44 protein-coding genes and 2 pseudogenes (1 of these 46 running past the window's edge) are annotated in these 57,671 nt (G+C 72.3%); 32 read left to right on the top strand and 14 right to left on the bottom strand.

The features are described 5' to 3' along the window. The 4 genes from ACFU97_RS31445 to ACFU97_RS31430 all read left to right on the top strand — a co-directional run. Window positions 1-337 carry the 3' portion of a hypothetical protein gene (locus tag ACFU97_RS31445; protein ID WP_384263463.1) on the top strand. 242 nt of this gene lie to the left of the window's left edge, so the window shows 337 of its 579 coding nt (coding positions 243-579); its start codon lies beyond the left edge, outside the window; the stop codon is at window positions 335-337. A 195-nt stretch (window positions 338-532) separates the two neighbouring features. Further along, window positions 533-712 (top strand): hypothetical protein, encoded by a 180-nt coding sequence (locus ACFU97_RS31440; protein ID WP_384263461.1) that lies wholly within the window; start codon window positions 533-535, stop codon window positions 710-712. Window positions 713-888: 176 nt separating this feature from the next. Continuing rightward, entirely contained in the window at window positions 889-3,930 is a 3,042-nt protein-coding gene (locus ACFU97_RS31435) for an AAA family ATPase (protein WP_384263458.1), read from the top strand. A gap of 13 nt (window positions 3,931-3,943) precedes the next feature. Beyond that, window positions 3,944-4,174: a DUF6191 domain-containing protein gene (locus ACFU97_RS31430; RefSeq protein WP_384263456.1), complete on the top strand. Its 231-nt coding sequence runs from the start codon at window positions 3,944-3,946 to the stop codon at window positions 4,172-4,174. 7 nt (window positions 4,175-4,181) lie between these two features. Here the strand turns inward: ACFU97_RS31430 and ACFU97_RS31425 are convergent, their stop codons facing one another. Both ACFU97_RS31425 and ACFU97_RS31420 read right to left on the bottom strand, forming a co-directional pair. Then, window positions 4,182-5,354, bottom strand: coding sequence for a PQQ-dependent sugar dehydrogenase (locus ACFU97_RS31425; RefSeq protein WP_384263454.1), 1,173 nt, complete (start codon window positions 5,352-5,354; stop codon window positions 4,182-4,184). A 121-nt stretch (window positions 5,355-5,475) separates the two neighbouring features. Continuing rightward, complete coding sequence (locus ACFU97_RS31420) at window positions 5,476-6,474, bottom strand: aldo/keto reductase (RefSeq protein ID WP_384263451.1); 999 nt, start codon at window positions 6,472-6,474, stop codon at window positions 5,476-5,478. Between the two features lie 75 nt (window positions 6,475-6,549). Between ACFU97_RS31420 and ACFU97_RS31415 the strand changes: the two genes are divergently transcribed. The 6 genes from ACFU97_RS31415 (at window position 6,550) to serA (ending at window position 16,549) form a co-directional block, all read left to right on the top strand. Then, complete coding sequence (locus tag ACFU97_RS31415; protein WP_384263448.1) at window positions 6,550-7,500, top strand: 2-hydroxyacid dehydrogenase; 951 nt, start codon at window positions 6,550-6,552, stop codon at window positions 7,498-7,500. A 450-nt stretch (window positions 7,501-7,950) separates the two neighbouring features. Then, window positions 7,951-10,971 carry a putative bifunctional diguanylate cyclase/phosphodiesterase gene (locus ACFU97_RS31410; RefSeq protein ID WP_384263446.1) on the top strand — a complete coding sequence of 1,007 codons (3,021 nt, stop codon included), beginning with the start codon at window positions 7,951-7,953 and terminating at the stop codon, window positions 10,969-10,971. Window positions 10,972-11,207: 236 nt separating this feature from the next. Beyond that, entirely contained in the window at window positions 11,208-13,064 is a 1,857-nt protein-coding gene (locus ACFU97_RS31405) for an acetolactate synthase large subunit (protein WP_384263443.1), read from the top strand. Between the two features lie 22 nt (window positions 13,065-13,086). Continuing rightward, entirely contained in the window at window positions 13,087-13,611 is a 525-nt protein-coding gene (gene ilvN, locus ACFU97_RS31400; protein ID WP_030942875.1) for an acetolactate synthase small subunit, read from the top strand. A gap of 117 nt (window positions 13,612-13,728) precedes the next feature. Next, window positions 13,729-14,727, top strand: a complete 999-nt coding sequence (ilvC, locus tag ACFU97_RS31395; RefSeq protein WP_384263440.1) for a ketol-acid reductoisomerase — start codon at window positions 13,729-13,731, stop codon at window positions 14,725-14,727. A 232-nt stretch (window positions 14,728-14,959) separates the two neighbouring features. Continuing rightward, window positions 14,960-16,549, top strand: coding sequence for a phosphoglycerate dehydrogenase (gene serA, locus ACFU97_RS31390; protein ID WP_384263438.1), 1,590 nt, complete (start codon window positions 14,960-14,962; stop codon window positions 16,547-16,549). Between the two features lie 72 nt (window positions 16,550-16,621). Here serA and ACFU97_RS31385 read toward each other — a convergent pair whose 3' ends face one another. Further along, window positions 16,622-18,139 (bottom strand): MFS transporter, encoded by a 1,518-nt coding sequence (locus tag ACFU97_RS31385; RefSeq protein WP_384263435.1) that lies wholly within the window; start codon window positions 18,137-18,139, stop codon window positions 16,622-16,624. Window positions 18,140-18,235: 96 nt separating this feature from the next. On the opposite strand from ACFU97_RS31385, the gene ACFU97_RS31380 reads away from it, so the two are divergent. Continuing rightward, on the top strand, window positions 18,236-18,829 hold the full coding sequence (locus tag ACFU97_RS31380) for a TetR/AcrR family transcriptional regulator (protein WP_384263433.1): 594 nt from the start codon (window positions 18,236-18,238) through the stop codon (window positions 18,827-18,829). A 3-nt stretch (window positions 18,830-18,832) separates the two neighbouring features. Here the strand turns inward: ACFU97_RS31380 and ACFU97_RS31375 are convergent, their stop codons facing one another. Continuing rightward, complete coding sequence (locus ACFU97_RS31375) at window positions 18,833-20,011, bottom strand: MFS transporter (RefSeq protein WP_384263430.1); 1,179 nt, start codon at window positions 20,009-20,011, stop codon at window positions 18,833-18,835. A gap of 47 nt (window positions 20,012-20,058) precedes the next feature. On the opposite strand from ACFU97_RS31375, the gene ACFU97_RS31370 reads away from it, so the two are divergent. After that, entirely contained in the window at window positions 20,059-21,471 is a 1,413-nt protein-coding gene (locus tag ACFU97_RS31370) for a PLP-dependent aminotransferase family protein (protein WP_384263428.1), read from the top strand. On the opposite strand, the gene ACFU97_RS31365 is transcribed toward ACFU97_RS31370, so the two are convergent. Further along, window positions 21,472-22,674 carry a PucR family transcriptional regulator gene (locus ACFU97_RS31365; RefSeq protein ID WP_384263426.1) on the bottom strand — a complete coding sequence of 401 codons (1,203 nt, stop codon included), beginning with the start codon at window positions 22,672-22,674 and terminating at the stop codon, window positions 21,472-21,474. A gap of 128 nt (window positions 22,675-22,802) precedes the next feature. Between ACFU97_RS31365 and ACFU97_RS31360 the strand changes: the two genes are divergently transcribed. Then, the gene (locus ACFU97_RS31360) at window positions 22,803-23,729 is read left to right on the top strand and encodes a proline dehydrogenase family protein (RefSeq protein ID WP_384263423.1); all 927 of its coding nucleotides are present in this window, start codon (window positions 22,803-22,805) and stop codon (window positions 23,727-23,729) included. Between the two features lie 62 nt (window positions 23,730-23,791). Continuing rightward, the gene (pruA, locus tag ACFU97_RS31355; protein WP_384263421.1) at window positions 23,792-25,423 is read left to right on the top strand and encodes an L-glutamate gamma-semialdehyde dehydrogenase; all 1,632 of its coding nucleotides are present in this window, start codon (window positions 23,792-23,794) and stop codon (window positions 25,421-25,423) included. A gap of 66 nt (window positions 25,424-25,489) precedes the next feature. Here the strand turns inward: pruA and ACFU97_RS31350 are convergent, their stop codons facing one another. After that, window positions 25,490-25,696: a DUF5988 family protein gene (locus ACFU97_RS31350; protein ID WP_384263418.1), complete on the bottom strand. Its 207-nt coding sequence runs from the start codon at window positions 25,694-25,696 to the stop codon at window positions 25,490-25,492. A 31-nt stretch (window positions 25,697-25,727) separates the two neighbouring features. Then, complete coding sequence (locus ACFU97_RS31345) at window positions 25,728-26,675, bottom strand: NADP-dependent oxidoreductase (RefSeq protein WP_384263415.1); 948 nt, start codon at window positions 26,673-26,675, stop codon at window positions 25,728-25,730. A 350-nt stretch (window positions 26,676-27,025) separates the two neighbouring features. Here ACFU97_RS31345 and ACFU97_RS31340 point away from each other — a divergent pair, with 350 nt between their 5' ends. Further along, window positions 27,026-27,154 carry a hypothetical protein gene (locus tag ACFU97_RS31340; protein ID WP_016432484.1) on the top strand — a complete coding sequence of 43 codons (129 nt, stop codon included), beginning with the start codon at window positions 27,026-27,028 and terminating at the stop codon, window positions 27,152-27,154. 31 nt (window positions 27,155-27,185) lie between these two features. On the opposite strand, the gene ACFU97_RS31335 is transcribed toward ACFU97_RS31340, so the two are convergent. Continuing rightward, entirely contained in the window at window positions 27,186-28,745 is a 1,560-nt protein-coding gene (locus ACFU97_RS31335; RefSeq protein ID WP_384263413.1) for a purple acid phosphatase family protein, read from the bottom strand. 142 nt (window positions 28,746-28,887) lie between these two features. On the opposite strand from ACFU97_RS31335, the gene ACFU97_RS31330 reads away from it, so the two are divergent. Both ACFU97_RS31330 and ACFU97_RS31325 read left to right on the top strand, forming a co-directional pair. After that, the gene (locus tag ACFU97_RS31330) at window positions 28,888-29,931 is read left to right on the top strand and encodes a 3-isopropylmalate dehydrogenase (protein ID WP_384263410.1); all 1,044 of its coding nucleotides are present in this window, start codon (window positions 28,888-28,890) and stop codon (window positions 29,929-29,931) included. A gap of 250 nt (window positions 29,932-30,181) precedes the next feature. Further along, window positions 30,182-31,270, top strand: coding sequence for a branched-chain amino acid aminotransferase (locus ACFU97_RS31325; protein ID WP_384263408.1), 1,089 nt, complete (start codon window positions 30,182-30,184; stop codon window positions 31,268-31,270). Between the two features lie 59 nt (window positions 31,271-31,329). Here the strand turns inward: ACFU97_RS31325 and ACFU97_RS31320 are convergent, their stop codons facing one another. Then, complete coding sequence (locus tag ACFU97_RS31320) at window positions 31,330-32,775, bottom strand: cytosine permease (RefSeq protein WP_384263405.1); 1,446 nt, start codon at window positions 32,773-32,775, stop codon at window positions 31,330-31,332. Between the two features lie 146 nt (window positions 32,776-32,921). Between ACFU97_RS31320 and ureA the strand changes: the two genes are divergently transcribed. From ureA to cimA, 6 genes are all read left to right on the top strand, one after another. Next, the gene (gene ureA, locus ACFU97_RS31315; protein WP_384263403.1) at window positions 32,922-33,626 is read left to right on the top strand and encodes an urease subunit gamma; all 705 of its coding nucleotides are present in this window, start codon (window positions 32,922-32,924) and stop codon (window positions 33,624-33,626) included. After that, window positions 33,623-35,332, top strand: coding sequence for an urease subunit alpha (locus ACFU97_RS31310; RefSeq protein WP_384263400.1), 1,710 nt, complete (start codon window positions 33,623-33,625; stop codon window positions 35,330-35,332). Before ureA ends, ACFU97_RS31310 begins: the two co-directional genes overlap by 4 nt. Before the next feature lie 10 nt (window positions 35,333-35,342). Continuing rightward, window positions 35,343-36,383: an agmatine/peptidylarginine deiminase gene (locus tag ACFU97_RS31305; RefSeq protein WP_384263398.1), complete on the top strand. Its 1,041-nt coding sequence runs from the start codon at window positions 35,343-35,345 to the stop codon at window positions 36,381-36,383. Window positions 36,384-36,393: 10 nt separating this feature from the next. Continuing rightward, complete coding sequence (locus ACFU97_RS31300) at window positions 36,394-36,993, top strand: TetR/AcrR family transcriptional regulator (RefSeq protein WP_384263396.1); 600 nt, start codon at window positions 36,394-36,396, stop codon at window positions 36,991-36,993. Between the two features lie 124 nt (window positions 36,994-37,117). Further along, on the top strand, window positions 37,118-39,214 hold the full coding sequence (locus ACFU97_RS31295; protein WP_384263393.1) for a hypothetical protein: 2,097 nt from the start codon (window positions 37,118-37,120) through the stop codon (window positions 39,212-39,214). A 329-nt stretch (window positions 39,215-39,543) separates the two neighbouring features. Further along, entirely contained in the window at window positions 39,544-41,148 is a 1,605-nt protein-coding gene (gene cimA / locus ACFU97_RS31290; protein WP_384263391.1) for a citramalate synthase, read from the top strand. Between the two features lie 33 nt (window positions 41,149-41,181). Here cimA and ACFU97_RS31285 read toward each other — a convergent pair whose 3' ends face one another. Then, the gene (locus tag ACFU97_RS31285) at window positions 41,182-43,047 is read right to left on the bottom strand and encodes a ricin-type beta-trefoil lectin domain protein (protein WP_384263388.1); all 1,866 of its coding nucleotides are present in this window, start codon (window positions 43,045-43,047) and stop codon (window positions 41,182-41,184) included. A gap of 127 nt (window positions 43,048-43,174) precedes the next feature. Between ACFU97_RS31285 and ACFU97_RS31280 the strand changes: the two genes are divergently transcribed. From ACFU97_RS31280 to ACFU97_RS31270, 3 genes are all read left to right on the top strand, one after another. Beyond that, on the top strand, window positions 43,175-46,186 hold the full coding sequence (locus ACFU97_RS31280; protein WP_384263386.1) for a carbohydrate binding domain-containing protein: 3,012 nt from the start codon (window positions 43,175-43,177) through the stop codon (window positions 46,184-46,186). A 46-nt stretch (window positions 46,187-46,232) separates the two neighbouring features. Continuing rightward, entirely contained in the window at window positions 46,233-47,588 is a 1,356-nt protein-coding gene (locus tag ACFU97_RS31275; protein ID WP_384263384.1) for a hypothetical protein, read from the top strand. Between the two features lie 86 nt (window positions 47,589-47,674). Then, the gene (locus ACFU97_RS31270; protein ID WP_384263381.1) at window positions 47,675-48,271 is read left to right on the top strand and encodes a hypothetical protein; all 597 of its coding nucleotides are present in this window, start codon (window positions 47,675-47,677) and stop codon (window positions 48,269-48,271) included. Window positions 48,272-48,277: 6 nt separating this feature from the next. Here the strand turns inward: ACFU97_RS31270 and ACFU97_RS31265 are convergent, their stop codons facing one another. From ACFU97_RS31265 to ACFU97_RS31255, 3 genes are read right to left on the bottom strand one after another with little or no spacing between them, the layout of a single operon-like run. Next, window positions 48,278-48,934 carry a response regulator gene (locus tag ACFU97_RS31265; protein ID WP_384263379.1) on the bottom strand — a complete coding sequence of 219 codons (657 nt, stop codon included), beginning with the start codon at window positions 48,932-48,934 and terminating at the stop codon, window positions 48,278-48,280. Continuing rightward, window positions 48,931-49,116: a hypothetical protein gene (locus ACFU97_RS31260; protein ID WP_384263377.1), complete on the bottom strand. Its 186-nt coding sequence runs from the start codon at window positions 49,114-49,116 to the stop codon at window positions 48,931-48,933. Before ACFU97_RS31260 ends, ACFU97_RS31265 begins: the two co-directional genes overlap by 4 nt. Next, complete coding sequence (locus ACFU97_RS31255; protein ID WP_384263375.1) at window positions 49,113-50,303, bottom strand: sensor histidine kinase; 1,191 nt, start codon at window positions 50,301-50,303, stop codon at window positions 49,113-49,115. Before ACFU97_RS31255 ends, ACFU97_RS31260 begins: the two co-directional genes overlap by 4 nt. Window positions 50,304-50,403: 100 nt before the next feature. On the opposite strand from ACFU97_RS31255, the gene ACFU97_RS31250 reads away from it, so the two are divergent. The 4 genes and pseudogenes from ACFU97_RS31250 (at window position 50,404) to ACFU97_RS31235 (ending at window position 54,230) form a co-directional block, all read left to right on the top strand. Further along, window positions 50,404-51,342 (top strand): ABC transporter ATP-binding protein, encoded by a 939-nt coding sequence (locus ACFU97_RS31250; RefSeq protein WP_384263372.1) that lies wholly within the window; start codon window positions 50,404-50,406, stop codon window positions 51,340-51,342. Beyond that, entirely contained in the window at window positions 51,339-52,856 is a 1,518-nt protein-coding gene (locus ACFU97_RS31245; protein ID WP_384263370.1) for an ABC transporter permease subunit, read from the top strand. Before ACFU97_RS31250 ends, ACFU97_RS31245 begins: the two co-directional genes overlap by 4 nt. Continuing rightward, the gene (locus ACFU97_RS31240; protein ID WP_384263367.1) at window positions 52,853-53,593 is read left to right on the top strand and encodes an ABC transporter permease; all 741 of its coding nucleotides are present in this window, start codon (window positions 52,853-52,855) and stop codon (window positions 53,591-53,593) included. Before ACFU97_RS31245 ends, ACFU97_RS31240 begins: the two co-directional genes overlap by 4 nt. Window positions 53,594-53,664: 71 nt before the next feature. Continuing rightward, window positions 53,665-54,230 (top strand): annotated as a pseudogene (locus tag ACFU97_RS31235) (YdeI family protein). 84 nt (window positions 54,231-54,314) lie between these two features. Here the strand turns inward: ACFU97_RS31235 and ACFU97_RS31230 are convergent. Further along, on the bottom strand, window positions 54,315-54,869 hold the full coding sequence (locus ACFU97_RS31230; protein WP_384263365.1) for a YceI family protein: 555 nt from the start codon (window positions 54,867-54,869) through the stop codon (window positions 54,315-54,317). Between the two features lie 177 nt (window positions 54,870-55,046). Here ACFU97_RS31230 and ACFU97_RS31225 point away from each other — a divergent pair, with 177 nt between their 5' ends. Together ACFU97_RS31225 and ACFU97_RS31220 are read left to right on the top strand one after the other, a co-directional pair. After that, on the top strand, window positions 55,047-57,350 hold the full coding sequence (locus ACFU97_RS31225; RefSeq protein WP_384263362.1) for a polysaccharide lyase 8 family protein: 2,304 nt from the start codon (window positions 55,047-55,049) through the stop codon (window positions 57,348-57,350). Window positions 57,351-57,504: 154 nt separating this feature from the next. Continuing rightward, a pseudogene (locus ACFU97_RS31220) lies at window positions 57,505-57,671 on the top strand (methylmalonyl-CoA carboxyltransferase); the annotation flags it as partial.

Genomic DNA, 57,671 nt, shown 5'->3' with positions numbered 1-57,671 from the left:
CGGCAGCTGGGTGGGCACCGTCGCGTCCGCGCGCCAGTCGCTCATCGGCCAGCTGCACGCGCAGAGCTCCCAGAACTCCAGCGTGTCCAAGCTGCTCGACGAGGGCTACGGCAACGCCTGGCAGGCCACCGCGATGTGGGGCGGCATCTTCGCCCTGCTCGCGCTGATCGTCGGCGTCGTGGTGCTGGCCCGGCCCGCCTTCGGGGCGCCCGGCAAGCCGCAGGCCGTGTGGATCAAGTCGGTCGCCTGGGGCGGTGTCGCGCTCGGCGTCATCGGCCTGCTCCTGGCCGTGCTCAAGTACACCGACATCCTGCTCGGACTGCCCTCCGCGGGCTGAGTCGCCGCAGGTCCTGAGGGGTCTTAGGGCATCCGTAAGCACCTTACGGAGCTCCTGAGGCCCCTCACGCACGTCTAAGGCCCCGGGCACCGCCGAAGATGCGGAAGTCTCCCGATGTGGCGCACCCCCCTTGGAGACGAAAGTTGAGGCATCGCAGCAAGCGAAGCCGAAACCGAATCTCACAAGGGACACACCATGTACGAGTACGAGCTCTCCCAGATCCGTTCCGCCGAGCTGATCCGCCAGGCCGAGCGCGAGCGCCAGGCCCGCGAGGTCGTACGGGGCCGTCGCGCCGCACGCCGTGAAGCCGCCGCGGAGCACGAGACCCATACGCCGCGTCTGCGCCGGCTCCGGTCGTCCGCCCGCGCCGCGTGAACGCGGGGCTCCCGGAGGGCGGCCGCACGGGGGACGGCCGCCCTCCCGAGGACCACGACCGCACCGCACCGACCCCTCCGGCGCCCTCACCGCACCTCCCCGCGGTGGGGGCCGCGGTGCGTCCGGCGGCGGTCGTCCCGGCGAAAACCGGTGCCGTACTGTCCGAGCCCCGTGCGATGCTCGGGCTCGTGGAGACCAGGTCCGTCAGTCCGGTGTTCGTCGGCCGTGCCGAAGAGCTGAAAACCCTGAACGATGCGCTCGCCCGCGCCGCCGCGGGCGAGCCGCAGGCGCTGCTGATCGGCGGGGAGGCCGGCGTCGGCAAGACCCGGCTGGTCGAGGAGTTCGCCACCGCGGCCTGCCGGGAGGGCGCCGTCGTCGCGCTCGGCGGCTGTGTGGAGATCGGCGCCGACGGCCTGCCCTTCGCGCCGTTCTCCACCGCCCTGCGCGCGCTGCGCCGTGAGCTGCCCGACGCGCTCGCCGGCGCGGCCGCCGGGCAGGAGGAGGAGCTCGCCCGCCTGCTGCCCGAGCTCGGCGAGTCCAGCGGAGGACGGCACGACGAGGAGGGCATGGCCCGCCTCTTCGAACTCACCGCCCGCCTGCTGGAGCGCGTCGCCGCCGACCGCATCGTCGTCGTCGCCCTGGAGGACCTGCACTGGGCCGACGCCTCCACCCGCCACCTGCTGGCCTACCTCTTCCGCACCCTGCGCACCGGCCGCCTCGTCGTCCTCGCCACCTACCGCGCCGACGACATCCACCGCCGCCACCCGCTGCGCCCCCTGCTCGCCGAACTCGACCGGCTGCGTACCGTCCGCCGCATGGACGTGGCCCGCTTCAACCGCGAGGAGGTCGGCCGCCAGCTCGCCGGCATCCTCGCCACCGAACCGGACCCGACCCAGGTCGACGACATCTTCGAGCGCTCCGACGGCAACGCCTTCTTCGTCGAGGAACTCGCCGTCTGCGCCACCGAGGGCTGCGGCACCGGCCTCACCGACTCCCTGCGCGACCTGCTCCTGGTCCGCGTCGAGGGGATGCCCGAGAGCGCCCAGCGGGTCGCCCGGATCGTCGCCGAGGGGGGCTCCACCGTGGAGTACCGGCTGCTCGCCGCCGTCGCCGGACTCGCCGAGGACGACCTCATCGAGGCGCTGCGGGCCGCCGTGAACGCCAACATCCTGCTCGCCACACCCGCCGGCGACGGCTACCGCTTCCGCCACTCGCTGGTCCGCGAGGCCGTCAGCGACGACCTGCTGCCCGGGGAGCGCTCCCGCCTCAACCGCCGCTACGCCGAGGCCCTGGAGGCCGAGCCCACGCTCGTCCCCGCCGACCAGCGCGTCATGCGCCTGGCGAGCTACTGGTACCACGCCCACCACCCCGCCAAGGCCCTCCCGGCCGTCCTGGACGCCTCCGTCGAGGCCCGCTGCCGCCACGCCTACAGCGAGCAACTGCGGCTCCTGGAACGGGCGATGGAGCTGTGGGACACCGCCCCCGAGGACGTCCGCGACCAGCTGCGCCCCATCGACTACACCGAGGTCTACCCGCCCTGCGGCTGCGACCCCGCCGCGACCCCCCTGCGCTACCTCGACATCCTGGCCGAGGCCGCCGTCGCCGGCCGCCTGTCCGGGGAGCGCGAGCGCGCCCTGAAGATCACCAAGCGCGCCCTGCACCTGCTGGAGGACGAGGGCGACCCGCTGCGCGCCGCCTGGTTCTGGGTCCAGCGCTCCCGCCTGGTGCAGGCGCTCGCCCGCGGCGACGGCTGGCAGGAACTGGGCACCGCCCAGCAGCTCGTGCGCGGCCTGCCGCCCTCCGAGGTGCACGCCGAGGTGCTGGCCAACGTCGCCAACTGGTCCTCCCTGCACGAACCCGGCCCCGACGCACTCTCCGCCGCCGAACGCGCCGTGGAGTACGCGCGCATGGTCGGCGCCCGCGAGATCGAGCTCAACGCCCGCATCACCCTCGGCGCCCTCATGGTCGACTCCGGCTCCGCCGAGCCGGGCCTCGCCGAGATGTACGAGGTCAAGGAGCGGGCCCTGGCCGAGGGCGTCCCGATCGTCGCCGGCCGCGCCTACGTCAACCTGCCCAGCGAGCTCGATGCGGTCGGCCGCACCCGCGAGGCCGTGCCCCTCCTGCAGGAGGGCCTGGCCTACACCAGGAAGTTCGGCCTGCGGGACTCCGAGGCGTGGGTGTGGGCGAACCTCGCGGAGGCGCTGTACGCCCTCGGCCGCTGGGACGAGGCCGCCGAGGCCGCGACGGGCGCCCTGCGCGTGGGCCTCAGCGCCAAGCCCCAGGGCGGCGGCGCGATCAGCCTGGCGCACCTCGCCCTAGGCCGTGGCGACCTGCCCGAGGCCGCCCGCCAACTGGCCGCCGCCCGCGCCCACCTGGGCACCCACGACCCCATGCCCCAGCACTCCCTGCTGCTGTCCCGGATCGAGGTCGGCGTCGCCGCCGGCGAGGGCCGCTACCTCGACGCGCGGGCCGAGACCGTCCGCGTCCTGGCCTCCGGTCTCCCGCCCGGCACCCAGCGCTACGGCTGGCCCCTGCTGCTCGCCGCCGCCACCGCCGAGGCCGACGCCCGCGGCCTGCCGGCCGCCGCCGAGGGCCGCGCCGACGTCCTCGAACGGATCCGCGAGACCTCCAGGAAGACCACCACCGACGCCCCCATCTGGCTCGCCCACGAGCAGTGGGTGCGCGCCGAACTCGCCCGCGCCGCTGGCAAGGACACCGCCGACACCTGGTCGGACGTCGTCACCTCCTTCGAATGCCTGGAGCGCCCCTACGACCTCGCCCGCGTCCGCCACCGCCTGGCCGAGTCCCTGCTCGCGGCCGGCGGGGACGAGGAGCGTGACCGCGCGGCCGAGCTGCTCCGGCTGGCCCATGCCGTCGCCGACCACCTCGGTGCCCGCCCGCTCTCCGACTCCGTGGCGCTGCTCGCCCAGCGCGCCCGCCTTCCTCTGAGCCGGGTCCCGGCCCGCCGGCCCGCCGACCCCGCCGAGGCCCTCGGCCTCACCAGCCGGGAGCGCGACGTCCTGCGCCTGGTCGCCGCCGGCCGCACCAACCGCCAGATAGCCGAGGAGCTCTTCATCTCCCCGAAGACGGCCAGCGTCCATGTCTCGAACATTCTGGGCAAGCTGGGCGTCTCAGGGAGAGGGGAGGCCGCCGCCGTGGCCCACCGTCTCGATCTGTTCACGACGACGGGGGACGGGGAGCGAGTGGTCGCCGGATGAGAGAGGGGACACCGTGTTCAACGCCTTCGAGGAGCTCTTCGCCCCCAGCCGCAAGCACACCCGCGACGAGGAGAACCGCCTGGAGCTGACCCGCGAGGACGTGGGGGACGCCGACCCCGGACGCGGCCCGATAGACCTGGCGTCCGGGAAGGTCGTCGTACGGCGGCCGAACTCCGAGGACGCCGACGACGCCGAGGAGCCGGAGGAGCCGGAGGAGCCGGAGCCGGAGGCCGGCGAGCAGTGAGCGTCGGCTACTTCACCTCCAGTTCCAGGATGCGGTCGTCGCCGCTCTTCGGGTTGCCGCGGCCGTCCGTGTTGCTGGTCGTCAGCCACAGCTTGTCGCCGCCCGCCGAGACCACGGTGCGCAGCCGGCCGTACGTGCCGGTGAGGAACGCCTGCGGCTCGGCCGAGGCCACGGTGCCCTTCAGCGGGATGCGCCACAGCCGCTGCCCCTTCAGGCCCGCCATCCAGATCGAGCCCTCGGCGTAGGCGGCACCGCTGGGTGAGGCGTCGTCCGTGTGCCACTGGGCTATCGGGTTCTGGTACCGGGAGTCGGACGACTTGCCCTCCGCGTCCGGCCAGCCGTAGTCGGCGCCCGGCTTGATCGCGTTCAGCTCGTCCCAGGTGTCCTGGCCGAACTCCGAGGCGAACAACCGCTGTTTGTCGTCCCAGGCCAGGCCCTGCACATTGCGGTGGCCGTAGGTGTAGACGGGGGAGTCCGGGAACGGGTTGCCGGGGGCCGGGTCGCCCTCCGGGGTCAGCCGGAGGATCTTGCCGCCCAGTGACTTCTTGTCCTGGGCGAGGCCCCGGTCACCACTCTCGCCCGTGCCCGCGTACAGCATCTTGTCGGGGCCGAAGGCGATGCGGCCGCCGTTGTGGATGTAGCCCTTGGGGATGCCCTTGAAGATCGTGTCCGGAGCGCCCAGTTGCTCGCCGGCCGGCTTCTTCGTGTCGTACAGCATGCGGACGATGCGGTTGTCCGAGGCCGAGGTGAAGTACGCGTAGATCATGTGGTCCGAGGCGTAGTCCGGGGAGAGGGCGATGCCGAGCAGGCCGCCCTCGCCGGCCGGGGAGACCCCGGACACCTTGCCCAGCTCCGTCTTCCTGCCCGTCCTCGCGTCGACCCTGGTGATCGTCCCCTGGTCCCGCGAGGCGACGAGCAGGCTGCTGTCGTCGGGCAGCGGGGCGACGCCCCACGGGGTGTTCAGGCCCGTGGCCACCGTGCGCAGCACCTTGACCGAGCCCTTGGCGGGCGGGGCCTTCTCGGTGGACCCGTCCGACGGGGACGCGTTCCCCGTCGGGCTGCCCGCGGCCTTGCCGTCACCGCCGGCCGCGGGCCCGTCGCCCCCGCCCCCGGAGGAACAGCCCGCCGTCAGCAGCAGCGCGGTCGCGGCCAGCACGGCCGGCACAGCTCGTCGTAGCACGATCTTGGTCCTTTCGGGCGGCGGTCCAGCGGCAGGTTCGGCAGGTTCTACCTGTCTTACACCGCTCGCGCCCCGCAGGTTCCCGATCAACCGAACCCGTCCCGGGACCTCCCGGGGCCCTTCAGTCCCAGGATCCCCGAGCCCCCGGCAGCCCCGCGACCTCCGCGAGGTCCTGCGGCGTCAGCCGCAGCGCGGCGGAGGCGGCGTTCTCCGTCGCCCAGTGCTCCTGCTTGGTGCCGGGGACCGGGACGACGTGACGGCCCTGGGACAGCACCCAGGCCAGGGCGACCTGGGCCGCGGTGACCCCGGTGCCGTGGCGGGCGGCGATACGGCGCAGGCCCACCACGATGGGCTGGTTCGCCGCCATCATCTCCGCGGTGAAGCGGGGGTGGCGGGCGCGGACGTCGTCCGGTTCGAAGCCCTCGCCGGGCGTGAGCGTGCCGGTCAGGAAGCCGTTGCCGAGGGGCATCGCGGCCAGGAGGCCGACCCCGCGCGCCTCGCACCACGGCAGCAGCGTCTCGAGCGCCTCGGGCGACCACACCGACAACTCGGCCTCGACCGCGCTCACCGGGAACACCTGCTGCACCCGCTTCAGCAGCCCGATCGTCGCGTCGTGCAGCCGCGTGCCCGAGCGCCGGCCGCCGCGCGCGCCGACCGCGCACAGTCCCAACGCCCGTACCTTTCCGGCCTGGACGAGCTCCGCCATCGCGCCCCAGGTCTCCTCGACGGGCACCTCGGGGTCCTCGCGGTGCAGCTGGTAGAGGTCGATGACGTCCGTCTGCAGGCGCCTGAGCGACGCGTCGCAGGCACGTTTCACATAGCCGGGGCGGCCGTTGGCGACGACGTGCTGCTCGCCCACCAGCAGCCCGACCTTCGTCGACACGAAGGCGTCCTCGCGCCGCTCCTTCAACACCCGCCCCACCAAAAGCTCGTTGGTGAACGGGCCGTACATGTCGGCGGTGTCCAGGAGCGTCGAACCGGCGTCGAGCGCCCGGTGCACCGCTCTGAGCGATGCGTCGCCGCGCTGTCGCGAACCGCTGTACGCCCAGCTCATCGGCATGCACCCGAGGCCGACGGCCCCCACCTCGAGCGCCCCCGCGCCGATCGTCCTGCGCTCCACCTGCCCGTGACCCTCCCTCTCCAGGTCCCCCAACCTAACCTCTGCGCCCGAGCGGGCCTGAACTAGCCTCCTGACATGACTGCTGACGTGTGGCTTCCCATTCCGCCGGACACCATCGAGGGGCTGCCCGAGGGGCCGGTCTACCGCTTCTGGGACGGCGCCGACGAGTTCCCCGCCGACCCGGCCGACTGCGCGTACTACGTCGTCCCCTACATGAAGCCCGGCGACGTGGGCGTGCGTCCCCTGCCCGAGTTGAGCGGCGTGCGGGTGGTGCAGACCCTGTCGGCCGGCATCGACAGCCTGGAGCCCGGCCTGAAGCATCTGCGGCCCGGCGTGCAGGTGTGCAACGCGCGCGGGGTGCACGAGGCGAGCACCGCCGAGCTCGCGCTCACGCTGATCCTCGCCTCGCTGCGCGGCGTCCCCGACTTCGTGCGCGCCCAGGACCGCGGGGAGTGGCGCGGCGGGTTCCGGCCGGCCCTCGCGGACAAGAACGTGCTCATCGTGGGCTACGGCTCGATCGGTTCCGCCATCGAGGACCGGCTCGTCCCGTTCGAGGTGGCGCGGGTGGCGCGCGTCGCGCGCTCCGCCCGCACGACGGCGCGCGGTCCGGTGCATCCGCTCACCGAACTGCCCGCCCTGCTCGCGGAGGCCGACGTCGTCGTCCTGATCACGCCGCTGAACGACACCACCCGGCACCTGGCCGGCGCCGACTTCCTCGCGCGCATGAAGGACGGCGCCCTGCTGGTGAACGTCTCCCGCGGCGCGGTCGTCGACACCAAGGCCCTGCTCGCGGAGGTGGAGACCGGGCGCATCATGGCGGCCCTCGACGTCACCGACCCCGAGCCCCTGCCCCGCGAGCACCCGCTGTGGCGCGCGCCCGGCGTCCTCATCAGCCCCCACGTCGGCGGCCCAACGTCCGCGTTCCTGCCCCGCGCCAAACGGCTCCTGGTGGACCAGTTGACCCGGTTCGTGAACCGGAAGCCGTTGCGCAACGTGATCCTTACGACAGGCACAACCAGCGCGTGACACCGCGGACTCCGCGCGGCTCGCGCGTGACCCGCGCGACCGGCGCAGCAGGCGCGTAGTCCGTTTCCGGCACCCTCCGCAATCTTCCGGACGCGGTCCGTGCTCGCATTCTCGCTGGTCGTCACGGAGCGTAGAGGAACTATGTCCCTGAGTGACGAGACTGGTGTATCGTCCGGAGCAGGGGCTGCGCCGCGCACCGTTCGGCGCCGGGGATGGACATTGCAGACTGTGAGGGGGGCGACGGGCGATGCACGGCCTATGGACGAGCGATCCGACGCGACGGGGCCGCCGGTGGCGACCCTGGCGTTCGGCCGCGCGCAGACGCGGCCACCGCGGCAGTCACGGCTGCCGGCACAGCCACCATCTCGAGCAGAACGACCGCCGCAGGCACGGACATCCAGCGCTCCGGGGCCCGTGGGACCCGGGAGCGGAGCGGACCGGGAGCACCCGGTGAGCCCGCCGCTGCCTGCCACGACCACCTTCGAGGGAGCGCTGCGCGCGCCGTCGCCAGGGCCGCTGCTGCCCCGTCCGCCGTCCCTCGGCGGCCGGCCCGGCCTGGTCCACCAACTCGTCCTGGCCCTGATCTGCGCGGGATACGCCGTCGGTTCCGCGCTCGACTGGGGTTCCGAAGAAGTCGCGCTGATCATGGGTGATTTCGGGCTGGCCGCCGCGGCGGCGACCGCCGCCGTGTCGCTCTTCCTGTACGCCCGCAGCCGCCGCATCCGCTTTCGACCCGCCTGGCTGCTGTTCGCCCTCTCCTCGGCGATGGCGGCCCTGGGCAACGCGGTCTGGGGGTGGTACGAGGTCGTCCTGGGGGAGCAGGTGCCCACCCCCAGCTACGCCGACCTGTTCTTCCTGTGCTTCGCGCCCCCCGCGATCGTGGGCCTCCTGGTGCTCGCCAAGCGCCCGGTGACGAAGGCGGGCTGGGTCTGCCTGGCGCTCGACGCCTGGCTGATCGGGGGCTCGCTGCTCACGCTGTCGTGGAGCCTCGCGCTCGCCCAGGCGGCCAAGTTCGACGGGCCGAGCGTGGCGCACACCGCGCTGTCGCTGGCGTACCCGCTGCTCGACATCGCGCTGGTCAGCATGGTGCTCGCACTGCACTTCCGGCGCTCGGCGGTCAACCGCACCGCGGTCAACACCGCCATCGGCGCACTGGCGCTCACGGTGATGTGCGACGCCCTGTTCACCTCGCCCCTGCTGCACAACAACTACCACTCGGGCCAGCTGCTCGACGCGGGCTGGTTCGCCGGCTCGCTGCTCCTCGCGTACGCCCCCTGGGCGGCGCCCCGGCCGGGGCAGCTGCCGGTGGAGGACGACGGGCACACGCGCGTGGTGCACGAGCACCTGCCGGGCCCGTACGGCGGCACCCACCAGCACCACGCGGCGGCGCAGCAGGGCGAGCCCGCGCGGTATCCGGCCGCCCGGCCCATCGCGGGCTCCCTGGCCGCGCTCACGCCCTATCTCGCCGCCGCCGTCTGCACGCTGGGGATCCTCTACAACGTCCTCAACGGCCGCAGCGTCGACCGCGTGGTGCTCCTGACCGGCGGCACGGTCGTGCTCGCCCTCGTGGTGCGCCAGGGCATCATGCTGCTCGACAACATCACCCTCACCCAGGAGCTGGCGCAGAAGGAGAACCACTTCCGCTCCCTGGTGCAGGGCTCCAGCGACGTCATCATGATCGCCGCGCCCAACGGCATCCTCAGGTACGTCTCCCCGGCCGCGGCAGGGGTCTACGGACGTCCGGCGGAGGAGCTGGTGGGTACGGAACTGGCCACTCTCATCCACCCGGAGGATCTGGGCCGCGTGGTGCACGAGGTGCGCCGCTTCCTCGCCGCCAGCCCGCTCGAGGAACCCACTACGCGCATCGAGTGCCGCTTCCGGTCCGGCGGCGGAAGCACCTCCCGCCGGGGCGGGGCCGAGGGCGGGGAAGGCTGGCTCAATGTCGAGTCGACCGTCAACCGCCACCACGGCGGCCTCATCTTCAACAGCCGGGACGTGACCGAACGGGTGCGCCTCCAGGCGCAGTTGCAGCACAACGCCGAGCACGACCCGCTCACCGACCTGCCCAACCGCGCCCTGTTCACCCAGCGCGTCCAGCAGGCCCTGTCCGGCCGCCGCTCCACCGACCGGGGCACGGCCGTGCTCTTCATCGACCTCGACGGCTTCAAGGGCGTCAACGACACGATCGGGCACCAGGCCGGGGACGAGCTGCTCGTCCAGGCCGCCCGCAGACTCCAGGACGCGGTCCGGAAGGGGGACACCGCCTCCCGGCTCGGCGGCGACGAGTTCGCGGCCCTGATCGTGGGGGAGGGCACCCGTGACCGGTCCGCGCGCGAGCGGCACATCCTGGAGCTCGCCGACCGGCTACGGCACACGCTGTCGCAGCCCTACGTCATCGACGGCAACGATGTCCGGGTGGCCGCCTCCATCGGGGTGGCCTTCGCCGAACCGAGCCTCGGCGCGGGCGAGTTGCTGCGCAACGCCGACCTGGCGATGTACCGCGCCAAGGCGGCCGGCAAGGGCCGTGTCGAGCTGTACGCCCCGCAGATGCAGCAGGACGTCGTCCGCAAGGCGGAGCTGGCCACGCGTCTGCGTGCCGCCCTGCACGACGGCGAGTTCGCGCTGCTGCACCAGCCCGTCGTCGGCCTGGAGGACGGCCGGATCGCGTCGGTCGAGGCCCAGGCGCGCTGGCGCTCCTCGCAGGGTGTGCTGTTCACCCCCGCCGAGTTCCTGCGCGTCGCCGAGGACAGCGACAGAACCGCCGAGCTGGGCCGCTGGATGCTGGAGGAGGCCGTGGAGCAGGCCGCCGAGCGCACCGCGACGGGCCTGGCCGTGCCGGTGGCGGTCCGGGTCAGCGCCCGGCGGCTGCTGGACCGGTCGATGCCGCTCGGCTCGATCGAGGCGCTGCTGACCCGGCACGGGCTGCCGTCCGGATCGCTGGTGATCGAGCTGACCGACGCCGACCCGCGGATCTCCCTGGACGAGCTGGAGCGGAGGCTGGGCACCCTGCGCAGGCTCGGCGTCCGGATCGCTCTGGACGGGTTCGGCAGCGGCCACGCCGCGATCACGGCGCTGCGCAGACTCCCCGTCGACGTGCTGAAGCTCGACCGCAGCCTGGTCGAGGGCGTCGTCGAGTCCGCGCGGCTGCACAAGATCACCAGTGGGCTGCTGCGGATCGCGACCGATCTGGGGCTCCAGTCGGTGGCCGACGGGGTGGACCTGCCCGAGCAGGTGGTCGCGTTGCGCGCGATGGGCTGCACGCACGGGCAGGGCATGGCATTCTCCGGTCCGCTGGACGAGTACCGGCTGCGCCGGGCGCTCGCTTCCGGCCACTATCCGGTGCCGCACGGCCCGATCGAGCCCGCGTTCGCGGGCGGCGGCGCGGGGGTGTACACCGGTGGTGTCGCCGCCGTCCTGGGAGGCGGAAGTGCCCTCCGCTCACATAATGAGACTCCCGTCCCACCCACTTGACACGTGGTGTGCGCCGGGGGGAGGGTCAGTGCCATGCGCACCCGAATTCTCGTACTTGGAAAGCGCGTCGGCTGAGCTGGTGATGTCCGGATCGACCCGGAACTCCCAGCGACCACACCCGGCGCGCTCCCCTCGCTTGCCTTATGGCACGAGGGGTTTTTTGTTGCACAGGTGACCCCCGTGCAGCGCCTGAACACCGCACAAACCTCGCAAAAACCCTCAGCATCGAGAAGAGAATGCCGATGACCGAGCAGGCCACCGGGGCCCACCATCCGCAGCCGCGGCCCCGTTCCGGAGGACAGCAGTCCGCACCCGAGCACGTCACGGGCGCGAAGTCCCTCATCCGTTCTCTCGAGGAGGTCGGGGCCGACACGGTATTCGGCATTCCCGGCGGTGCGATCCTTCCCGCGTACGACCCGATGATGGACTCGACCCGGGTGCGCCACGTCCTGGTCCGGCACGAGCAGGGCGCCGGTCACGCGGCCACGGGGTACGCGCAGGCCACCGGCAAGGTCGGCGTCTGCATGGCGACCTCCGGCCCCGGTGCCACCAACCTGGTGACGCCGATCGCGGACGCGCACATGGACTCGGTGGCGCTCGTGGCGATCACCGGCCAGGTCGCGTCCAAGGCGATCGGCACGGACGCCTTCCAGGAGGCGGACATCGTCGGCATCACGATGCCGATCACCAAGCACAACTTCCTGGTCACCAAGGCGGAGGACATCCCGCGCGTCATCGCGCAGGCCTTCCACATCGCCTCCACCGGCCGCCCTGGCCCGGTCCTGGTCGACATCGCGAAGGACGCGCTGCAGGCGCAGACGACCTTCTCCTGGCCGCCCGTGATGGACCTGCCCGGCTACCGCCCGGTGACCAAGCCGCACGCCAAGCAGATCCGCGAGGCCGCGAAGCTGATCACCTCCGCCAAGCGGCCCGTCCTCTACGTCGGCGGCGGTGTCATCAAGGCACACGCCACCGCCGAGCTCAAGGTTCTCGCCGAGCTCACAGGAGCGCCCGTCACCACCACCCTGATGGCGCTCGGCGCATTCCCCGACAGCCACCCGCTGCACGTCGGAATGCCGGGCATGCACGGTGCGGTCACCGCCGTCACCGCGCTGCAGAAGGCCGACCTGATCGTCGCCCTCGGAGCCCGTTTCGACGACCGCGTCACCGGCAAGCTGGACAGCTTCGCCCCTCACGCGAAGATCGTCCACGCCGACATCGACCCGGCCGAGATCGGCAAGAACCGCGCCGCGGACGTGCCGATCGTCGGGGACGCCCGCGAGGTGCTGGCCGACCTGATCCAGGCCGTCCAGAAGGAGCACAGCGAGGGCAACCAGGGTGACTACAGCGCCTGGTGGAAGGACCTGTCCCGGTGGCGTGACACCTACCCGCTCGGCTACGACCAGCCCGCGGACGGCTCGCTGTCCCCGCAGCAGGTCATCGAGCGCATCGGGCAACTCGCCCCGGAGGGCACGATCTTCGCGGCGGGCGTCGGCCAGCACCAGATGTGGGCCGCGCACTTCGTCCAGTACGAGAAGCCCTCGACGTGGCTGAACTCCGGCGGCGCCGGGACGATGGGCTACGCGGTCCCGGCCGCGATGGGGGCCAAGGCCGGAGCGCCGGACCAGGCGGTCTGGGCGATCGACGGCGACGGCTGCTTCCAGATGACCAATCAGGAACTCACCACCTGCGCCCTGAACAACATCCCGATCAAGGTCGCCATCATCAACAACGGCGCCCTCGGGATGGTCCGCCAGTGGCAGACCCTCTTCTACAACCAGCGCTACTCCAACACCGTGCTGCACTCCGGTCCGGACGCGGACGGCAAGCAGCCGAGCGCCGGCACGCGCGTGCCGGACTTCGTGAAGCTGTCGGAGGCGATGGGCTGCCACGCGATCCGCTGCGAGTCCCCGGACGAGCTCGACAAGGTCATCGAGGAGGCGAACTCCATCAACGACCGCCCGGTCGTCGTCGACTTCATCGTCCACGAGGACGCGATGGTCTGGCCGATGGTCGCCGCCGGCACCTCGAACGACACGATCATGGCCGCCCGGGACGTCCGCCCCGACTTCGGCGACAACGAAGACGACTGAGCGAGAGAGACGTAAAAAGACCATGTCCAAGCACACGCTCTCCGTCCTGGTGGAGAACACCCCGGGCATCCTGGCCCGGATCGCCGCCCTGTTCTCCCGCCGCGGCTTCAACATCGACTCGCTCGCGGTCGGCGTCACCGAGCACCCCGACATCTCCCGCATCACCATCGTCGTGGGCGTCGAGGACCTGCCGCTCGAGCAGGTGACCAAGCAGCTCAACAAGCTCGTCAACGTGCTGAAGATCGTCGAGCTGGAGCCCTCGCAGGCCGTTCAGCGCGAACTCGTCCTGGTGAAGGTGCGCGCCGACAACGAGACGCGCTCCCAGATCGTCGAGATCGTCCAGCTGTTCCGCGCCAAGACCGTCGACGTCTCCCCGGAGGCCGTGACGATCGAGGCCACCGGCAGCAGCGAGAAGCTGTCCGCCATGCTCAAGATGCTGGAGCCGTACGGCATCAAGGAGCTCGTCCAGTCCGGCACGATCGCCATCGGGCGCGGCGCCCGTTCGATCACGGACCGCTCGCTGCGGGCCCTCGACCGGTCGGCATAGCGGCGATTCGGGCGGCCGGGTGACTCCGGCCGCCCGTATACCGAGACCCGGAAACTTCCCTTCCGCCCGCCGTCATACGGTGGGACGCAACACCTGCACACAAGGAGAGAACCCAAAGTGGCCGAGCTGTTCTACGACGCCGACGCCGACCTGTCCATCATCCAGGGCCGCAAGGTCGCGGTCATCGGTTACGGCAGCCAGGGCCACGCCCACGCGCTGTCGCTCCGTGACTCGGGTGTCGACGTGCGTGTCGGTCTGCACGAGGGCTCCAAGTCCAAGGCCAAGGCCGAGGAGCAGGGCCTGCGCGTGGTGACCCCGTCCGAGGCCGCCGCCGAGGCCGACGTCATCATGATCCTGGTCCCGGACCCGATCCAGGCCCAGGTCTACGAGGAGTCCATCGCCCCGAACCTGAAGGACGGCGACGCGCTGTTCTTCGGTCACGGCCTGAACATCCGCTTCGACTTCATCAAGCCCCCGGCGGGCGTGGACGTCTGCATGGTCGCCCCGAAGGGCCCGGGCCACCTGGTGCGCCGCCAGTACGAGGAGGGCCGCGGCGTTCCGTGCATCGTGGCCGTCGAGCAGGACGCCTCCGGCAACGGCTTCGCGCTGGCGCTGTCGTACGCCAAGGGCATCGGCGGCACCCGTGCCGGCGTCATCAAGACGACCTTCACGGAGGAGACCGAGACCGACCTCTTCGGCGAGCAGGCCGTGCTGTGCGGCGGTACGGCCGCGCTGGTGAAGGCGGGCTTCGAGACGCTGACCGAGGCCGGTTACCAGCCGGAGATCGCGTACTTCGAGTGCCTGCACGAGCTGAAGCTGATCGTGGACCTCATGTACGAGGGCGGCCTGGAGAAGATGCGCTGGTCCATCTCCGAGACCGCCGAGTGGGGCGACTACGTCACCGGCCCGCGCATCATCACCGACGCCACCAAGGCCGAGATGAAGCAGGTCCTCGCCGAGATCCAGGACGGCACCTTCGCCCGTGAGTGGATGGCCGAGTACCACGGCGGTCTGAAGAAGTACAACGAGTACAAGCAGGCCGACGCCGAGTCCCTGCTGGAGACCACCGGCAAGCAGCTGCGCAAGCTGATGAGCTGGGTGAACGAGGAGGCGTAAGCCTCCGACGGACGGGGCCGGAGCGGACTGCTCCGGCCCCTTTGTCCAGCCCGTCGAATCACGGACGGGTGATCCTTCCGCGGAGGCGCAGGACGACCACCGCCGCGCCACTACACTGCCGTACTACATACGCGTCAGGCCCACAGCGTCGTGCGTCTTCCACGCGGCCACCAACCCTCCACCGCCTGCGGCCGTCGGGACGGCCGTCCGCAATGGACTTGTGAGGACTCACGTGAGCTCGAAACCCGTCGTACTCATCGCCGAAGAGCTGTCGCCCGCCACCGTGGACGCGCTCGGCCCCGACTTCGAGATCCGGCACTGCAACGGAGCGGACCGAGCCGAGCTGCTCCCCGCCATCGCCGACGTCGACGCCATCCTGATCCGCTCGGCCACCAAGGTCGACGCCGAGGCGATCGCCGCCGCCCGCAAGCTCAAGGTCGTCGCACGAGCCGGCGTCGGCCTGGACAACGTCGACGTCTCCGCCGCCACCAAGGCCGGCGTGATGGTCGTCAACGCGCCGACCTCCAACATCGTGACCGCCGCCGAGCTCGCCTGCGGTCTCCTCATCGCCACCGCCCGTCACATCCCGCAGGCCAACGCCGCGCTGAAGAACGGCGAGTGGAAGCGCAGCAAGTACACGGGCGTGGAGCTCGCCGAGAAGACCCTCGGTGTCGTGGGTCTGGGCCGCATCGGCGCGCTCGTCGCCCAGCGCATGTCCGCCTTCGGCATGAAGGTCGTCGCCTACGACCCCTACATCCAGCCCGCGCGCGCCGCGCAGATGGGCGTGAAGGTGCTGTCGCTGGACGAGCTCCTCGAGGTCTCCGACTTCATCACCGTCCACCTGCCCAAGACCCCCGAGACCCTCGGCCTGATCGGCGAGGAGGCGCTGCGCAAGGTCAAGCCGAGCGTGCGCATCGTCAACGCCGCGCGCGGCGGGATCGTCGACGAGGAGGCGCTGTACTCGGCGCTCAAGGAGGGCCGCGTCGCGGGCGCCGGCCTGGACGTGTACGCCAAGGAGCCGTGCACGGACTCGCCGCTGTTCGAGTTCGACCAGGTTGTCTCCACCCCGCACCTCGGCGCCTCGACGGACGAGGCGCAGGAGAAGGCCGGTATCGCGGTGGCCCGCTCGGTGCGCCTCGCCCTCGCCGGTGAGCTCGTGCCGGACGCGGTGAACGTCCAGGGCGGCGTCATCGCCGAGGACGTCAAGCCGGGCCTGCCGCTCGCCGAGCGCCTCGGCCGCATCTTCACCGCGCTCGCGGGCGAGGTCGCGGCCCGTCTCGACGTCGAGGTGTACGGCGAGATCACCCAGCACGACGTGAAGGTGCTGGAGCTGTCCGCCCTCAAGGGCGTCTTCGAGGACGTCGTCGACGAGACGGTGTCCTACGTCAACGCCCCGCTGTTCGCGCAGGAGCGCGGCGTCGAGGTGCGGCTGACCACCAGCTCCGAGGCCACCGACCACCGCAACGTCGTCACGGTGCGCGGCACGCTCACCGACGGCGAGGAGGTGTCGGTCTCCGGCACGCTGGCCGGCCCCAAGCACCTCCAGAAGATCGTGGCCGTCGGCGACTACGACGTCGACCTCGCGCTCGCCGACCACATGGTGGTGCTGCGGTACGAGGACCGTCCCGGTGTCGTCGGCACCGTGGGCCGCGTCTTCGGTGAGGCGGGCATCAACATCGCCGGCATGCAGGTCGCCCGTGCGGCGGCGGGCGGCGAGGCGCTGGCCGTTCTGACCGTCGACGACACGGTTGCCTCCGGCGTGCTGGCCGAGGTCGCCGAGGAGATCGGGGCGACGTTCGCGCGGTCCGTGAACCTGGTCTGACACGACGAGGCGAACGCGCCGGACGGGCTGAGGAAACCTCAGCCCGTCCGGCGTTTTCGTATGCCCTGCCCGCTACTTGTCGGCCACGTGGATCCCCCGCAGCGCCCGTGCCGCCGACAGCGCCGCCCCTGCCAGGAGAACGGCTCCGGCGATCGCCGCGCCCTGCATGCCGTTGGTGAAGGCCTCGCGGGCCGCGGTGGCCAGGGCGTCTCCCGCGCGCCCCGGGAGGTGGCCGGCGACGGCGAGCGCGCCGCCCAGGGTCTCGCGGGCCGCGTCCGGGGCCGCGGCCGGAATGTCGTGGCGGTAGATCGCCGTGCCGATCGAGCCGAGGACCGCCATGCCCAGCGCCCCGCCGAACTCCGCCCCGGTCTCCATCAGGGAGGCCGCCGAGCCGGCCCGCTCGACGGGGGCGCTGCTCAGGGCGAGGTCGGTGATCTGGGAGATGACCATGACGATGCCGGAGGCGAGGACGCCGCACGCGGCCAGGACCAGCCACAGGCCGTCGGTGTCCGCGAGGGCCAGCATCGCGTAGCCGGCGGCGGCGATCGCGAAGCCCGCGGTGACGACGTAGGCGCGGTTGACGCCCTTCTGGACCAGCGCGGTCGCCATCGGGGCGGCCATGCCGATCGGCACCGAGGGCAGCAGCGCCCACAGGGCCGCCTCCATCGCGCTCTTGTCGAGCACCGACTGCAGGTACTGGGTGGTGAAGAAGGCGGAGCCCAGCATGCCGAACGAGGCGACGAGGTTCAGGACCACCGAGGGGGCGAAGCCGCGGCGGCGGAACAGCGCCGGGTCGATCATCGGTGAGGCCGTGGTGCGCTGGCGGTGGACGAAGAGGGCGGCGAAGAGCAGGCCGACGGTGATCGAGACGACGTACTGGGCGTGCCAGCCCTCGGACGGGATCTCCTTGAGGCCGTAGACGACGGGCAGCACGGCGGCCATGGACAGCGGGACGCTCGGCCGGTCGAAGCGGCCCGGGTTCGGGTCCTTGGACTCGGGGAGCAGGAGCGGGCCCAGGACCAGCAGCAGCGCCATCGCGGGCAGGTTGACCAGGAAGACCGAGCCCCACCAGAAGTACTGGACGAGGACGCCGCTCATCACCGAGCCGAGCGCGATGCCGGCCGTCATCACGCCGGACCACAGGCCGATCGCCTTCGCGCGCTGGCCGGGGTCGGTGAACATCGTGCGGACCAGCGCCATGGTCGACGGCATCAGGGTCGCGCCACCGACGCCGAGCACCGCGCGGGCGGCTATCAGGGTCTCGGCGCTGTTCGCGTAGGCCGCGACCAGGGAGGCGGTGCCGAAGGCGGCGGCGCCCACGAGGAGCAGTGTGCGGCGTCCGATGCGGTCGCCGAGCGAGCCCATCGTCATCAGCAGGCCGGCCAGCACGAAGGCGTAGATGTCGAAGATCCACAGCTGCTGGGTGCCGCTGGGTTCCAGGTCCGCGCTGATCGCCGGGATGGCGAAGTACAGGACCGAGACGTCCATCGAGACCAGCAGCAGCGGGAGCATCAGCACGCCCAGTGCGGTCCATTCGCGGCGCCCGGCGAGCCTGGCCGGGGCGGTGGTGGTGCTCGTCGAGTTCGTCATGCCAGAGACTGTACGAGCGTCTTAAACGCTTGTCTAGAACGATTGTATAGGTCATTCGTATAGGACGGCTGTATGGATCGGCGGTAGGGTGACCGCATGGGACACCGTGAGGATCTGCTCGAGGGCGCCAAGCGCTGCCTGCTTCAGAAGGGGTTCCTGCGTACGACCGCGCGGGACATCGTCAAGGAGTCGGGGACGAACCTGGCCTCCATCGGCTACCACTACGGGTCGAAGGACGCGCTGCTGGTGCAGGCCTACGTCTCGCTGATCGAGGGGCTCGGCGACAGCTTCGACCCGGGGTGGGGCGGCGCGGAGGGCGCGGCGACGGCGCCGCCGGGATCGCTGGAGCGCTTCCAGGAGGTGTGGGCGAACATCATCCGCTCGGTCCCGGAGTCGCGGGGCATCTGGCTGCTGAGCTTCGAACTCGTCCTGCAGGGCGACCGGTTGCCCGAGGTGCGCAAGCTGCTGGCCGCCGCGCAGGAGGAGGGCCGCTCGGGCATCGTGCCGATGTTCAACGGCGTGCCCGAGGAGGAGCTGGACAAGGAGACCGTCGACACGGAGGGCCGCTTCTACCAGACCCTGCTCAACGGGCTGATGGTCCAGTGGCTCTTCGACCCCGGCACGGCGACCGACGCGGCGCAGCTCACGGAGGGGCTGCGCCGCGTGATCGAGGGCGCCGCGAACGGCTGACGGTCAGGCACGGGCGGCCCGCCGGTCGCCCAGCACCGGTGCCAGCGCGCCCAGCATCAGGACCGCGGTCACCGCGAAGGCCCACGGGTAGCCGGTGAGGCCGGCGAGGATGCCGAAGCCCGCGGCGCCGGCGCCCATGCCGCCGTCGTAGGCGAGGTTCCACAGGGCGCTGACGGTGCCGTAGGAGGAGGCGGAGACCCGGGCGTACATCAGGGTCAGGGTGGCGTTCTGGGCGATGCCGAAGCCGGCGCCGAAGAGGGCGGTGCCCGCGACGACGGCGACCGCGCTGCCCGTCGCCGCGATGACCAGGACGCCCGCCGCCGACAGCAGCAGGCCGGGCAGGACGAGGCGGGCGCTGCCGTGCCGGTCGCCGTGGCGGCCCGCGATCCAGCGGAACACGGTGGAGGCGGCGGGCTGCACGAACAGGGCCACGGTGACGACGCCGGCCGAGGCGTGCGGAACGGCCAGCGGCAGGAACGTGACCAGGATTCCGGCGGCCGTCGCGGTCGCGGCGAACACGATCACGGGGCGGAGCAGGGCGCCCGTGCGCAGCCCGCGGACGACGCCCACCGGCTCCTTCGCCCCCGCCTCGCGGTCCGGCAGCCCGAGCACCGAGACGATCGCGGCCAGGGCCGCCACCCCGCCGGTCACGGCGACCGGCCCGTACCCGACCTGCCCGACCAGCCACAGGCCCAGCGGCAGCGCGATCAGCGACGGCACCCCGGAGACGACGCCCACGACCGCCAGGCCCTCGCCCCTGCGCTCGGCCGGGATCAGGGACGCGGTCAGGGCGCCGCCCGCGACGATCGTCAGCGCGAAGCCCAGCCCGCGCACCAGGCACAGCGCCACGATCCACGCCACGTTCCCGGAGACGGTCAGCACGACGGCCGGGGCGCCGAGCAGGAACAGGCCCGCCATCAGCGTCGCCCGGTAGCCGAAGCGCGCGACCACCCGGGGGGTGATCAGCTCGCCGAGGACCGTGGCCAGCATCAGCGAGCCGGTCGCGAGGCCCGCGCCGCCCTTGCCGCCGGCCTCGGCCGCATACGCGGGCACCACCGACAGCAGCAGGAAGAAGCTGACGCTCGCGCCGATCATGCTGACGAAGCGCAGCAGCAGGGGCCGGGTCAGCAGCCGGGGAGCCGGAACGATCACCTGGGGAGGGCACGGGGCCGAAGTCGTCATACCGAAGACGTTAGGGATCGACCGGCTCCCCGCTAAGCTCCAATTCCATGCCAGTGCAGTGGGCCGGTTTGTCACCCGAGCTGCTCCTGACCGTCGACCGGGACAGCGGGGACCGTCTGTGCGCCCAGCTGGAGGGGCAGCTGCGCGACGCGATCCGCACGGGCCGGCTCCAGGCCGGCGAGCGCCTCCCCTCCTCCCGTGAGCTCGCCCGCATCCTGGGCCTGTCCCGCGGTCTCGTCCAGGACTGCTACGCCCAGCTCCAGGCCGAGGGCTACCTCGTCACCCGGGTCGGCTCCGCCACCCGGGTCGCGGCCTGCGCCCAGGTGGAGCCGGTCCCCGCGGCGCCCCGGCCCGAGACCCGGCCCCGGATGGTCGCCGACTTCCGGCACGGTGTGCCGGACCTGGCCTCGTTCCCGGTCTCCGACTGGCTGTGGGCGACCCGGGAGGCGGCCCGCGGCATGCCGACCGCCGACCTCGACTACGGCGATCCGCGCGGCAGTTCGGCCCTGCGCGAGGTGGTGGCCGGGTATCTGCGCCGGGTGCGCGGGGCCGCCGCCGACCCCGCCCGCACCGTCGTCTGCTCCGGCTACGCACAGGGCCTGAGCCTCGCGCTGCGCGCCCTCGCGGGAACGGGGGTGCGGGTCGTGGCGTACGAGGACCCGGGCGGCCCGGGGACCGCGCGTGCGGCCGCGCAGGCGTCGGGCCTCACGGCCGTACCGGTACCGGTCGACCGGTCCGGCGTCGACGTACGGGCGCTGGACGCCACCGGAGCCCGCGCGGTGATCGTCACGCCCGCCCACCAGTGGCCGACGGGCGTCGTGCTGGCCCCCGACCGCCGGCACGCGCTGATCGAGTGGGCGCAGCGCCGGGACGCGTACGTCATCGAGGACGACTACGACGCCGAGTTCCGCTACGACCGCGAACCGGTGGGCTCCCTGCAGGGGCTGGCGGCCGACCGCGTGATCTCCGTCGGCACGGTCAGCAAGTCCCTCGCCCCGGCCCTGCGGCTGGGCTGGCTGCTGTGCCCGCCCGCGCTCGCCGACGCGCTGACCGACCTCAAGCGCATCGCCGACCGCGGCTCACCGGCCCTCGACCAGCTCGCCCTCGCCCGCCTGATCGAGTCCGGCCGCTACGACCGCCATCTGCGCCGCATGCGCACGACGTACGCGGGCCGCCGCACCGCCCTCGTCACGGCCCTCGCCCAACACGCCCCGTCCGTAGGGCTGTCGGGGCTCGCGGCGGGCTTCCACGCGGTGGCGCATCTGCCGGCGGGCGTCGAGGAGGCGGCGGTCGTTGCGGCGGCGCGCGAGCGGGGGGTGGGCCTGTACGGCATGAGCGAGTGCCGTACCTCGAAGGCGCCGACCCCGCCCCAACTGGTGCTGGGCTTCGGCAACGTGACGGAGCGTGCGATCGCCGAGGGGATCGGCGCGGTCGCAGAACTCCTCGACGGCGGGCGGTAGTTAGAGCCGCGCGCCCTTCAGTGCCATGTGCAGCAGCAGCCGGTCCTCGCCGTCGTCCAGGTCGAGGCCCGTGAGCTGCTCCACGCGCGAGAGGCGGTAGTAGAGGGTCTGGCGGTGGATGCCCAGTTCGGCGGCGGTGCGGCCGGCCTGGCCCGCGCAGTCCAGGTAGATCTCGGCGGTGCGCGCGAGTTCGCGGTGGGCGGGGGAGAGGAGGGTGCCGACCGCCGGGTCGTGGGACACCTCCGGCGGCAGCGTGGTCAGCAGGCGGAAGGGGCCGATCTGCGACCACTCCGCGACCGGGCCGAGCCGCGGTTCCGCGAGTGCGGCACGTGCCGCCGCCGACGCCTCCCGCCAAGCCGTCGCCAGCTCCCCGAGACCGGTGCGCGCCGGGGCGATGCCGGCCGCCGCGGTGGCCTCGCGGTCCAGCTGCCGTGCCCGCTCCAGCATCCGCCCGGCCGCCGACGTCGCCGGCGTCAGGACGTCCGCCGAGCGCAGCCGCACCAGCAGGGCGAGGGACTGCGACGCGGTTCCCCACGGCACCGTGCACAGCGCCGTCGCCCCCGGCACCGTACGCACCGAAGGCCCGTCGTCCGGGTCGGCGGACGGCCAGGGGGTCACGCAGACCACCGTGTGCGCGGCATCGGCGCGGGAGCCCAGCGCCGTGCGCAGCTCCGCCACCGCCATGTCCTGCTGCCAGCCGCGCTCGGCGATCAGCACGGCGTGCAGTTCGCGGCTCAGATCCGCCCCGTGCTGGGCCTCGTCCGCGAGCAGGGCGCCGATGCGGACGGTCACGTCCATGGCCGCGGCCAGCTGCCGCTCGGTCGGGCCCGGGTCGGAGTCCAGCAGCCAGACGTAGCCGAGGACGACACCCCGATGGCGTACCGGGAGGCAGATGCGTCCCCGGTACACGCCCGCCTCGGGCGTCGGCGGGATGCGGACCGGGCCCGTCGCCCGGGTGATGCCGAAGCCCTCGAACCAGGAGCGGACGGCGGAGGTGGAGCGGCGCGTCAGGATCGAGCGGGTGCGGACCGGGTCCAGGGCCGAGGCGTCGAGGTCGCCCTCACTGTCGTAGGCGCCGAAGGCGATCAGCTCGAAGTCCCGGCTCTCCAGGGTCGCGGGGGCGCCCAGAAGCTCCGAGATCTCGTCGACCAGCTCCTGGTAGTCACCTTTGTAGTCCGCCGTCACTCCCGCATTCTCGCGCATTTCCTCAGGCGCCTCATACATATGTCTGAGATCTGTGGCACGGATGCGTGACAGCTGTCGATGGTCGACGATCGGAGCAATCCTTAGGTTTCACGGTGGTTCTATCTGCTGGTTTGTGGAGGTGCCCCGTGCTGGGTCCCGTGATTCTTGCCGCGTCGCGCAGCGACCGGATGCGACGCCTGATCTCGGCGGCCCCGGTGACCAAGCAGGTCGTCGACCGCTTCATCCCGGGTGAGTCCGTCGACGACGTCGTGCCGATCATCGAAGACCTCACCGGCCGGGGTCTGGAGCTGACGATGGACGTCGTCGGCGAGGACATCACCACCCCCGAGCAGTCCCACGCCGCCCGCGACGCCTACCTGGCCCTCATCGACCGGCTCAAGGAGCTGGAGCTGGGCGAGCGGGTCGAGATGTCCGTGAAGCTGTCGATGTTCGGGCAGGCGCTGGGGGGCGGCCACGAGCTGGCCCTGGCGAACGTCCGCCCGGTCGTCGAGGCCGCCGCGGCGATCGGTACCACGGTCACGCTCGACGCCGAGGACCACACCACCCTCGACTCGATGTTCGCCATCCACGAGGAGCTGCGGAAGGACTTCCCGCAGACCGGCTGCGTCATCCAGGCCTACCTGTTCCGCACCGAGGCCGACGCCCGCCGGCTCGCCGCGGCCGGCAGCCGGGTGCGGCTGGTGAAGGGCGCGTACAAGGAGCCCGCCGAGGTCGCGTACCAGAACAAGCACGAGATCGACAAGGCGTACGTCCGCGTCCTGCGGATCCTCATGGACGGCGAGGGGTACCCGATGATCGGCTCCCACGACCCGCGCCTGATCTCCATCGCCCAGGAACTCGCCCACCGGGCCGGCCGCAAGCCCGACGAGTACGAGTTCCAGATGCTGTACGGCATCCGCGGCGACGAGCACCTGCGGCTGGCCGCCGAGGGCCACCGCATGCGCGTCTACACGGCCTACGGCACCGACTGGTACGGCTACTTCATGCGCCGGCTCGCCGAGAAGCCGGCCAACCTGCGCTTCTTCGCCCGCAGCATGATCAGCAAGGGCTGACGCAGCCACCCTCCCCCCACCTCCCCGCGACATCCGCTCACGTACAAGGAGTTACGGATCTCATGGACGCTGTGACCCAGGTCCCCACCCCCGTCAACGAGCCGGTGCACGGCTACGCCCCCGGCTCGCCCGAGCGCGCGCGGCTGGAGGCCAAGCTCAAGGAGCTGGCCGAGAACCCGATCGAGCTGCCGATGACCATCGGCGGGGAGAAGCGCCTCGGCGGCGGCGAGCCCTTCCAGGTCGTGCAGCCGCACAACCACAAGTCCGTCATCGGCACCGGGCACCACGCCACCGGTCAGGACGCCCGGGACGCGATCGACGCGGCCCTCGCCGCGGCGCCCGCCTGGCGCGCGATGTCCTTCGACGACCGCGCCGCGATCATCCTGCGCGCCGCCGAGCTGCTGTCCGGCCCGTGGCGCGAGACCATCGCCGCCTCCACCATGCTCGGCCAGTCGAAGACGGCCCAGCAGGCCGAGATCGACTCCCCCTGCGAGCTGATCGACTTCTGGCGCTTCAACGTCCACTACGCCCGCCAGATCCTGGCCGAGCAGCCGCCGGCCAACTCCCCGGGCGTCTGGAACCGCATGGACCACCGCCCGCTGGAGGGCTTCGTCTACGCGATCACGCCGTTCAACTTCAGCGCGATCGCGGGCAACCTGCCGACCGCCCCCGCCCTCATGGGCAACGTCGTGGTCTGGAAGCCGTCCCCGACGCAGACCCACGCCGCCGTGCTGCTGATGCAGCTGCTGGAGGAGGCCGGCCTGCCCAAGGGCGTCATCAACCTCGTCACCGGCGACGGCATCGAGGTCTCCAAGGTCGCCCTGGAGCACCGGGACCTCGCGGGCATCCACTTCACCGGCTCGACCAAGACCTTCCAGTACCTGTGGAAGACGGTCGGCAACAACATCGAGAAGTACCGCACCTACCCGCGCCTGGTCGGCGAGACCGGCGGCAAGGACTTCCTGGTCGCCCACCCGAGCGCCGACCGCGCCGTCCTGAAGACCGCCCTGACCCGCGGTGCCTTCGAGTACCAGGGCCAGAAGTGCTCGGCGACCTCCCGGGCGTACATCCCGGCGTCGATCTGGAACTCCGGCTTCAAGGAGGAGTTCGCTGCCGAGGTCGACTACCTGACCATGGGTGACGTCACGGACCTGTCGAACTTCATCGGCGCCGTGATCGACGAGCGCGCCTTCGCCAAGAACAAGGCCGCGATCGACCGCGCCAAGTCCGACCCGGCCTGCACCGTCGTCGCCGGCGGCTCCTACGACGACTCGGTCGGCTACTTCGTCCGCCCGACCGTCGTCGAGTGCACCGACCCGGACAACGAGGTCTTCCGCACCGAGTACTTCGGCCCGTTCCTCGCCGTGCACGTCTACGAGGACGACGAGTACGACGCGATGCTGACGCAGATGGAGTCGGTCTCCGACTACGCCCTCACCGGCTCGGTCATCTCCAACGACCGTGCGGCGGCCGCGTACACGATGGAGAAGCTGCGCTACGCGGCCGGCAACTTCTACATCAACGACAAGTCGACCGGTGCCGTCGTCGGCCAGCAGCCCTTCGGCGGCGGCCGGGCCTCCGGCACCAACGACAAGGCCGGCGCCCCGCAGAACCTGCTGCGCTGGACGCTGACCCGCGCCATCAAGGAGACGCTGGTCCCGCCGACCGACTACGCGTACCCGCACATGGGCTGAGGTCCGCGGACACACGCGTCGGAGGCACGAACGGGCCGGGTCGCACGACCCGGCCCGTTCGTCCGCTCAGCCGGGCATCTCCGTCCGCTCCCACCACTCGTACACGGGCAGCGGCCCCTCGGGCGTCTCCGCCTGCCGGGACGTGTGCCGGAAGTGCTCGTAGCCGTTGCGCAGTTCGATCTTCAGGTCCACATCGGGGGCCGCGATCGGGACGATCCGTTCGGGCAGGTCCCGCGGGCCGCCCTCGAGCAGTGCCTTCGCCGTGTCGTTCATGGCCTCTCCCTCTCCTCGGTTCGGTCCGGAGTCAGTCCGGCAGGACCAGCACGAGCCTGCCTTTGGCATGGCCCGCCTCGCCCAGCTCGTGCGCCTTGGCCGCCTCCTCGAAGGGGAGCGCCGCCTCCACGTGGACGCGGACGCGGTGGTTCGCGAGGAGCGCCGCCGCCTTGGCCAGCCTCTCCCCGGAGGGGTCCGTCCGCACGGCGACGAAGCGCATCCCGCGGGCCTCCACCTCCTCCGGCGCGAGGCCGAGGTCGCCGGGGACCGCCGAGATCAGCAGGCCGCCCGGCCGCAGGGTGCCCAGCGTGCGCGGGCCGTAGTCGCCGCCGATCAGGTCCAGTGCGGCGTCGATGCCGTGCACGGCCTCGGTGAAGTCGGTGACCGTGTAGTCGATCAGCTCGTCCGCACCGAGGTCGCGCAGGAAGCCGTGCCGGTCGCCGCGGGCCGTCGCGACGACGTACGCGCCCTCCGCCTTGGCCAGTTGCACCGCCACATGGCCGACGCCGCCGGCCGCCGCGTGGATCAGGACGCGGGTGCCGGGGCCGGCCCGCGCGACGTCGATCAGGGCCTGCCAGGCGGTGAGCACGGCCGTGGGCGCCGCGGCGGCGTGCACGTGGTCGAGCGTGGCGGGCTTCGGCGCGAAGTAGGCGGCCGGGGCGGTGACATGGGTGGCGTACCCGCCGGAGTCGACCATGCCGAAGACCTCGTCGCCCGGGCGGAGGCCGGTGACCTCGGCGCCGACCGCCTCCACGGTGCCGGAGACGTCGCGGCCGAGGGTGAAGGGCGGGTCGCCGTACAGGGGCGCGGTGCCCGAACGGATCAGGAGGTCCACGGGGTTGACGCCGGCCGCGCGCACCCGGAGCAGGATCTCGCCCGGGGCGGGCGCGGGGCGCGGCCGTACCTCCGGCTCCAGGACCTCGGGGCCGCCGAACCGGTGCTGGGTCATCGCCTGCGTGCGGGGACGTTCCGTGGTCATCGGGTCTCCCTCCCGGATCCGGACCGGGCGGCGGTGCGCGGCCGCCTGCCTCCATCGTGCTCCGGCGGGCGGGGTTGGGCACCCCCTTCGAGCGCCGACCTCGAAAGCGCAGGTCAGCGCGGTGTGAGCCAATCCACCGTCTCAGATAGTAGGAAGTCCGACTAACTGTGGAGACAGACCGGGAACGGTCCCTTACTTTTGTAGGAGCCGAACGTCTCGCTCGACCAAGCGAATGGCGGTCGTGAGCCGGGCCCCGTGCAGGCAACCCCTGCGGCACCGCTCCCCGCCACCACCCGGCGTCTCGTAACCCCTTGTTCCGCACTCCCGGATGTCGAAGGAGTCGATTTCCCATGGCCGAGACGACCGCCCGCCGCCGCCGTCACCTCTCCCGTACGAGCGAGTCCGACCGCAAGAACGCCGCCGCCGCGCTCCAGCGCGCCCTGGACCGCAGGGACAACGGCGGCTCGACGGGCCACTGAGCAGCGGCGATCAACGAGGTGGGGCGCGGGCTCAGGCGCCGCGCCGCACCTCGAAGTGATCGATGCGCTCGCCCTCGTCGGTGAGCGCCGACACCTTCAGCGCGGGCTTCGCCCCACTGTGCGCCTCGACGGACAGGAGCGAGAAGCCGCGGTAGCGCACACGCGACCACTCCGCGGTCTCCTTCACGGCGGCCTTCGCCTTCGTCCACCGGAAGGTGTCGACGGCCTCGTGGCGCGTGACGTGCCCCTCGTAGCTCTCCCGCACGCCCGGCGGGAACCCGTACAGGTCCCGGCCGCCGCCGCCCGCCGTGACGTACACGATGCCGTCCCGCGTCGGGTCGGTGGAGGCGCCGATCGGCACGGGCCTGCCGACCCCGCCGTTCCTGATGGCGTCCGTCCGCTCGTAGACGTGGTTGTGGCCGTTGATCACCAGGTCCACCTGGTGCCTTGCGAACAGCGGCAGCCACGCGGCGCGCACGCCGCCGTCGGAGGCGTGCGTGGACGTCGAGTAGGCGCAGTGGTGGAAGAAGACGACGACGAAGTCCACCTGCGCCGTCGCCCGCAGCCGGCCGAGCTCCTGGTCCAGCCACTTCGTCTGCCGGCCGCCGGTGCAGCCGAGGTTGGCGGGGATCTCGTACGACACGTCGTTCGCGTCCAGCGCCACGAAGGCGACGTTGCCGTAGACGAAGGAGTAGACGCCGGGCGCGGTGCGCGCGTCGAAGCCGCTGTCCGGCAGGGACCAGCGCGCCAGCTGGCCGCCGTAGCCGTCCGGCGAGTACCACGCCTCCATGTCGTGGTTGCCGGTCGTCACCATCCATGGCACGGACCTCGCCACCGGCTCGTTCTGCTTGAGGAACAGGTCCCAGTAGGCCGGGTCGTAGCCGTCCGTCGTCCTGCCCTGGCCGTTGGTGTCGGCGTAGCAGATGTCGCCGGCGTGCAGGTGGAAGGCGGGCTTCTGACGGAGCACCACATGGTCGTTGGCGGCCGCCGCCCGGCTCACCCCCTGGTCGCCGAAGGCCGTGAACACGAACGAGCGCGGGGCCGCCGGCGCCGTACGGAAGGAGCCGACGGTCGAGCGGTGCGCGGCGGAGGCCGGGTCGAAGCCGTCGTGGCCGACGCCGTAGTAGTACGTCGTGCCGGGGTGCAGGCCGTCCAGGGCGGCGTGCAGGTAGTACTGCTCCAGCGCCGGGCGCACGCCCGTCACGCCCGGCGTGTGCAGGCCGCGGACCTCGGCCCCGATCCGCCGGCCCAGGTCTTCGGGCTTCAGGCCGATGCGCACGTACGGCCGCCGCACCGCGAGCGGCACCTGCCAGGAGATCCGCATCTGCGTCTTCGGGTCGGCGCCGAAGGCGAGATGGCGCCCGAAGGGGGAGACGAGCGAGCCGTGCACCGTCGAGGTGGCGGGCGAGGGGGTCGCCGGACTCCGGGTCCCGGAGCCGCCGCAGCCGGCCAGCAGCCCGCCCGCCGCCACCGTCCCCGCCGTCACCAGCGTGCTGCGCCGCATCAGCCGTGTGCGCAGGTACTCGTGCTGCTCGGCCATGCTCATGCGGCTCGCGAGCTGCGGCGGGATGCCGAAGTCGGGGAGGTCCATGCAAGGCAACTTCCCATCGCATCCCAACACCCGCCAGGCGTACGGGTGAACGCGCGGTGACCGGTCGGGGCCGCGAGGCGCGGCCATGTCCGTATCGCGGACACGGCATGTCATCCCATGGGACGAGGAGTAGGGTGCGGACATGTCTCGCAGCATCGATCTCGCAGTGATCCCCGGTGACGGCATCGGGCAGGAAGTCGTGGCCGAAGGCCTCAAGGTCCTCTCCGCCGTCCTCCCGCAGGATGTGAAGCTGGAGACCAAGGAGTTCGACTTCGGCGCCCGGCGCTACCACGCCACCGGTGAGACCCTCACCGACGCCGACCTCGACGCGCTGAAGCGGCACGACGCCATTCTGCTCGGCGCCATCGGCGACCCGTCGGTCCCCTCCGGCGTCCTGGAGCGCGGCTTCCTGCTCAAGCTCCGCTTCGCCTTCGACCACCACGTCAACCTGCGTCCGTCGAAGCTCCTCCCGGGGGTGGCCACCCCGCTCGCCGGTGAGCCGAGCATCGACTTCGTCGTGGTCCGCGAGGGCACCGAGGGCCCCTACACGGGCAACGGCGGCACGATCCGCAAGGGCACCCCGCACGAGGTCGCCACCGAGGTCTCCGTGAACACGGCCTTCGGTGTCGAGCGGGTCGTCCGGGACGCCTTCGCACGCGCCCAGGCCCGTCCGCGCAAGAAGCTCGCGCTGATCCACAAGAACAACGTGCTGACGTTCGCGGGTCACCTGTGGACGAACATCTTCAACAAGGTGGCCGCGGAGTTCCCCGAGGTCACCACCGAGTACATGCACGTGGACGCGGCGACCATCTACCTGGTCACGCAGCCCGAGCGGTTCGACGTGATCGTCACCGACAACCTCTTCGGCGACATCGTCACCGATCTCGCCGCGGCCGTCTCCGGCGGCATCGGCGTCGCCGCGAGCGGGAACATCAACCCCTCCGGCGAGTTCCCGTCCATGTTCGAGCCGGTCCACGGCTCGGCCCCGGACATCGCGGGCCAGGGCAAGGCCGACCCCACCGCCACGGTGCTGTCCGTCGCCCTGCTCCTGCGTCACCTCGGCTACGAGGCCGAGGCCGCCCGTATCGACGAGGCGGTCTCCACCGACCTGGCCGAGCGCACCGGCAAGCCCGCCCGCAGCACGTCGGAGATCGGCGACGCGCTGGCCGTACGAGTAGCCGGCTGACCCGCCTGCCCCTCGAATTCATTCGAAGCCGCCGGGTCGCATCCGCACCCGGCGGCTTTCGCTCTGTCCCCGCCGGGTGCCACCATCATCCCTGGGCCGCTTTCACGCCGTTTTCGTCCATGGTTCCCCGCTTGCGATAATCGAACGCGGAGCCGCGGATGAGGCAATGCTCGGACGTCCTACTACTGGCCACGGCCAGTGCGGGCGTGAGCGCGGCCCGTCACACACAACCGGTGAAGGACAACCACTCATGACGACGCCCACGATCGAGCTCAAGCCCTCCGCCAGCCCGCTCTCCGACGCCGAGCGCGCGGCGATCCTGGCGAACCCCGGGTTCGGCCGCCACTTCACCGATCACATGGTGACGATCAAGTGGACCGAGGGCCGTGGCTGGCACGACGGCCAGCTCGTCCCGTACGCCCCGCTCTCGATCGACCCCGCCACGATGGTCCTGCACTACGCGCAGGAGATCTTCGAGGGTCTGAAGGCCTACCGCCAGCCCGACGGCTCCGTCGCCACCTTCCGCCCGGAGAAGAACGCCGAGCGCTTCCAGCGCTCCGCGCACCGCCTGGGCATGCCCGAGCTGCCGGTGGAGATGTTCATCGAGGCGTGCGACGCCCTGGTCCAGCAGGACAAGACCTGGGTGCCCGCGCACGGCGGCGAGGAGTCCCTGTACCTGCGCCCGTTCATGATCGCGACGGAGGTCGGCCTGGGCGTGAAGCCCGCCAACGAGTACCTCTTCCTGGTCATCGCCTCCCCGGCCGGCGCCTACTTCCCGGGCGGCGTCAAGCCGGTCTCCATCTGGCTCTCCGAGGACCGTGTCCGCGCCGTCCCCGGCGGCATGGGCGACGCCAAGACCGGCGGCAACTACGCCGCCTCCCTGCTCGCCCAGGCCGAGGCCGCCGCCAAGGGCTGCGACCAGGTCTGCTACCTCGACGCGGTCGAGCACAAGTGGGTCGAGGAACTCGGCGGGATGAACCTGTACTTCGTCTACGGCGACAAGATCATCACGCCGGCCCTCACCGGCTCCATCCTCGAGGGCGTCACCCGCGACAGCCTCCTCACCGTCGCCCGCGACCTCGGCTACACGTCCGAGGAGGGCCGCGTCTCCATCGACCAGTGGCAGCGCGACGCCGAGAACGGCACCCTCACCGAGGTCTTCGCCTGCGGCACCGCCGCCGTCATCACCCCGGTCGGCACGGTCAAGCGCGAGGGCACCGAGTGGCAGCAGTCGGGCGGCGAGCCCGGCGAGGTCACCGTCCGCCTCCGGGAGGCCCTGCTGAACATCCAGCGCGGCACGGCGGACGACGCGCACGGCTGGATGCACAAGCTCGGCTAGGGCTGTCGCGAAAGTCCCGTCGTCCGCCCGACGGGCTGGCGGGACTTTCGCGGCAGGCCCTAGAGGCCGCTGGACACCTTGGGGGCCGCCTCGGACGCACCGTCCGGGGCGGCCCCGGCCGTCCGCGCCACGGTCACCGTCAGCAGCAGGTACACCACGCCGCCGACCAGCCCCGAGAGCAGGAAGCTGCAGTCCACCCCGCCCGTCAGGGACAGCAGCGGGCCTTCGTAGGAGGGCAGGGAGACGGCGAGCAGCCCGACCGTCGCGCCCAGCGCCCAGGAGACGACGGCGCGGACGTTCCAGCCGGCCCGGTACCAGTAGACGCCGCCCCGCGAGCGCCGGTTGAACACCTGGAGGGCGTCCGCGTCGTACACACCGCGGCAGCGGACGAAGCCGATCAGGGTGATGACCGCCCAGGGGGTGCCGATGGCCGTCAGGAGCAGCACGAAGGACGTCATCGCGTCCTGGGCGCTGGAGTAGTAGTGGCCGACGAAGACGCAGGCCGTCGCGACGATCGCGACCGTGTAGGTGGCGCGGGCGCGGGACGCGCGCGGGAGGATGGCGTCCAGGTCGAGGCCCATGGAGTAGAGCATCAGGCCCGCGTTGCCGACCGAGCCGGCGGAGGCCGACAGCAGCAGCGGGATCAGGTACCAGGTGGGGGACGCCGAGACCAGCGGGCCCGCGTAGTCCGTCGCCGCGCGTGCCGCGAACGCCGTGAAGGTGCCGAAGAGCTGGGGGACCAGCAGGCCGAGGATCAGTCCGAGCCAGGTGGCGTGCAGGACCCGGCGCGAGGCGTGGCGGGCCGGGGAGATGTAGCGGGTGTAGTCGCCGAGCAGGGTGATGAAGGCGATCGGGCCGGACAGGCCCGCCGCCACCGTGGCCAGGAACCAGGTCGGCCAGAAGCCGCCCAGCAGGTAGCCGCCGGCCCCGGGCAGCGCCGAGGTCGTGAAGTGCGGGCCGTACGCGACGACGCCCAGGATCAGCAGCGCCGTCATGCCGATGGCCAGGACGCGGGACATGGTGAGCAGGACGCGGTAGCCGTACACCGCTCCGGCCACGGTCGCCGCGGCCAGCAGGGCGTAGACGACGGCGTAGGAGGCGCCGTTCTCCGGCAGGCCGAAGAGGCGGCCGAGGACGCTCACCATCACGTCGCCGCCGATCCAGACGGTCAGCGCGGTGTAGCCGAGGGCCAGCAGCAGGCCGACGACCGAGCCGACCAGCCGGCCGCGCACGCCGAACTGCGCGCCGGAGGAGGTGGAGAGGTTCGTCGCCGTGCGCAGCGAGATCAGCGCGAGCGGGGCCGTCAGCGCCGTACCGGCCAGGGTGCCCACGACGATCGAGCTCAGCGAGCCCCACCAGTCGAGGCCGAACGACGGCGGCAGCCAGCCGAAGATGATCACGCCCAGACAGAGGTTGGAACCGAGCAGGATCGACACGAGGTCGCGGGGACCGCTGGTGCGTTCCTCGTCGGGGATGGTGTCGACTCCGCGCTGTTCTATCGGCATGGCTGGTCTCCTTCGATCGGCCGCCTCTTGAAGTTTGAGCGACGTTCAATGTGACGTGTCGCCCGTGCTGCGTCAATGCCATGGGCTTGCGGATGTGGTGTTTAGAGTGTTGTTCTAATTCCAGGAAGGCAAGGAGGTGTCGTGGCGTGAGACTGACCCCCACGGAGCGTGACCGGCTGTTGCTCTTCGGAGCCGCCGAGCTGGCCCGCGCCCGCCGCGCGCGCGGGCTGCGGCTCAACGTCCCGGAGGCGACCGCGCTGATCGCGGACACCGTCTGCGAGGCCGCCCGCGACGGCGCCCGGCTGGCCGAGGCCGTCGAGCGCGCCCGCTCGGTGCTCGGCCCGGCCGACGTGCTGCCCGGCGTCGCCGACGTCGTCACCGAGGTGCACGTCGAGGCCGTCTTCGACGACGGCTCGCGCCTCGCCGTGGTCAGCGACCCGATCGGCGGCGGGCTGGGGAGCGAGGCGCCCGGCGCGCTGCTGCCGGGGCCCGAGCACAGCGATCCCGAGCCGGTGGTGCGGGTGGCGGTCACCAACACCGCCACCGTGCCGGTCTCCGTCACCTCCCACTTCCACTTCTTCGAGGCCAACCCGCGCCTGGACTTCGCCCGCGGCGAGGCCTACGGCATGCGGCTCGCGGTGCCCGCGGGCGCCTCGGTGCGCTTCGGGCCGGGGGAGTCGCTGGAGGTCGGCCTGGTGCCCATCGGCGGCGCCCGCGTCGCCGTCGGCTTCGCCGGTCTCGTCGACGGGCCGCTGGACGCGCCCGGTGCCCGCGAGGAGGCCCTGCGCCGCGCCGCCGCCTGCGGCTACCTCGGCGTACCCGAGACCACTGATCAGGAGGCCGCGCGATGAGCCGTCCCGGAGGCCACCCGGCGGAAGCCCGCCGGCTCACCCCGTACGAGTACGCCGCGACCCACGGACCCCGCGCCGGCGACCGCATCCGCCTCGGCGACTCCGGGCTGACGGTCCGGGTCGAGTCCGACTCCCAGCGCTACGGCGACGAGTTCCTCGCCGGCTTCGGCAAGACCGCGCGCGACGGGCTGCACCTCAAGGCGGCGGCCGTGCGCGAGACGTGCGACGTCGTCATCAGCAACGTCGTCGTGATCGACGCGGTGCAGGGCATCCGCAAGGTGTCCATCGGCATCCGGGAGGGCCGGATCTGCTCGATCGGGCGGGCCGGCAACCCGGACACCCTCGACGGGGTCGACGTCGTGGTCGGCACGGGCACGTCGATCGTCTCCGGCGAAGGGCTGATCGCCACCGCGGGCGCCGTCGACACCCACGTCCACCTGCTGTCGCCGCGCATCATGGAGGCCTCGCTGGCCTCCGGCGTGACCACGATCATCGGCCAGGAGTTCGGGCCGGTGTGGGGCGTCGGCGTCAACTCGCCGTGGGCCCTGAAGCACGCCTTCGGCGCCTTCGACGCCTGGCCGGTCAACATCGGCTTCCTGGGCCGGGGTTCGTCCTCGCACGACGCCCCGCTGATCGAGGCGCTCGCCGAGGGCGGGGCGAGCGGCTTCAAGGTGCACGAGGACATGGGCGCCCACACCCGCGCCCTGGACACCGCGCTGCGTGTCGCCGAGGAGCACGACGTCCAGGTCGCCCTGCACAGCGACGGCCTGAACGAGTGCCTGTCGGTCGAGGACACCCTCCAGGTGCTTCAGGGCCGCACCATCCACGCCTTCCACATCGAGGGCTGCGGCGGCGGGCACGTGCCGAACGTGCTGAAGATGGCCGGCGTCGCGAACGTCATCGGCTCCTCCACCAACCCCACCCTGCCCTTCGGCCGGGACGCGGTCGCCGAGCACTACGGCATGATCGTCTCCGTCCACGACCTGAAGACCGACCTGCCCGGCGACGCGGCCATGGCCCGCGACCGCATCCGCGCCGGCACCATGGGCGCCGAGGACGTGCTGCACGACCTGGGCGCCATCGGCATCACCTCGTCCGACGCGCAGGGCATGGGGCGGGCGGGCGAGACGGTCCGCCGCACCTTCGCCATGGCCGGGAAGATGAAGGCCGAGTTCGGCGCCCCGGACGAGCACGACAACGAGCGCGTTCTGCGCTACATGGCGAAGCTGACCATCAACCCGGCCATCGCGCACGGGCTCGCGCACGAGGTGGGCTCGATCGAGGTCGGCAAGCTGGCGGACATCGTGCTGTGGAGCCCGGAGTACTTCGGCGCCAAGCCGCAGCTCGTCCTCAAGTCCGGCTTCCCGGCCTACGGCGTCACCGGCGACCCGAACGCGGCCACCGACACCTGTGAACCCCTCGTCCTGGGACCGCAGTTCGGCGCCCACGGCGCGACCCCCGCCGACATCTCGGTGGCCTTCGTGGCGCAGGCCGCCCTCGACCAGGGAGGCGACTCGATGCCGACGCGCAGAAGGCGGGTCGCCGTCCGCGGAACCCGCGGCATCGGCCCCGCCGACCTGCGTCTCAACTCCCGTACCGGAGCGGTCGACGTGGACCGGCGCACGGGTCTCGTCACGCTCGACGGCGAGCCGATCCGCTCGGAGCCCGCCGACTCGGTCCCCCTCAACCGCCTCTACTTCCTCTAAGGACCCCAGCATGGACAAGGCCGCCTCCGACGGCTTCCGGATGCCCGCCGAATGGATGCCGCACGAGCGCACCTGGATGGCGTGGCCCGGCCCCAACACCACCTTCGAGGACCCGGACGACCTCCTCGCCTCCCGTATGGCCTGGGCCTCCGTCGCCCGCGCCGTCCTGCGCTTCGAACCGGTCACCGTCGTGTGCGGCCCCGGCCAGTCGGCGGCCGCGCAGACGCTGCTCGGCCCCGGGGTCGACACCGTCGAGCGCGAGCTCGACGACGCCTGGATGCGGGACATCGGGCCCACCTTCCTCACCAACGGCCGTGAACTCGCCGCCGTGGACTGGACGTTCAACGGCTGGGGCGCCCAGGAGTGGGCCCGCTGGGAGCACGACGCGAAGATCGCCGCGTACGTCTCCGACCTCGCGGGCTCCACCAGGACGTACGCCTCCAAGCTCGTCAACGAGGGCGGCGCGATCCACGTCGACGGCGAGGGGACCGTGCTGCTGACCGAGACCGTGCAGCTCGGCCCCGAGCGCAACCCGGGCTGGTCGAAGGAGGAGGTCGAGGCGGAGATCCACGCGATGCTCGGCACCCGCAAGGCCGTCTGGCTGCCGCGCGGCCTCACCGGCGACTACCCCCCGCACGGCTTCGGCACCCTCGGGCACGTCGACATCGTCGCCGCGTTCGCCCGCCCGGGCGTCGTGGTCGCGCACTCCCAGCCGGACCCGGCGCACCCGGACCACGAGGTGACCAAGGAGGTCATCGGGCTGCTGAAGGCGCAGAAGGACGCGCGCGGCCGCAGCCTGGAGGTCGTCGAGGTCCCGGCCCCGACCGTCCTGGAGGCCGACGGCCACTGGGCCGACTACTCCTACATCAACCACTACCTCTGCAACGGCGGCGTCGTGCTGTGCGGCTTCGACGACCCGCGCGACGAGATCGCGGCCGGGATCTTCCGCCGCCTTTTCCCCGAGCGGACCGTGACGCTGGTGGACGCCCGTACGATCTTCGCGGGTGGTGGCGGTATCCACTGCATCACGCAACAGCAGCCGAGGATCTAGGAGCCGAGACATGGCCGGTGCGCGCAGGAACGCCCCGCCGCGCGAGGACGTGCTCGCCGCCGCCATGGAGATGATCGCCGAGCGCGGCCTGGAGAAGCTCACGATGGCGGCGCTCGGCCAGGAGGTGGGGATGAGCAGCGGCCATCTCCTCTACTACTTCGGCTCCAAGGACGAGCTGCTGCTGCGGACCCTGGAGTGGAGCGAGGGCCGGCTGGGTGCGGAGCGCGGCCGGCTGCTGGGCCGCACCGGCACCGCCAGCGAGCGGCTCGACGCCTACGTCGACCTGTACGTCCCCGACGGCCACCGCGACCCGCACTGGACCCTGTGGCTGGAGGTCTGGAACCGCTCGCAGAACGCCGGGGCGGACGCCCGCGAGCGGCAGGCCGCCATCGAGGGCGCCTGGCACCGCGACCTGGTGGCGCTGATCGCGGAGGGGATCTCGCGGGGGGAGTTCCGGCGGGTGGACCCCGACCGTTTCGCGGCCCGGCTGCGGGCGCTCCTGGACGGCCTCTCCATCCATGTGGCGATCGGGCTGCGCGGCACCGACCGGCCGCAAGTTCTCGGCCACGTAAGGGAGTTCCTGGACGAGTCGCTTCTCGCGGACGCGTGACCTTCGACCCGGGTTGTACGCCATACGTCCGATTGACCCTGTGTCCCGTGGTGCGTTTGCCTCGAAGGGTGTCCCCGGCGCGGGGCCGGGGGAGAAGCGTCCACGGGGAATGCAGGGGGGAAGCATGTCCACAGCCGCCGCACGCGGCAGACCGGCCGTGGTGACAGCAGGCGCGGCGCTGCTGCTCACGGTGGTCGCGGCCACCGCGCCGAGCGCGACCGCCGCACCGCACGCATCACATGCATCACATGCACCACACGCACCGCGGGTCGAGCGGGTCAGCACCGCCGCCGACGGCAGCCAGGCCGACGGGCCGTCCGACGGCGCCGCGGTCAGCGCCGACGGCCGCCGGGTCGCCTTCACGTCAAACGCGCCCGGCTTCGGCTGTGCGGAGTTCTTCCCGTGCCTGCTGGTCAAGGACACGGCCACCGGCGGTCTCACCAGGATCGATCTGGGCGGCGGCTACACCTACAGCTCGCCGGTGCCGAGCGCCGACGGCGGCCGGATCGGCTACTCCGCGGGCACCCGGTTCCTGGCGCCCTACCTGTACGACAGCGCCACCGGCACCTCGCAGCGGCTGTGGCCCGACGACCCGCCCGGTTTCAACGAGCTGGGCCGGGTGCAGTCGATCAGCCCGGACGGCACACACGTCGCGTACACCATCGGCAACCGCAACGGCCCGGAGAACAGCCGGCTCCTGTACGTCCGCGACACCGCCACCGGCACCGACACGCTGATCTCGCCCGCCGAGGAGGGCGCCAAGGGCAGCGCGTCGGTGAGCGGCGACGGCGAGCGGGTCGCCTACTCGGTCCGCACCGGCTCCGAGGACGATCCGAACGACGTCTTCGTCAAGGACCGGTCGACGGGCGGGCGCACCCAGGTCGACGGCGGGCTCGGCGCCGCCTACCTGGTGCGTATCACCGCGGACGGCCGCCGGGTCCTGCTCGAGGCCGAAGGCGGCCTGTACGTCCACGACCTGCGCACCGGCGCGTCCCGGCGGATCGCCGACGGCAGCGTCTCCGCGGCCACGGCGGACGGCCGGTACGCCGTGGTCTCGGGCGAGGACGGCACCCGGGTGCGGGACCTGCGGACGGGGCTGCGCGGAGCCGCGCTCACGCCGGACGCCCAGGTCATGCCGGAGGCGCTGGCCGCCAAGGGGCGCGCGGTGGCGTTCGGTTCGCAGGCGTCCCACCTGGTGCCGGGCGACACCAACGGAGAGGCGGACGTGTTCGTCTTCCGGGGCGAGCTCGCGAGGAACCCGGTCCCCATGCCGTCCGTCACCGAGCGGATCAGCACGACGCGGGACGGGCAGCAGCGCACCGGCCCGTCGTACGACCCGGTGATGGGGCAGGACGAGGTCGTCACCTTCACCTCGCAGGGCGACGTGTTCGTGAACGCGTCCGGCTTCATCAGCCAGGTCGACTCGGCGGGCCAGGACCCCGCGCGCGAGGGCACGCCCTGCGACAGCGGGCGCATGGTCGGCTATGTGGCACCGCACGCCTCCGACGGCGGCCCCGAGGTCTACGTCCGCAACCGCTCGGTGGGCAAGCTGACCGGTCTCGACTCCTACCAGGGCGTCCGCTTCAGCTGGATGGGGCAGCCCGTGGTGGACCCCAGCTGCCAGTGGATCGCCTACGCGGCCACGCTGCCGGCCACCGGCGCCGATCCGCACCCCCAACCGCGGGTCTACCGCTTCCGGTTCAACGGGGGCACGACCGACGTGGTCAGCGATCCGGCGGGACCCGCCGCGGGCGGCCCGTCGATCAGCTACGACGGCCGGTACGTCGCCTTCGAGCAGGGCGGCGGCGTCCATGTCCGCGATCTGGACACCGGCGTCCTGGAGACGGCCGCCGCCCACGCCTCGGCGCCGTCCCTCGGCGCGGACGGCCGCACGATCGCCTTCCAGCGGGGCCGCTGGATCTACGTCCGTGATCTCGACTCCGGGGCCACGACCCGTGCCGAGGGCACGCAGCCCTCGCTCTCCGGAAACGGCGCGCGGCTCGCCTACACGTCCCGAGGCGCCGTATACCTGCTCGAACTGGCCACCGGGAAAAGGCAGTTGATCAGCGTCGACCGCTGGGGCGGCCGCAACGACCTCCCGGCCGGACACCCCTCCGTCAACGCCGACGGCACGGTGGTCGCCTTCGAGTCGGCCTCGCCCGATCTGGTGCGGGGGGACACCAACGGGGTGTCGGACGTGTTCCTGCGGACGGCGCGGTGAGCAGGGAGGTGATCAGCGCAGTGCTCGCATCCTGAGACGGACGGTGAGCGCGGGGGCGACATGTGCCAGACTGCCCCCGTGCTCTCGTTCGCCATGATTATTGGCAGCAGGCGCGCCGGTCCGCAGTGACCGCCACGTACGACCAGGTACGGGTGGACACCGTCGTCCTCGACCCGCGCGCAGACCTCTCGCACCCGCGAGGGGTTTTTCGCTTTTCTGGCCCACCTTCAGCCGGGAGTAAAGCGCGAGGGATCATTGGGGACGGTGGAGCCGGTCATTCCGGTACTGACCGAGATCCAGCGGGATCCAACAGCAGGAGCCTTGACACCATGACCGCAACCAGCGAGCTCGACGACTCGTTCCACGTCTTCGACACGACGCTGCGCGACGGCGCGCAGCGCGAGGGCATCAACCTCACCGTGGCGGACAAGCTGGCCATCGCACGGCACCTGGACGACTTCGGCGTGGGCTTCATCGAGGGCGGCTGGCCCGGCGCCAACCCGCGGGACACCGAGTTCTTCGCGCGCGCCCGCCAGGAGATCGACTTCCGGCACGCCCGCCTGGTCGCCTTCGGCGCGACCCGCCGCGCCGGCGCGAAGGCCTCCGAGGACCCGCAGGTCAAGGCGCTCCTGGACTCGGGCGCCGAGGTGATCACCCTGGTCGCCAAGTCCCACGACCGGCACGTCGAACTCGCGCTGCGCACCACCCTGGAGGAGAACCTGGAGATGGTCCGCGACACCGTCTCCTACCTGCGCGAGCAGGGCCGCCGGGTCTTCGTCGACTGCGAGCACTTCTTCGACGGCTACCGCGCCAACCCCGAGTACGCCAAGGCCGTCGTACGGGCCGCCTCGGAGGCCGGCGCCTCCGTGGTGATCCTCTGCGACACCAACGGCGGCATGCTGCCGGCGCAGGTGCAGGCGGTCGTCTCCACGGTCCTGGCGGACACGGGAGCCCGGCTCGGCATCCACGCGCAGGACGACACCGGCTGCGCGGTCGCCAACACCCTCGCCGCCGTGGACGCGGGCGCCACCCACGTGCAGTGCACCGCCAACGGCTACGGCGAGCGGGTCGGCAACGCCAACCTCTTCCCGGTCGTCGCGGCCCTGGAGCTGAAATACGCCAAGAAGGTCCTGCCCGAGGGCGCGCTGCGGGAGATGACCCGGATCTCGCACGCCATCGCCGAGGTCGTGAACCTCACGCCCTCCACCCACCAGCCCTACGTCGGCGTCTCCGCCTTCGCTCACAAGGCCGGCCTGCACGCCTCCGCCATCAAGGTCGACCCCGACCTCTACCAGCACATCGACCCGGAGCTGGTCGGCAACACCATGCGGATGCTCGTGTCCGACATGGCGGGCCGTGCCTCCATCGAGCTCAAGGGCAAGGAGCTCGGCGTCGACCTGGGCGGCGACCGCGAACTGGTCGGCCGGGTGGTCGAGCGGGTCAAGGAGCGCGAGCTCAAGGGCTACACCTACGAGGCGGCGGACGCGAGCTTCGAGCTCCTGCTGCGCGCCGAGGTGCAGGGCAAGCCGCTGCGCTACTTCGAGGTCGAGTCCTGGCGGGCCATCGTCGAGGACCGCCCCGACGGCACCCACGCCAACGAGGCCACGGTCAAGCTCTACGCCAAGGGCGAGCGCATCGTCGCCACCGCGGAGGGCAACGGCCCGGTCAACGCCCTGGACCGCGCCCTGCGCGTCGCGCTGGAGAAGATCTACCCGCAGCTCGCCAAGCTCGACCTCGTCGACTACAAGGTCCGCATCCTCGAAGGCGTGCACGGCACCCAGTCCACCACCCGCGTGCTGATCTCCACCTCGGACGGCACGGGCGAGTGGTCCACGGTGGGCGTCGCGGAGAACGTCATCGCGGCGTCGTGGCAGGCCCTGGAGGACGCGTACACCTACGGCCTGCTGCGGGCCGGGGTGGAGCCGGCGGCGTAGCAACGCCCCTCGGGCACCACCCCGGTGGTGCCCCTACTGCAGGTGCCACTTCTGGTTGGCGGCGCCCGTGCAGCTCCAGATCTGCGCGCGGGCGCCGTTCGCCGAGGAGTTGTCCGTCACGTCCAGGCACTTGTTCGCCGCCGTGTTCACGACGTCACCGGTGGACGCGTTGTAGGACCACCGCTGGGCGCCGCTGCCGTTGCAGTCGTACAACTGGACCTTCGCGCCGTCGGCGACCGAGGCCGAGGTCACGTCGAGGCACTTGCCCAGGGCCCGGACCGACCCGTCGCCCTGCACGGTCCACTGCTGGGCGGCGGAGCCGTTGCAGTCGTAGAGCTGGACGGCGGTGCCGTTGGCGGCCGAACCGCCCGCCACGTCCAGGCACTTGCCGGCCAGGCCCACCAAGGAGCCGGAGGTGCTGCCGCTGCCGGACTGCGTGCCGTTCCAGGTGAAGGTGGCCGAAGTCTTGCCCGGCAGCGAGTAAGTGGCGTGCTGCGAACCCCAGTTGATGGTGACCGTCTTGGCACTGGAGGCGTCGTTGTACGCGATCAGCGCCTTGGAGCCGTCGGGGTTGCGCCAGGCCACGTTCGGCACCGCCGAGGAGGCCGTGGAGGCGATGCGCTGGGCGCCGGGCCGGACGAACTTCGTCAGCTGGCCCATCGTGTAGTACTCGACCGTGTAGTCGACGGTCCCGCTCGCCCCGTCCCCGTCGTGCACGGTGATCAGACCGGTGCAGGTGCCGCAACCGCCGTTGTGCGGGCCCATGTTCTGGTCCACCGCGAGGGACCACTTGGTCACCGACTTCGCCCAGTTGCGGGTGTAGTCGATGATGTTGTTCATGTCCTCGCGCTGCTGGTTGGCGATCCAGGTGCCGCCGGAGTGCTCGGTGCCGAACGCGTCCAGGTTCGGGTACTGGTTGTGCACCGACGTCTGCTTGGAGACGTCGCCGCCGTAGCCGTGCCAGGCGATGCCGCCGAAGTTGGGGTGGTTGCGGATCGCTGCGTCGTCCACGGATGCGGCCGCGTAGGAGTCGTAGACGTCCCAGTTCCAGTCGTGCGCCAGGACCTTGGTGGACAGGCCCGCGGACTGGAGCTTCGGCAGCAGCTCGCTCCCCAGGAAGTACTGGATGCCGGAGGCGTTCCAGCTCATCGACGGGTAGCCGGAGCAGCAGGTCGGCTCGTTCTGCGGGGTGACGTAGGCGACGTTGACGCCCTGGTTCTTGTACGCCTGGAGGTACTTGACGAAGTAGTTGGCGTAGGCGCCGTAGTCCTCCGCCTTCAGCCAGCCGCCGTTGAGGGAGCCGCTGTCCTTCATCCAGGCCGGAGCCGTCCATGGCGAGGCCATGACAGTCAGAGAAGGGTTGAGCTGGAGCGCCTGCTTGGTCAGCGGGACGACGTCCGCCAGGTCGTGCGCGATGGAGAAGCTGTTCAGGTTCGGGTCGGTCTGGCCGGCCGGCACGTCGTCGTAGGTGTAGCCGTAGCGCGCGAGGTCCGAGGCCCCCATCGGATTGCGCAGGAACGACAGCCCGATGCCGTCCGTGGGCGAGAACAGCTTCCTCATGGTGGCGTCGCGCGTGGCCTGCGAGAGCGCGCCGCTGGAGTTCATCAGCCAGGCCGCGGTGTCCGTGAAGGACGCGCCGCCGCCGGTGAAGGTCTGGTACCGCGTGTTCTCGTCGACGGTGATGTTCTCGCCGCCGCCGCCCGTGCCGGACTGGAAGGCGAACGGCGTCTGCGCCTGGAGCCCGCGCGTGACATGGCGTCCGGCGGCGTCGTCGGTGGTGGTGAGCCAGGCGGTGACCTGCTCACCGGCGGCGTGTGCGGGGGGAACGGCCGCGGTGAAGCCGGCCGCCGAGAGCACGCCGGCCAGCATCAGCCGGAGTGCGTGGGGGGTTCTTCTCATGGGGGGTGCATCCCTTCCTGACGAGACGTCTTGACGGGTCTGCGGGGCCTTAGTTAACTCACGGCGTGATCTAAGTCATGAGTGAACTGCTCGAGCCAGAGTGAACCAGAGAGTCGAGGGAAGGTCTATGCCAAGAACCGCCCTGCTCGTCTCCGCGGCCGTGCTCGCCGCACTGCTCTCGCCGACCGTGTCGCAGGCGGCCGACGACCCCGCCCCGGTCCCCGTGGACCGCTTCGAGGGCGAGGTCCCCTTCGCGTCCCAGCCCGCCGAGGGCATCTTCACCTGGGGCAGCGACTCCGACGACCCGCCCGCCCTGCAGCTGACCGCCCGCCCGGACGCCCCCGAGGGCGAGAAGGTCCTCACCGGCACCTACGACATCAGCGGCTACGGCGGCTTCACCCACGACTTCGCCGCGACCGCGCCCGGCCACGACTGGTCCGCCCACAAGGGCATCCGCTTCTGGTGGGACGGCCAGGACAACGGCAAGAAGATCGCCTTCGAGATCAAGGACGGCGGCGCGAACGGCGAGGCGTCCGAGCTGTGGACCACCTCGTTCACCGACGACTTCACCGGCTGGAAGCAGATCGAGATCCCCTTCACCGACTTCGTCTACCGCACCGACTACCAGCCGGTCGGCGGCATCGACCACGTCCTCGGCCTGACCTCGATGTGGGGGTACGCCGTCACCCTCCCCGTCGGGGTCAAGGACCAATTCGCGATGGACGACGTGGAGTTGTACGGCAAGGCGGACCAGTCCCTGCGCGCCTCCGTCACCACCGACGCCGCGGTCCACCCGGTGAAGGAGGGCGGCACCGCCACCGTCAAGGTCACCCTCGCCACCACCGGCGCCGCCCCGGTCGAGGAGCCCGTGACCGTCGCCTACGAGACCGCCGGCGGCACGGCCGAGCCGGGCAAGGACTACGTCCCTGTCTCCGGCACCCTCACCTTCCCGGCGGGCACGGCCTCCGGCACGTCGCGGACCGTCACGGTCCGCACCCTCAAGGACAAGGCGGCCGAACCCGCCGAGACGATCCCGCTGAAGCTCACGGTCACCGGCGCCAAACCGCCCGCCGAGACCCCGCAGGTCGTCGTCGACGCGCACGGACTGCCGTACCTGGACCCGAAGTTGCCCGTGAAGAAGCGGGTCGACGACCTGCTGTCTCGGATGTCCCTCGAGGAGAAGGCCGGCCAGATGACCCAGGCCGAGCGCGGCGCCGTCGGCGAGGGCGGGGACGTCGCGGCCTACGACCTCGGCTCGCTGCTCTCCGGCGGCGGCTCGACGCCGACGCCCAACACTCCGGCGGCCTGGGCGAAGATGATCGACGGCTTCCAGTTGCGGGCGCAGGCGACCCGCTTCCAGATCCCGCTGGTCTACGGCGTGGACGCGGTGCACGGCCACAACAACCTGGTCGGCGCCACGATCATGCCGCACAACGTCGGCATCGGCGCCACCCGCGATCCCTCGCTCGCCGAGCGGGCGGGCGCGGTGACCGCCTCCGAGGTCCGCGCCACCGGCATCCCCTGGGACTTCGCCCCCTGCCTGTGCGTCTCCCGCGACGAGCGCTGGGGCCGCTCCTACGAGTCCTTCGGTGAGGACCCGGCGCTGGTGACGTCCATGGAGACGGTCGTCCAGGGCCTCCAAGGGGCCGCGAACGGCAGGGACTTGAAGCGGAACGACAAGGTCCTCGCCACCGCCAAGCACTTCGTCGGCGACGGCGGCACCGAGTACGGCTCGTCCACGACCGGCACGTACACGATCGACCAGGGCGTCACCAAGGTCACCCGGCAGCAGCTGGAGGCCGTCCATCTGGCGCCGTACCGGACCGCCGTGGACCGGGGCGTGGGCACGGTCATGCCGTCGTACTCCTCGCTCGACATCCTCGGCGACGGCCAGGGCCCGGTGAAGATGCACGCCCGCGCCGACATGATCAACGGCGTGCTGAAGGGCCGGATGGGCTTCGGCGGGTTCGTCATCAGCGACTGGAACGCCATCGACCAGCTGCCCGGCGACTACCCGGCCCACGTGCGCACGGCCGTCAACGCGGGCGTCGACATGATGATGGTGCCCTACAGCTACAGGGACTTCACCGCGACGCTGATCGCCGAGGTCAAGGCCGGCCGGGTCACCGAGCGGCGGATCGACGACGCCGTCTCCCGCATCCTCACGCAGAAGTTCCGGCTCGGCCTCTTCGAGAAGCCGTACGCCGACACGAGCAACGCCGCGCGGATCGGTTCCGCCGCGCACCGGGCCGTCGCCCGCCAGGCGGCCGCCGAGTCGCAGGTGCTGCTGAAGAACGCGGGCGGGGTGCTGCCGCTGAGGAAGAGCCAGAAGGTCTACGTGGCCGGGTCCAACGCCGACGACATCGGCAACCAGAGCGGCGGCTGGACCGTGACCTGGCAGGGCTCGTCCGGGAACATCGTCCCCGGCACGACGATCCTCCAGGGCATGCGCGACGCGGGCGGCGACGTCACCTACTCCAAGGATGCCTCCGCGCCGACGAGCGGCTACGACGTGGGTGTGGTCGTCGTCGGCGAGACCCCGTACGCCGAGGGCGTCGGCGACGTCGGCAACGGCCGCGACCTCCAGCTGACCGCCGCCGACAAGGCGGCCGTGGACACGGTGTGCGCGGCCATGAAGTGCGCGGTCCTGATCGTCTCCGGGCGGCCGCAGCTCATCGGCGACCGGCTCGGGTCCATCGACGCGCTTGTGGCCTCCTGGCTGCCGGGCACCGAGGGCGACGGCGTGGCCGACGTCCTCTACGGCAAGCGGCCCTTCACGGGCCGACTCCCGGTCACCTGGCCGAAGTCGGAGGCCCAGTTGCCGATCAACGTCGGCGACGCGGCCTACGACCCGCAGTTCCCCTACGGCTGGGGCCTGACGACGCTCACCAAGGCGCCCGGCGGCGGTGCGATCACGCTGAAGGCGCTCGCGGTGGCGGCCGCGGTCGACGAGAAGGCCGGCGCCGACCAGGCGGGCCGCGCGCTCGTCACCAAGGCGCGGCTGATCGTCCAGGAGAAGGTGGGCGAGCACATGACCGCGGCGGTCGCGAAACCCTTCGCCGACGCGGACCACCTCTGCCTCACCGGGAGGTACGGCGCCGCCGTGCAGCGTCTGGAGGATGCGTACAGGGCGGTGTGAGCTGGACGAACATACAGGTTTGGGAGGCTTCGGGTAGCTTCGACACATGAAGGCCGTTCCACGGATCCGAAGCCTCCTGACCCTGCTGCCGGCCCTGGCGCTGGTCCTGCTGACCGTCGCCCTGGCCGCGCCGCGGGCGGCGGCCGACACCGGTGTCACGACGATCTCCGAGGCCCTGCGCAAGAGCCCCGTCTTCGTCGATCCGGCCGCCTCCGCCCAGTTCTCCCGCGGGGACGCGGACGCCCTGGCCAAGAAGATCGAGGACCACGGCAAACCCCTGTTCGTCGTGGTCCTGCCGGCCGGCTACCCGACTGCGAACCTCTTCACGAACCTGCGCACCGCGACCGGCGTCACCGGCCTGTACGCGATCCGCCTCGGCGACCGCTTCGACGCCAGGGCCGACGCCTCGGTCCTGCCGCGCACGGCCGTGCGGAACCTGGTCACCAGCGTGCAGGGCGAGCAGAACACGAAGACCCAGCTCACCGACTTCACGGACCGGGCCCTCGCCCATATGGGCGGCTCGGCCCCGGCGTCCTGGGGCTCGTCCTCCTCGTCCGGCGGGATCTCACCCACGGCGCTGATCGCCGTCGGCGCCGTGCTCGTGGCCGGCGGGGCGGGCGCGTACACCCTCGTTCGGCGCAACCGGCGCCGGCACGAGGAGGAGCAGCGGGCCGCCCTGGAGCGGCTGCGCGTCGTCGTCGACGAGGACATCACCGCCTTCGGCGAGGAGCTGGACCGGCTCGACTTCCATCCGGCCGAGCCGGGCGCCGACGACGCCATGCGCGCCGACTACGAACGCGCCCTGGACGCCTACGAGCAGGCGAAGTCGGCCATGGCCGCCGCGCACAGACCCGAGGACGTGCGGGCCGTCACCCAGGCCCTGGAGGACGGCCGCTTCTCGCTCGCCCAGCTCGCCGCGCGCCGCGAGGGCCGCCCGCTGCCCGAGCGCAGGCCGCCGTGCTTCTTCGACCCGCGCCACGGGCCGTCCGTCGCCGACGCGACCTGGACGCCCCCGGGCGGCGCCCCGCGCGAGGTCCCGGTCTGCGCGGCCGACGCCACCCGCCTCGCCGACGGCCGCGACCCCGTCGTCCGCGAGGTCGACACCGACGACGGCCGCCGCCCCTACTGGGACGCGGGCCCGGCCTACGGCCCCTGGGCGGGCGGCTACTTCGGCGGCGGCCTGCTGCCCGGCCTGCTGATCGGCACCGCCCTCGGCGGCCTGATGGCCACCCCCTCCTACGCGGCCGACTACGGCGCCGGGTACGGCGACTTCGGCGGCGGCTACGACGGCGGCGACGTCTCCGGCTCGGACTTCGACCCCGGCGACTTCGGCGGCGGCTTCGGCGACGGCGGGGGAGGAGGGGACTTCGGGGGCGGCGGGGACTTCGGCGGCGGGTTCTGACGGCCCCGGCGTACGGCCAAATGATGGCCCGAAAAGGGTCGATCGACCGATATCAATCGACTTGCCCTGGCACCTACGCTCTCCTCATGGCGAGTCCACCCGCGGGGGACGGCCACAGCACCGTGGAGGTCCTCGGAGAGGACCGGCCCCTGCTCCGGGAGCGCTGGCAGGAGCTGTCCCGCCGAGCGCGCGTCGCGCTCGCCGCCACGACCTGCGTCCTCGTGCTCGGCGGGGTCCTCGCCTACGTCGCGGGGAACCGCCACCCGCCCCCGCTGCCCGACCCGGGCGACGCCACCTCCGCCCGGATCACCGACCTGGAGATGCCGCACCGCACCAGCGCGGACTTCGACATCACCTTCCGTCTCGCCGCCACCTCCCGGGTCACCTACGTGGGCCTGACCGAGGGCTACGGCAACGTCTCCGTCCACGAGCGCCCCGCCCCCGGCGCGGTGCTGCGCCCCGGCCACGCCCGCGTCCTGCACGCCCGGGTCGACGTCTACTGCGGGGTCCCGCACGTACGCCGGGACACCCCGCTCCTGTACGAGGACCCGGACCCCCACCCGGGCATGCCCCTGCTCTTCGCGATCGTGAGCAACGCGGGAGGCCAGGGCGTGACGCCGATCATCCCGACGGCGTCGCAGTTCGACAGCATCAGCCGCGCCGTGCAGCAGGTGTGCGGCTGACGCGCGTCAGCCGCCGCGCGGCACCACCAGCCCCGTCTCGTACGCCATCACGACCGCCTGCGTGCGGTCGCGCAGGCCCAGTTTGGACAGGATGCGGCTGACGTGGGTCTTCACGGTCTGCTCGCCCAGGTGCAGGCGGGCGGCGAGTTCCGGGTTGGAGAGCCCCTCGGCGAGCAGCCGCAGGACGTCCGTCTCGCGCGGGGTGAGGACGTCGAGGGTGCCCCGGGCGGGGGCCTTCGGGCGCAGCCGCGCGAACTCCGCGATCAGGCGGCGGGTGATGCCGGGCGCGAGCAGGGCCTCGCCGGCGGCGACCACCCGGACCGCGTCGAAGAGCCGTTCCGCGGTCACGTCCTTGAGCAGGAACCCGCTGGCGCCCGCCGTCAGGGCGTCGTAGACGTGCTCGTCGAGGTCGAAGGTGGTGAGCACCAGGACGCGCGGCGCGTCCGGGCCCCGCAACCGCGCGGTCGCCTGGATACCGTCCATGACCGGCATGCGCACGTCCATGAGGACGACGTCGGGCGCCTGCTCCCGGCACACGCGCACCGCCTCGGCGCCGTCGCGGGCCGTCCCGACGACCGTGAAGTCGGCCTGGGTGGCGAGGAGTCCGGCGTACCCGGCCCGCACCACCTCGTGGTCGTCGGCGACGACGATGCGGATGCTCATGCCGTTGCCTCCCCCCGCACCGGCAGCCGTGCCTCGACGAGGAACCCACCGCCGGCCGCGGGCCCGGTGCGCAGGTGGCCGGCTACGGTCGGCACCTGCTCGCGCACAGCGCCCAGGCCGTGGCCGGGCGCGTTGTCGCGGACGCGGACGGCCGGGTCGGCGACGACGATGCGGATGCTCATGCCGTTGCCTCCCCCCGCACCGGCAGCCGTGCCTCGACGAGGAACCCACCGCCGGCCGCGGGCCCCGTGTGCAGGGTGCCGCCCACGGTCGCCACCCGTTCGCGCATGCCGAGCAGGCCGTGGCCGGGGGCCTCGGCGGTCGCGGGACCGGGGCCGTTGTCGCGGACGCGGACGGCCAGGTCGGTGTAGCCGTAGCGGAGTTCGACGTCCACGGCGGCTCCCGGGGCGTGCCGGCGGGCGTTGGTCAGCGCCTCCTGGACGATCCGGTACGCGGTGACCTCGATCCCCGGGTCGAGCGCCGCGACCGGCCCGCTCACGATCAGCCGCGTCGTCGAACCGGCCGCGTCCCGCGCCTCGTCGAGCAGGTCCATCAGCTGGCCGAGCCCCGGCTGGGGCCTGCGCCGGGTGCCCGTGCCCTCCGTGCCCCGGGCGTCCTCCCGCAGCACGCCCAGCAGCCGCCGCATCTCCGTCAGGGCGGTGCGCGCGGTGTCCCCGATGGCCAGGAACCGGGCGGCGCCCTCGGGCGGCAGACCGGACGTGGTCAGCCGCGCGTTCTCCGCCTGCACGGCGATCATCGAGATGTGGTGCGCCACGACGTCGTGCAACTCCCGCGCGATGCGCGCCCGTTCACCCCGGGCCGCATGCTCCAGCAGCGTGTCCGCGAACGCCCGCTCGGTCGCGCTGTGCGCCAGCGCGGTGCTGCGCGCGTGATGCGCGACCCCCGTCGCCGCGGCGGCGGACGCGAGCGTGGCCAGCAGCACGGCCACCACCCGGGTGGCGTCCTGCGTACCGGACAGCGCGACGATCACGTACGGCACGACCAGCAGCCCGCCCAGCAGGGTCCTGCCCCCGCGGGTGAGAACGTAGACGCAGGTCAGCTGGGCGACGACGCCTCCGGCCGTGAGGGCGTGGAACGGGACGAGGGCGAGCACGCACGCCGCGCTGAGCGCGAGCGCGGTGCCGGCCCGGCCGAGCCCGTCGCCGCGCAGCACGAAGACCAGCGGAAGCGTCGTGGCGAGGGCGAGCAGCAGGACGGCGGCGAGGTTGCCGTGCGGGCCCGGGCCCCGCACCAGGGTCTCCCCGGCGGCCAGGACGGCGAGGGCGCAGCCGACCGCCACCGCCGGGACGCTCTCCCCGGCGCCGAGCCACCTGCTCGCGGCGGCCGGGACCGCTCTCTCCTCACCCACCCGGTCATTGTGCCCACCCCCTCCCCGCCGGGCGTCCCCCGCGGGAGGGACCTCCCCGGCGTGACGACACCCCGCGCGGCCGCCCCTAGCCTCCCTCCTCATGAGTGACGCAACGATCGAAGTCCTGGGCCTGCGCAAGCGGTTCGGCCGGACCCTCGCGGTCGACGGCCTCTCGTTCAGGGTCGAGCCCGGCACGGTCACCGGCTTCGTGGGGCCCAACGGCGCCGGCAAGTCCACCACCATGCGGGCCCTGCTCGGTCTGGACGCCCCCGACGAGGGCGCCGCCCTCATCGGCGGCCGGCCCTACCACGCCCTGCGCACCCCGCTCCTGGAGGTCGGCGCCCTGCTGGACGCGGCCGCCCTGCACCCGGCCCGCCGCGGACGGGACCACCTGCGCTGGCTGGCCCATTCCCACGGCCTGCCCGCCGCCCGGGTGGACGAGGTGCTGGAGCAGGTCGGCATGGAGGCGGCGGCCCGCCGCAGGGCCGGCGGCTACTCCCTCGGCATGCGCCAGCGCCTCGGCATCGCCGCCGCGCTCCTCGGCGACCCGCCGGTCCTGCTCCTCGACGAGCCGGTCAACGGTCTCGACCCCGAGGGCATCCAGTGGGTGCGGGGCCTGCTGCGCACACTCGCCGCCGAGGGCCGCGCCGTCCTGGTCTCCAGCCATCTGATGAGCGAACTGGAGGACACCGCCGACCACTTGGTGGTGATCGGCCGCGGCCGCCTCATCGCCGACACGGCCGTCTCCGACCTCCTGGCCGCCGCCTCCGGCGACCGGGTCCGGCTGCGGACCGACGCCCGCACCGAGGCGATGGAGCTGCTCGCCCGCTCGGGCGCCACCGTCGCCGTCACCGGCCGCGACACCCTCACCGTCACCGGCCTGCCCGCCCGCCGGATCGTGGAGCTGCTGAACGGGGCCGACGTCCCCTTCGCGGAGGTGGGCGCCCACCGGGCGACCCTGGAGGAGGCGTACATGGAACTCACCCGGGACGCGGCCGAGTTCACGGCGTCCACCGGCACCGACGAGGTGGCCTCATGACGACGACCCTCACCCCCTACCGCTCCCGGCTCCACCCGGCGAAGGCGGGCTTCGGGCGGCTGCTGCACGCGGAGTGGACCAAGTTCCGCACGGTGCGCGTGTGGCTGATCGTGCTGGCGGTGGCGGCCGTCGTCATCGTCGTGATCTCCCAGCTCTCCGCGAGCGGCTCCAGCACCAGCGGCGACCACGAGATCGTCCTCGGCCCGGACGGCACGGTGGTCGTCGACAGCTTCCGCTTCGCCCACCGCCCGCTGACCGGCGACGGCACCGTCACCGTCCGCGTCGCGTCCCTGAAGAGCGCCGACGGCAAGGCCCTGGAGCCCTGGGCGAAGGCCGGTGTCATGGTCAAGTCGAGCCTGAAGGAGGGCTCCGCGTACGCGGCCGTGCTCACCACCCCCGGCCACGGCGTCCGCATGCAGTGGAACTTCACCCACGACAGGGCCGGTCCGGACGACGGCTCCCGCTGGCTGCGCCTGACGAGGAAGGGCGACCACCTCACGGGCTACGACTCCGCCGACGGCCGCACCTGGTCGAAGGTCGGGGACGTACGGCTGCCGGGCCTGCCGCGGACCGTGCAGGCGGGCGCGTTCGCGGGCACCCCCGCCCACAACGTCGTGCACCGCGCCTTCGGCGGCACGAGCGAGACGTACGGCGGCGGCGAGATCACCGCGACGTACGACCACCTGACCCTCGACGGCACCTCGGCCGCCCGCCGCTGGGCGAGCACGGACGTGGGCGGCCCGAGGCCCAACGGCCCGGCGCCCGCGAACGACCGGCCCGGTGTCACCACCGTCTCCCCGGCCGGCACCTACACCCTCACCGGACACGGGGACATCGCCCCCGACGAGAACCGCCCCGACATGGTCCAGATGAGCTTCCAGGGGGTCTTCGTGGGCGTCCTGTTCATGGTCGCCCTGGGCGCGCTCTTCGTGACGGCCGAGTACAGGCGCGGCATGATCCGCACGACGTTCACGGCGACACCGGCCCGGCTGAAGGTGCTGGCCGCGAAGGTGACGGTGATCGCCGCCGTCACCTTCACGACGGGCCTGGTGGCCACCGCCGTGGGCTTCACCCTGGCCCAGCGGCAGCTGCGCTCCAACGGCTTCCGGCCACCGGAGTTCCCGGACCTCTCCGTCCTGGACGACCCGGCCCTGCGGGCGGTGGCCGGCAGCGCCGTGCTGCTGGCCCTGGTGGCGGTCCTGGCTCTGGGGGTGGGCGTGGCGCTGCGGAGCACCGCGGGCGCCATCGCGACCGTCGTGGTGCTGGTCATCCTTCCGCAGATCCTGTCCTTCGCCTTCCCGCTGCCCGCCGCGCAGTGGCTGCTGCGGGTGACCCCGGCGGCGGCGTTCGCGATCCAGCAGGGGGTGACCCACTACCCCCAGGTGGAGCACAACTGCCTGCCGGAGAGCGGCTGTTACCCCCTGTCTCCGTGGCCGGGCCTCGCCGTCCTGGCGGCCTACGCGGCGGCCGCGCTGCTGCTCGCGGCCTGGCGGCTGCGCCGGAGGGACGCATGAGGTGGCTGCACGCGGAGTGGACCAAGCTCCGCACCCTGCCGAGCACCTGGTGGCTGCTGGCGGCGACCGTGGTCCTGACCGTGGCGGTGGGCGCGGCGGCGGCCTCCTCCCTGACGACCGAGGTCTGCCCGACCCCGCAGGCGTGCCACGAGGACACGGTGAAGCTGAGCCTGTCGGGGGTGTGGCTGGGCCAGGCGACCTGCCTGGTCCTGGGCGCCCTCTCGATGGGCGCGGAGTACGGCACCGGCACGGTGCGCACCACACTCATGGCGATGCCGGTGCGCTGGCGGGTGCTGACCGCGAAGGCGGCGGCCCTGTCCCTGCTCACGGCGGCCACCGCGGCGGTGGCGATCCCGCTGTCGCTGTGGACGGCGAGCCTGATCCTCCCGCTGCACGGCCCCACCCTCCGCGCGACGGCGGGCTCGATCCTCATCCTGACCCTGGTAGCCCTCCTGGGCCTGGGCCTGGCCACCCTCCTCCGGGACACCGCGGCCGGCATCACCTCCGGCCTCGGCCTCCTCTACGTCGTCCCGCTGCTGGCCGACATCCTGGCCTCGCCCACCTGGCAGCACCGCCTCCAGCGCTGGACGCCCATGCCCGCGGCCCTCTCCGTGCAGGCGACGAGAAACCTCGACCGCCTGCCGATCGCCCCCTGGCCGGGACTGGGAGTACTGGCGGCCTACGCGGCGGGGCTGCTGATGGCCGGGGGAGTGGTGTTCCGGCTGCGCGACGCCTGACCGGGGTCCGCCCCAGCCGGCCCGCCGAAGTAGGACAGGAACCGGCCTTCCCGCCGACTACGGTCGCCTCCATGCCCCTCCCCGACACCGCGGCGGCCCTGCCGTTCGCCTCGGCCGCGGACCTGGACGCCTGGCTCGCCGCCCACCCCGCACCGCATCCCGGCCTCTGGGTGAAGGTGGCCAGGAAGGGTTCGGGCCCGGCCTCCGTGGACTGGGCCGAGGTCAACGACGTGGCCCTGTGCCACGGCTGGATCACCGGTCAGCGCAAGGCGCTCGACGCCACGCACTTCCTCCAGAAGATCACCCCGCGCAGGCCGGGCAGCCTCTGGTCGATGGTCGACGTGCGCCGGGTGGCCGAGCTGACCGAGGCCGGCCGGATGCGCCCCGCGGGCCTCGCCGAGGTGACCGCCGCCCGGGCGGACGGGCGCTGGGCGGCGGCCTACGCCTCACAGAAGGAGGCCGAGGTCCCCGCAGACCTGGCGACGGCCCGCGGGCGGCGGCCGCCTTCGGCGCGCTCGGCCGCACCGGCCGCACCGGCCGCTACCAGGTGATCTTCGGCCTCCTCACGGCCCGCACCGCGCGGGGCCGCGCGGCCCGTCTGGAGGCCGCCCTCGACCGGCTCGGCCGCGTGGAGTGAGGCAAGCGAACGCCGAGCGCCCGCCCCCTGGGAAGGGAGCGGGCGCTGTCGGACGCGGTGCTGTGAAGGCTCAGCCCTGCCGCATCAGGCGCTCTTGATCGCCGAGATGTCGAAGTTCAGCTTGATCTTGTCGGAGACCAGCACGCCGCCCGTCTCCAGCGCGGCGTTCCAGGTCAGGCCCCACTCGGAGCGCAGGATCTCCGCCTTGCCCTCGAAGCCGACGCGCTCGTTGCCGAACGGGTCCTTCGCGGCGCCGTTGAACTCCAGGTCGATGGTGACCGGCTTGGTGGTGCCGAGGATCTCCAGGTCGCCGGTGATCCGGTAGTCGTCGCCGCCGAGGGACTCCGCCTTGGTGGAGCGGAAGGTCATGGTCGGGAACTCGTCGATCTTGAAGAAGTCGGCGCTCTTCAGGTGCCCGTCACGGTCGGCGGACCCGGTGTCGATGCTGTCCATCTTGACGTCGATGGACGCCGACGACGCGGACGGGTCGCTGCCGTCCAGGTGCAGCGAGCCGCTGAAGTCGAGGAACTTGCCCTTGACGTTCGTGACCATGGCGTGGCGGACGGTGAAGCCGATCGTCGAGTGGGCGGCGTCGATCGTGTAGTCGCCGGTCAGCGCGGTCAGCTCGGGGGTCGCCATGACGTACTCCTTCGGGTTGATGTTGAAACTTGAACTAATCAACGAGAACGACCGTAGACCTATTCCCTTCAAGTTTCAACATCATCCGCAGAGTGTCGACGGGAGTTCGCAGAGTGTTGGCGAACGGCTCCCGTGGTGGTAGATGCCCAGTGCATGAACCCCCATCGCAGAGGCTCCATGAGGCCCACCCGCCGAGCCGTGTTACTCGCGGCCGCTCTCGTCGCCGCGGCCGCGCCGGCCGCACGCGCCGCCACCGCGGACCCCTTCGACACCCTCCGCCGCCGCTGGCTCGACATCGCCCTCGGCACGGGCTACGACCCCACGGCGGAGCCCTACGCCTCCCGCCTCGCCGGGACCGGCGAACTGGCCCGCGCCCTCCGGGCGACCATGACCCCGACCCCCACCTCGCTGTGGCCCGGCTACCCCTACGACCCGCCCGCCGGCATCACCCAGAGCTACAGCCGGCTGTGGACGATGACCCAGGCCTACGTCCAGCAGGGCACCGGCTCGACCGGCGACCCGGCCCTTCTCGCGGACGTCCTGCGCGGCCTCGACCACCTCTCCGCCACGGTCTACAACCCCTCCACCACCCGCTACGGCAACTGGTGGGAGTGGCAGATCGGCAGCCCACGCCTGCTGATGGACATCGTCGCCGCCCTCCACGACCACCTCACCGCCGCGCAGGCGGACGCCGCCTGCGCCGCCGTGGACCACTTCGTCCCCGACACGATGCTCACCGACTACTCCGGCACCTCCACCGGCGCCAACCGCGTCGACCTGTGCCGCTCGGTCGCCCTGCGCGGCATCCTGGGGCGCGCGGACGCCAAGATCGCGCTCGCCCGGGACGCCCTGTCGCCGGTCTTCCCCTACGTCACCCAGGGGGACGGGCTCTACGCGGACGGCTCGTTCGTGCAGCACACCTGGGTCGCCTACTCGGGGACGTACGGACAGGTCATGCTCGACGGCCTCGGGCGCCTGTTCACGCTCCTCGCGGGCTCGGCCTGGGAGGTGACCGACCCGAACCGGCAGATCGTCCTCGACAGCGTCGAGCACGCCTACGCGCCCCTGATCCACGACGGGTTGGTGATGGACTGCGTCAACGGCCGCGCGATAAGCCGGGGTTACCTCAAGAGCGACGACCTGCACGTCATGCGCAGCGACCACTTCCACGGCCAGGGCATCATCGCCGCGATCGCGCTCCTGGCCGGCGGGGCGAGCGACGCCGAACGCGAGCGCTGGCAGTCGTACGTCAAGGGATGGATCGAACGGGACACGGTGACACCGATCCTGACGGCGCCTCAGTTCGGCGTGGCCGACCTGGCGCGGCTGCACACGGTCGCTGACGCGCCGGTCCCGGCCGCCCCCGAACCACCCGGCCACCGCCTCTTCCCGGCGATGGACCGCGCGGTGCACCGCGGCCGGGGCTTCGCGGCGAGCATCGCGATGTGCAGCGACCGCATCACCTACTACGAGTGCGGCAACGGCGAGAACCCGCGCGGCTGGCACACCGGCGCGGGGATGCTCTCGTGGTGGCCAAGTGATCGAGCCGATCAGTACACGGACTGGTTCTGGCCCACCGTCGACTGGTACCGGCTGCCCGGCACCACCGTCTCCACCAGGCGCCTGGCCGACAACGCGGGCGGCGAGTGGGGTGCGCCCAAGCCGGACGTGCGCTGGGTGGGCGGCACGACGGACGGCACGTACGCGGCCGTCGGCCAGCATCTGAAGGGCCTCGGTTCGACGCTCCAGGCCCGTAAGTCCTGGTTCTGCGTCGAGGACGCGGTGATCTGCCTCGGCGCCGGCATCACCGCCACCGACGGCGTCCCGGTCGAGACGGTCGTCGACAACCGCAATCTGGGGGAGGGCGGGACCCAGGAGTTCGCGCACGGGCGCGGCTGGGCCCATCTGGAGGGCCACGGCGGCTGGCTGGTGCCCGGCGGCGGCCTGCGCACCCTGCGCGAGGACCGCACGGGCGCCTGGTCCGACATCAACACCACCAGCGCCCCGGAGCGGGCCACCCGCCGCTGGCAGACCCTCTGGCTCGACCACGGCACGGACCCGGTGGACGCCGCCTACCTCTACGTCGTCATGCCCGGCGCCTCGCGGCGGGCCGTCGCCACCCGGGCCGCCGACCGCCACTGGCTGCTGCCGCTCGCCAACGACGGCGCCCGCCAGGCCGTCCGCGTCCCCTCCCTCGGCCTCACGGCCGCCAACTTCTGGCAGGCCGGCACGGCGGGCCCGCTGACCGCCTCCGCGGCGGCGGGCGTGCTGCTCCGCGAGCGGGGCCGCACCGCTACCCTCTGCGTGAGCGAGCCACCCCGAACGGGTGAACCGCTGGAGATCACCTGGGACCGTCCGGTCCGGGCGGTCGTGCGGGCCGACGAGAGCGTCGAGGTGCTGGCCACCGGACGTCGGCTGCGGCTCAGGATTACCCCAGGCGTGTCATGTGCGACTCACCGATGTGAGGTGACTCTCGGCTGACGGCTTTGTGTGACCTCTACAAGCCGGACGCCCCCTGAGCAGTCGGAATGCCTGCACGCCGGTCAGGTTCTGTTCAGGGGTACCAGGAAAACGGGCCGGAGACTGTACGGAGTCGACGGCTCGCATTCCTCGGTGGGCTTCGTAAGGTCACTACATGACCGTTTTGGATGAGGCGCCGAGTGAGTCGACGGGTGAGCCGGCGGACGCGCGCGGGCGAGTCGCCGAGCTGCACGAGATCCGTGCCCGGGCGCTGGCCGGGCCGAGCGAGAAGGCGACCGAGGCGCAGCATGCCAAGGGCAAGCTGACCGCGCGGGAGCGTAT

It is taken from the genome of Streptomyces sp. NPDC057616 (assembly GCF_042800575.1).
Lineage (GTDB): Bacteria > Actinomycetota > Actinomycetes > Streptomycetales > Streptomycetaceae > Streptomyces.
The sequence above is the reverse complement of the archived record's forward strand: the minus strand, read 5'-3'. Positions and strand labels throughout refer to the sequence as shown.

What these genes read in the sequence shown, in the direction of transcription:
- ACFU97_RS31435 (WP_384263458.1), top strand. Translation starts at nt 889, where the DNA reads ATGCTCGGGCTCGTGGAGACCAGGTCCGTCAGTCCGGTGTTCGTCGGC.
- ACFU97_RS31320 (WP_384263405.1), bottom strand. Translation starts at nt 32,775, where the DNA reads ATGCCGATAGAACAGCGCGGAGTCGACACCATCCCCGACGAGGAACGC.
- ACFU97_RS31270 (WP_384263381.1), top strand. Translation starts at nt 47,675, where the DNA reads ATGGCGAGTCCACCCGCGGGGGACGGCCACAGCACCGTGGAGGTCCTC.
- ACFU97_RS31240 (WP_384263367.1), top strand. Translation starts at nt 52,853, where the DNA reads ATGAGGTGGCTGCACGCGGAGTGGACCAAGCTCCGCACCCTGCCGAGC.
- ACFU97_RS31440 (WP_384263461.1), top strand. Translation starts at nt 533, where the DNA reads ATGTACGAGTACGAGCTCTCCCAGATCCGTTCCGCCGAGCTGATCCGC.
- ilvN (WP_030942875.1), top strand. Translation starts at nt 13,087, where the DNA reads ATGTCCAAGCACACGCTCTCCGTCCTGGTGGAGAACACCCCGGGCATC.
- ACFU97_RS31300 (WP_384263396.1), top strand. Translation starts at nt 36,394, where the DNA reads ATGGCCGGTGCGCGCAGGAACGCCCCGCCGCGCGAGGACGTGCTCGCC.
- ACFU97_RS31295 (WP_384263393.1), top strand. Translation starts at nt 37,118, where the DNA reads ATGTCCACAGCCGCCGCACGCGGCAGACCGGCCGTGGTGACAGCAGGC.
- ACFU97_RS31230 (WP_384263365.1), bottom strand. Translation starts at nt 54,869, where the DNA reads ATGGCGACCCCCGAGCTGACCGCGCTGACCGGCGACTACACGATCGAC.
- ACFU97_RS31250 (WP_384263372.1), top strand. Translation starts at nt 50,404, where the DNA reads ATGAGTGACGCAACGATCGAAGTCCTGGGCCTGCGCAAGCGGTTCGGC.
- ACFU97_RS31260 (WP_384263377.1), bottom strand. Translation starts at nt 49,116, where the DNA reads ATGAGCATCCGCATCGTCGTCGCCGACCCGGCCGTCCGCGTCCGCGAC.
- ACFU97_RS31350 (WP_384263418.1), bottom strand. Translation starts at nt 25,696, where the DNA reads ATGAACGACACGGCGAAGGCACTGCTCGAGGGCGGCCCGCGGGACCTG.
- ACFU97_RS31385 (WP_384263435.1), bottom strand. Translation starts at nt 18,139, where the DNA reads ATGACGAACTCGACGAGCACCACCACCGCCCCGGCCAGGCTCGCCGGG.
- ACFU97_RS31325 (WP_384263408.1), top strand. Translation starts at nt 30,182, where the DNA reads ATGACGACGCCCACGATCGAGCTCAAGCCCTCCGCCAGCCCGCTCTCC.
- ACFU97_RS31365 (WP_384263426.1), bottom strand. Translation starts at nt 22,674, where the DNA reads ATGCGCGAGAATGCGGGAGTGACGGCGGACTACAAAGGTGACTACCAG.
- ACFU97_RS31275 (WP_384263384.1), top strand. Translation starts at nt 46,233, where the DNA reads ATGAAGGCCGTTCCACGGATCCGAAGCCTCCTGACCCTGCTGCCGGCC.
- ACFU97_RS31285 (WP_384263388.1), bottom strand. Translation starts at nt 43,047, where the DNA reads ATGAGAAGAACCCCCCACGCACTCCGGCTGATGCTGGCCGGCGTGCTC.
- ACFU97_RS31310 (WP_384263400.1), top strand. Translation starts at nt 33,623, where the DNA reads ATGAGCCGTCCCGGAGGCCACCCGGCGGAAGCCCGCCGGCTCACCCCG.
- ACFU97_RS31245 (WP_384263370.1), top strand. Translation starts at nt 51,339, where the DNA reads ATGACGACGACCCTCACCCCCTACCGCTCCCGGCTCCACCCGGCGAAG.
- ACFU97_RS31415 (WP_384263448.1), top strand. Translation starts at nt 6,550, where the DNA reads ATGACTGCTGACGTGTGGCTTCCCATTCCGCCGGACACCATCGAGGGG.
- ACFU97_RS31405 (WP_384263443.1), top strand. Translation starts at nt 11,208, where the DNA reads ATGCCGATGACCGAGCAGGCCACCGGGGCCCACCATCCGCAGCCGCGG.
- ACFU97_RS31370 (WP_384263428.1), top strand. Translation starts at nt 20,059, where the DNA reads ATGCCAGTGCAGTGGGCCGGTTTGTCACCCGAGCTGCTCCTGACCGTC.
- ACFU97_RS31265 (WP_384263379.1), bottom strand. Translation starts at nt 48,934, where the DNA reads ATGAGCATCCGCATCGTCGTCGCCGACGACCACGAGGTGGTGCGGGCC.
- pruA (WP_384263421.1), top strand. Translation starts at nt 23,792, where the DNA reads ATGGACGCTGTGACCCAGGTCCCCACCCCCGTCAACGAGCCGGTGCAC.
- ACFU97_RS31340 (WP_016432484.1), top strand. Translation starts at nt 27,026, where the DNA reads ATGGCCGAGACGACCGCCCGCCGCCGCCGTCACCTCTCCCGTACGAGC.
- cimA (WP_384263391.1), top strand. Translation starts at nt 39,544, where the DNA reads ATGACCGCAACCAGCGAGCTCGACGACTCGTTCCACGTCTTCGACACG.
- ACFU97_RS31225 (WP_384263362.1), top strand. Translation starts at nt 55,047, where the DNA reads ATGAGGCCCACCCGCCGAGCCGTGTTACTCGCGGCCGCTCTCGTCGCC.
- ACFU97_RS31375 (WP_384263430.1), bottom strand. Translation starts at nt 20,011, where the DNA reads ATGACGACTTCGGCCCCGTGCCCTCCCCAGGTGATCGTTCCGGCTCCC.
- ACFU97_RS31335 (WP_384263413.1), bottom strand. Translation starts at nt 28,745, where the DNA reads ATGGACCTCCCCGACTTCGGCATCCCGCCGCAGCTCGCGAGCCGCATG.
- ACFU97_RS31345 (WP_384263415.1), bottom strand. Translation starts at nt 26,675, where the DNA reads ATGACCACGGAACGTCCCCGCACGCAGGCGATGACCCAGCACCGGTTC.
- ACFU97_RS31330 (WP_384263410.1), top strand. Translation starts at nt 28,888, where the DNA reads ATGTCTCGCAGCATCGATCTCGCAGTGATCCCCGGTGACGGCATCGGG.
- ACFU97_RS31305 (WP_384263398.1), top strand. Translation starts at nt 35,343, where the DNA reads ATGGACAAGGCCGCCTCCGACGGCTTCCGGATGCCCGCCGAATGGATG.
- ACFU97_RS31280 (WP_384263386.1), top strand. Translation starts at nt 43,175, where the DNA reads ATGCCAAGAACCGCCCTGCTCGTCTCCGCGGCCGTGCTCGCCGCACTG.
- ACFU97_RS31380 (WP_384263433.1), top strand. Translation starts at nt 18,236, where the DNA reads ATGGGACACCGTGAGGATCTGCTCGAGGGCGCCAAGCGCTGCCTGCTT.